This window comes from Mesorhizobium cantuariense, assembly GCF_042647205.1.
GTDB classification, from domain to species: domain Bacteria; phylum Pseudomonadota; class Alphaproteobacteria; order Rhizobiales; family Rhizobiaceae; genus Mesorhizobium; species Mesorhizobium cantuariense.
Genome location: NZ_JBHRVD010000001.1, coordinates 3,120,382 through 3,176,998, shown reverse-complemented (window position 1 = coordinate 3,176,998; position 56,617 = coordinate 3,120,382). Strand labels below are relative to the sequence as shown.

Sequence of the window (56,617 nt, the reverse complement as noted above, 5' to 3'; positions counted from 1 at the left end):
GCCGTCATCATTGTCGGTTCGCGAAACGACATCGCCATTGCGGTAAAGCCAGTCGACAAGGCCGAACTGCGCCGGCTCGATCGTCACGGTGAGGTCTTCGAGTTCGCCGGCCATCCGCGTTTCGATGATCGCCTTCAGCGCATCGATGCCCTCGCCGGTCACGGCCGACACAGCAATCGGCGGCGCCTTGCTGGCGTCGGCGCCATCGGCAAGCAGCCGGCTACGGTTGCCCTCGTCCAGCCGGTCGATCTTGTTCCACACTTCAATGACCCGCTTGGCGTCGCCGGCGTCGACACCGAGATCGGCGAGGATGCGCTCGACATCCTCGGCCTGAGCGGCCGTATCGGGATCGGAAATGTCGCGCAGGTGAAGGACGAGGTCGGCCTCGACCACCTCTTCCAGCGTCGCGCGAAAAGCCGCGATCAGATGCGTTGGCAGGTCCGAGATGAAGCCGACCGTGTCCGAAAGGATGATCGGCGTGCCATGCGGCAGGTGCACGCGACGAAGCGTCGGATCAAGCGTGGCGAACAGCATGTCCTGCGCCAGCACATCTGCTCCGGTCAGCCTGTTGAACAGCGTCGACTTGCCGGCGTTGGTGTAGCCGACGATCGCCACCACCGGGAACGGCACCTTCCTGCGCTTGGCGCGGTGCAGGTCGCGGGTGCGGCGCACGGTTTCCAGCTCGTGCTTCAGCTTGATGATCTTTTCCTGCAGCTGCCGCCGGTCGGATTCGATCTGCGTTTCACCGGGGCCGCCGAGGAAGCCGGCGCCGCCCCGCTGGCGCTCAAGGTGTGTCCAGCTACGTACGAGACGGCCCTTCTGGTAGTTGAGATGGGCGAGTTCGACCTGCAGCGTGCCTTCCTTGGTGCGCGCGCGCTCGCCAAAAATCTCGAGGATCAGCCCGGTGCGGTCCAGCACCTTGGCGTTCAGCTCTTTCTCGAGATTGCGCTGCTGCACCGGGGTCAGCGGATGGTCGACGACGACCACTTCCGCGTGTCCCTCTTTGACGATTTCGGCGAACTCGGCGACCTTGCCGCTGCCGAGTAGCGTCGCCGGGCGCGGATCGTTGACGGTCACCACCGCTGTGTGGATCAGATCAAGGTTGATGGCGCGGGCGAGGCCGACGGCCTCGTCGTGGCGAGCGTCAGCCGAACGCATCAGCCGCGGGCGGTTGGTCTCGTCGTCGTTGCGCTGGTGGCGGGTAAGGACGGGCACAATGACAACGGCCCGGGTCGGGCCGTTGGCTTCCGTCCCGGGATGATGCGCTGGTTTTCCGCGAACGGTGGCGTCCGCGTCTTTCTCACGTGCCAATCAGGCGCCCTGGCTTTCCTCGCCATCGAACATCTGAACCGGCTGGCTCGGCATGATCGTGGAAATGGCGTGCTTGTAGACGAGCTGGGAGTGACCGTCACGGCGCAGCAGCACACAGAAATTGTCGAACGAAGTGACCACGCCGGTCAGCTTGACGCCGTTGATGAGGAAGATGGTGAGTGGGTTCTTGCTCTTGCGAACTGAATTCAGGAACAGGTCCTGAAGGTTTTGCGATCGTTCCGCCATTGTTCTTGTCTTTCGCCGATCCCCTTCGGTTTGCAAGCCAATGCGCCAAATTAACGGGCGCATGTCAAGCTCGCAAACACCGTCTTGTCGTCAGTAACGACAAGCAGAACGAGATATATTGATGTTCATTCCACCTGTGCGGTTATCAGGCTGGACTTTTTTCCGCAATGTCAAAAAAGGCTTGCCGCAAGGAAAGTGTTATTGAGCCGGGGTGCCCGTTGGCGACGGTATCGCCGTCGATGGCCACCACCGGCATGGCAATTGTCGTTGCGGAACTGATGAACGCCTCGCGTGCCGCCTTGGCCTCGGCGACGGAAAAGCCGCGCTCCTCGATCTTCAGGCCGAGCTTGGCCGCCACTTCAAACATGGTCGTGCGGGTGATGCCGCGCAGGATGCCATACTCGGCCGGCCTGGTGACCAGGACGCCGTCCCTGGTGACGATCCAGGCGTTGGACGACCCGCCTTCCTTGACGTTACCGTCGGTGTCGACGAACCAGGCTTCCTGCGCACCGGCCTCCTTGGCCTTCTGCTTGGCCAAGACATTGGGCAGCAACCCGACGCTCTTGATGTCGACGCGGTCCCAGCGGTTCTCCGGCACGGTGATGACCGCGATGCCGGTCTCGGCTCGCTTTGCACCAGCGGCGGGATCGGCCTTCCTGGCGGTCACCACCAGGGCCGGCTTGGTGTTGGCGGAAGGGAAGACAAAGTCGCGGCTGGCGACGCCACGCGTCACCTGGACATAGACCAGGCCGTTGGCGACATGATTGCGGTTGACCACCTCGCGCAGGATGAGCGGCAGCACGTGAGAGGTGACTGGCCAGGCGATCGACAATTCGGTCAGCGAGCGGTTCAGCCGGGCCAGATGGCGCGGCATGTCGACGATGAAGCCACGCGCCACCTCGCAGACCTCATAAACGCCGTCGGCGAACTGATAGCCGCGATCCTCGATATGCACGGCAGCGTCGGCGTGCGTGACGTAGCGCCCGTTGACATAGGCAATGCGCGGCATGGGCAACCCCTAGGAAATTCTCGGGCTTTCATATGCGATTCCGCGGCCGCCGTAACCGGCAAATGCTTGGTACAGGCGCGGCTGGCTGGGCGCTGCGCGTCAGACGCCCAGCGACTTCAGCTTGCGGTGCAAAGCGGAACGCTCCATGCCGATGAACTCGGCGGTTTTCGAGATGTTGCCGCCAAAGCGATTGATCTGGGCGATCAGATAGTCCTTCTCGAATTGTTCGCGCGCCTCGCGCAGCGGCAGCGCCATGATGTGCTGGTCGGATTGATTGGGCGTTCGCGGCATGACATCGCCGATCTCGGCCGGCAACAGGTCGGCGGTGATCGGCGCATCGACGTCGTCGCCGCGCGCCAGGATCATCAGGCGCTCGACATTGTTGCGCAGTTGGCGGACGTTGCCCGGCCAATTGTGCGCCTGCAGCACGGCCAGCGCGTCGTCGCCAATGCGGCGCGGCTTGATGCCGGCCTGGCGGGCGATCTGCTTCATGAAATTGTCGACGAGATAGGGAATGTCCTCGCGCCGCTCGGCCAGTCCCGGCACCATGACCGGAACCACCGCCAGGCGATGGTAAAGATCCTCGCGGAAACGGCCGTCGGCAATCATCGCTTCGAGGTTCTGCGAGGTCGAGGAAATGATACGGACATCGACCTTGACCCGCTTGGTCCCCCCTACCCGCTCGAACTGCTGCTCGACCAGCACGCGCAGGATCTTGTTTTGCGTCTCGCGCGGCATGTCGGCCACTTCGTCGATGTAGAGGATGCCGCGATGGGCCTCCTCCAGCGCCCCGACCTTGCGTTCGACGCCGTTCGATTCGGTGCCGAACAGCTCGATCTCCATGCGCTCGGGCGTGATGTTGGCGGCGCTCAGCGTCACGAAAGGTGCGGTCTTGCGCGCCGACAGCGTGTGGATGGCACGCGCGGCCAGTTCCTTGCCCGAGCCTGACGGGCCGATGATCATCACCCGGCTGTTGGTCGGGGCAACGCGTTCGATGGTCTGGCGCAACTGGCTCATCGCCGACGACATGCCGATCAGATCGAAGGTTTCGCCACTGCGCAGCTTGAGGTCGGAAACCTCGCGCCGCAATTTCGAGGTCTCGAGCGCACGCTCGGCAATAAGGATCAGCCTGTCGGCCTTGAACGGTTTTTCGATGAAATCATAGGCGCCGCGACGGATGGCGGAGACCGCCGTTTCGATGTTGCCGTGGCCGGAGATCATCACCACCGGCAAGGTCGGGTGCATCGTCTTGATCTCGTCGAGCAGCGCCAGCCCGTCCAGGCGCGAGCCCTGCAGCCAGATGTCGAGGAAAATCAGCCGCGGCGCCCGGTCGGCGATCGCCGCCAGAGCGCTGTCGGCATCGAATGCCGTACGCGTTTCGTGACCTTCGTCACTCAGGATGCCCGCGACGAGTTCACGGATGTCTTCCTCGTCATCGACGATGAGAATATCAGACGCCATTACCGACCTTTTCAGTTTCTCTTTCGTTTTCCGTCCTGCTTTCGCCGCGTGGAGCCGCGACCGCCGCAGGCGGCAGGATGATGCTGATCATCGCGCCGCGCCCATCGTGGAAGTCCGCGGGGGCATCATGAAGTTCCAGCCTGCCACCATGGTCCTCCACGATCTTCTTGACGATAGCGAGACCGAGCCCGGTGCCCTTCTCGCGCGTGGTCATATAGGGCTCGAGCAGCCGTTGGCGATTCTCGCGCGGCAGGCCTTTGCCATTGTCGATGACGTCGATGCGAATCGCACCATTCTGGCGCCCGGCTTGAATCCGTATTATGCCGTGCGAACCGTCCTTCTGTTCCAACCCGTCGATCGCTTCGGCGGCGTTCTTGATCACATTGCCGAAAGCCTGCGCCATCAGCCGGCTGTCGAACGTGCCTTTGAGCGGCTCGTTGCCGAACACGCGCTCGAAAGCAATGTCGGCGCGGCTGACTTCGACCAGGAATGAAGCCTCGCGCAACGATTCGCGCAGGTCGATGGCTTTCATCTCGGGCTTAGGCATGCGCGCGAACGCCGAGAATTCGTCGACCATGCGGCCGATGTCCTCGACCTGCCGGATGATGGTGTCGGTGCATTGATCGAAAATCTCGCGGTCCTCGGTGATGACCTTGCCGAATCGCCGTTTGATGCGCTCGGCGGACAGCTGGATCGGCGTCAGCGGGTTCTTGATCTCGTGGGCGATGCGCCGCGCGACGTCGGCCCAGGCGGAGGAACGCTGGGCCTGAACCAGATCGGTGATGTCGTCGACCGTCACGACATAGGATTTTTCCTCCGAGCCGTCGTCGCCGGCCTCAATGGTGATCTGCACATTGAAGGTCCGCTCAGCGCCGGCGCGGTAGAAGGTCACCTGCTCGCGGTAGACAGGCTTGCCGGACTTGCGGCCGATCTCGAAGACGCGGCCGACATGCGGCAGCACGGCGGAGAGGTTCTGCCCAAGGGCAGCGTTGGCTGAAATGGCCAGCATCGCCTCGGCCGAGCGGTTGACGATGGTGACGATGCCGTAGGGATCGACGCCGATGACGCCGGCGGTGACGCCGGCAAGCACGGCTTCCGAGAAGCGGCGCCTTTCGTCGATCAGGTCCTTGGCCGACAGGATCTCGTTGCGCTGTGATTTCAGCTCCAGAAGCATCTTGTTGAACGTGTCGCCCAGCGAAGCGACATCGCCGTCGGATGGCCGGACGGGAACCGCAACGTCGAGATTGCCGGTCGCCACCTCGTCGGCGGCACCGATAAGCTGGCGAATGGGCCGCACCAGACGGTCGGCAACCGCAATGCCGGTCCAGATCGCGGACAGGATGATGATCAGCGTCAGCGACAGATAGGGCAGCGCGAAGGCCACCTGCGAGGTGCGCCTGTTATCTTCCAGGCCGCGATATTCGTCGGTGTTGGACCTGACGATCTGCCGCGCCTTGATCACTTCGGGATCGACGAGGCGAATGGTGTAGAGATAGAGCCCTTCGATCTCGCGCAGCTTGACGATGGCGCCCATGATGTTGCGCGTTTTCGGCTCGATCAGCACCGGCTTGCCGTCGGCAGCGCTGGCCACGGCGCCTTCCGGCGGCTCGGGCATGGCGAAATCCGTGTCGGTCTTGGCGCTCATGACGAAAGAGCCATCCGGCTTGATCAGCGCCGCATGGGCCAGCGACCGGCCCACGGCTTCCTTGTTCATCAGGTCGAGAAAGCCAGTGCGATCAAGGCCATAGAGTGTGCGCGACGCATCGAGGTCATAGGCCATCGACAGCGTCGTGCCCTGGAGGTTGCGAGCGTTTTCCTGGACATAGGCGTCGGCGATCGACAGCGACGAATTGACGATCGTCTTGGTGCGGATCTCGAACCAGCGGTCGAGGCCGATGTCGAGCGTGATCGAGGCGATGATGGCCACCATGATCGCTGGAATGGCGGCAACCAGGGCGAACATGGCGACAATGCGCACATGCAGCCGCGAAGCGGCCTTGCCGTGCCGGCGCGCCATCAGGATGCGGTGCACTTCACGTCCGACCAGCGCGATGAGGAACAGGACGAAAGCCGCGTTAAGGGCGATCAGCGCCAGCGTCGTCGATTCGTTCGGCGTGATCGGCGTGGCGCCGACAAGGATGGTGAACGAGATCGCCGCCGTCACCAGCGCACCCGCCACCGCGACCACGCCTGGCAGCGCAAGCAGCCGGCGCCCGTCACGCGTGCCGGGTTCGCTGAAAAGCGGTTGGTTTGTTGTCGGTGCCTGCGGAGCCATGTCGCCGTCTAGAGCCATGATTGCGTCGGATGTATGCAACGCATTGTGGCGATTATGCAACAAGTGTGACCGAGACGGAAATCTTTCGCGAGCCGTCCCCTGAAAACAGCCCGAGGTTCAGAACAGGCTCAGCCCTGCCGCGATGATTTGTAGACGTTGACGCCGAGTTCGCGAATCTTCTTGCGCAGCGTGTTGCGGTTCAAGCCCAGCAATTCCGCGGCCTTGATCTGGTTGCCGCGGGTTGCCGTCATCGAGGCCAGGACGAGCGGAAACTCGACCTCGGACAGGATGCGCTGATAAAGCCCGGCGGGTGGCAAATCGCCGGCAAACGAGGCGAAATAGCGCTGCAGGAAGTGCTCGACCGCCTGGCCAATCGACAGATCGTCGGGAATGAGATTGCCACCACCCGGCACCACCGGGCGTTCGCCGGTCTTGAGTTCCGCCTCGATGATCTCGGCCGAAATCTCATCCTGCGAATAGAGCGCGGCGAGCCTGCGAACGAGGTTTTCCAGTTCGCGTACATTGCCCGGCCACGGATAGCGCTTCATCAGTTCGATGCCGCCGGACGAGATACGCTTGGTCTGCAGGCCTTCCATCTCGCCGAGCTTGAAGAAGTGGCGGACGAGATCCGGCACATCCTCGGAGCGCTCGCGCAGCGCCGGCAGCCTGAGCGGCACGACGTTGAGGCGATAGAACAGATCCTCGCGGAAGAGCCCCTGGTTGATCAGCGTGCGCAGATCCTTGTTGGTGGCGGCGACGATGCGCACGTCGGTCTTGATCGGCGTGCGTCCGCCAACCGTGGTGTACTCGCCCTGCTGCAGCACGCGCAGCAGGCGCGTCTGCGCCTCCATCGGCATGTCGCCGATTTCGTCGAGGAACAATGTCCCGCCTTCGGCCTGCTCGAAGCGGCCGGTCGAGCGGTTCTGCGCGCCGGTGAAGGCGCCCTTCTCGTGGCCGAACAGTTCCGATTCGATCAGATCGCGCGGGATCGCCGCCATGTTGATGGCAACGAACGGCCCGCCGCGGCGGCGGCCATATTCATGCAGCGCGCGCGCCACCAGTTCCTTGCCGGTGCCGGATTCGCCCGAAATCATCACTGTCAGGTCGGTCTGCATCATGCGCGCAAGCATGCGGTAAATGTCCTGCATGGCTGCCGAGCGGCCGACCAACGGCATCGCGTCGGGCTGTTCTTCCGGCCGCGGATCGATCTTCGGCCGCCGCGGCTCGGAAAGCGCGCGGTTGACGATGTTGAGCAGCTCGGTCAGGTCGAACGGCTTCGGCAGATATTCATAGGCGCCGGTTTCGGACGCGCGGATGGCCGTCATGAAGGTGTTCTGGGCGCTCATGACGATGACCGGCAGTTCCGGCCGCGCCTTCTTGATGCGCGGCAGCATGTCGAAGGCGTTCTCGTCCGGCATGACCACATCGGTGATGACCAGATCGCCCTCGCCCGCCGCCACCCAGCGCCAAAGCGTCGAAGCGTTGGATGTGACGCGCACCTCATGACCGGCGCGCGAAAGCGCCTGGTTAAGGACGGTGCGGATCGCCGCATCGTCGTCGGCGACGAGAATATTGCCGCGAACGGTCATTTGCGGTCTCCTTCACCGTCATCATCGGCGCCGTTTGGCGCTTCTTTCCAGGCCGGCATCAGGATGCGGAATGTGGTGCCGCGCGGCGTCAATTCGCATTCGATGATGCCGCCATGCTCGCCGACGATCTTGGCGACCAGCGCAAGACCCAACCCGGAGCCGTTCGGCTTGGTGGTGATGAACGGGTCGAACAGGATCGGCAAAATATCTTCCGAAACGCCGGAGCCATTGTCGCGCACGCAGAACTCCAGCGGCAGCGATACGCGATCCTGCGTACCCGGAACGGAAACGCGGATGCCCGGCCGGAAGGCGGTCGACAGCACGATCTCGCCCTGTGGGTCGCTGCCGATCGCCTCGGCGGCATTCTTGACCAGGTTGAGGAAAACCTGGATGAGCTGGTCGCGGTTGGCAAACACCGGAGGCAATGAAGGATCATAATCCTCCATTATCTTGATTCTCTTGGCAAAACCGTTCTTGGCAATCGCCTTCACATGGTCGAGCACGACATGGATGTTGACGGGATAGCGATCGATCGGCCGCTCGTCGGAAAACACCTCCATGCGGTCGACCAGCGATACGATGCGGTCCGTCTCGTCGGTGATCAGCCGCGTCAGCGCGCGATCCTCGTCGGAAGCCGACAATTCGAGCAACTGGGCAGCACCACGGATGCCGGAGAGCGGGTTCTTGATCTCATGGGCAAGCATTGCCGCCAGACCGGTCACCGAACGCGCGGCACCCCGGTGCGTCATCTGCCGGTCGATCTTGTCGGCCATCGACCGTTCCTGGAACATCACCACGACGGAGCCCGGATATTCCGGCACCGGCGCGACGTAGAGATCGACGACCTTCTCGATGCCGAGACGCGGCGACGACACGTCGACCCGGTACTCGTTGACCGGAGCCCGACGCTCGCGCACCTGATCGACCAGCGTCAGCAGCGGGCTGCCGAAGGGAATGAGTTTTGACAGCGTGTTGCGCGCGAGCATGTTTGCGCTCGAGCGAAAGAAGTCTTCCGCGTCGGCGTTGGCGTAGGTGATGAAACCTTCCTCGCTGATCATGATCACCGGACGACGGATGGTGTTGAGCACGATCTGGGCGGCATCCGCCATTTCAGCACCTTGGTCAGCGGCGGCGTTCATGCGGCGCTCCGCAGGTTCAAGGGTTTCGGATCGCGCGAAAACACATCGCGCAGCAAGGCAATGGCGCGCGCGGGCTCGAATGCGGTCAGTATGGCCTTTCGGCTGTCGTCAGCGGCACCGCCGGCATGGCGGTCGAGATACCAGCCAAGGTGTTTGCGCGCCTGGCGCAGGCCACTCTCGACGCCGTAGAGCGCCAGCATGTCCTCATAGTGGGCCACGATGTAGTCGGCCAGCGCCGTCGAGCCCTGTGGGAGGTTTGGCGTCGTCTCGCCTGTCGCTGCCGCTGCGATGCCGCCTGCGATCCAAGGCGCGCCATAGTGGGCACGGCCGATCATCACAGCGTCTGCACCCGATTGATCGAGGATAGCAGCCGCTTCCTCTGGCGAAGAAACATCGCCATTGGCGACGACCGGGATGGACACGGCTTCCTTGACGCGGGCGATGGCGCGCCAGTCGGCCTTGCCCTGATAGAACTGGCAGCGCGTGCGGCCGTGCACGGTCACCATCCTGACGCCGGCCTGTTCGGCGCGGCGCGCCAGCATCGGCGCGTTGAGCGCGCCTTCGTCCCAGCCGAGCCGCATCTTGACCGTCACCGGCACCTCGACCGCGCCGACAACGGCGTCGATCAGCGACAGTGCGTGGTCGAGATCCAGCATCAATGCCGAGCCGGCATAGCCGCCGGTGACCTTCTTGGCCGGGCAGCCCATGTTGATGTCGATGATGTCGGCGCCCTCGCCGGCGGCGATTCGCGCGCCTTCCGCCATGTGCGCCGCCTCGCGGCCGGCAAGCTGGACCATATGGACCGGCAGGCCGGAGTGGCGTATGCGCAGGTTGAAACCGGCCCTGCCCTTGGCAAGCTCGCCGCTGGCCACCATTTCGGACACGACCAGGCCCGCGCCATGCGCGTGGGCGCGCTGCCGGAACGGTTCGTCTGATATCCCCGACATCGGTGCGAGGAACACGCGATTGCGGATTCTCACACCACCGACATCGAGCGGCGCGGCCAATTTGGTCAAGTTAACCATGCACAAAAACCAAGCATGTTCATTCGCTGCACATTCTCTAGCCAGAACCGCCGCAATGTGCAACGCGGAATGACGCCACATTAAGGCGCAATTGGGAAAATGCTGGCCTTCGGGATTGGCCACGACCAAAGCGCCGCGCGTCCCTCGGGACGCGTAAAGGACGCTTTGGAACTTCACATTTGGCGCACGATCTTTTCCGAAAACCGATTACACTTTTCGGGATCGTGCGCTAGGACCAATCTGCAATGACTGACGCAAGTGAAAACTCGAGTGCGGATGGCAAGGTCGCGGTGGTGATCGTTGCGGCCGGCCGTGGCGCGCGCGCCGGACAGACCAATGGGCCGAAGCAATATCAACACATTGGCGGCTATGCCGTCATCGCGCATACGCTGGAGATTTTTCTGGCCCACCCGCGCACCAGCGAGATCGTTGTCGCCATCCATGCCGACGACCACGACCTGTTCCGGCAGGCAGCGGGCGCCAACGCCGAACGGGTCACTGCCGTCATTGGTGGGGCAACCAGGCAGGAATCCGTCCGGCTCGGATTGCTTGCGCTGAGAGGCCATGCGCCGGGGCAGGTTCTGATCCATGACGCCGTGCGTCCGTTCGTCGATGCGGAGTTGATTGACCGCACCATCGCCGCCATCGGCGAGCGCGAGGGCGCCTTGCCCGCTTTGCCCGTCGCCGACACGCTGAAGCGCGAGTCGGCCGCCGGCGTGGTTGAGGAAACGGTTTCGCGCAGTGGGCTTCACGCGGCGCAAACGCCACAGGGCTTTCCGTTCTGGCCCATCCTTGCCGCGCATGAGAAAGCCCATCATTTGGGGAAAATGGATTTTACCGACGACGCCGCGATCGCCGAGTGGGCGCATATTCCGGTCAAGATCGTTCCGGGCTCGCCGGACAATGTCAAACTCACCTGGGCACGGGATATTGCAATGGCGGACCAGCGGCTTTCCGGCGAACGCGTGCGCTTTCCCGACATCAGAACCGGCAATGGCTACGACGTCCACGCCTTCGAGCCCGGCGACCATGTCACCCTGTGTGGCGTTGCCATTGCGCATGACAAGAAACTGTCCGGCCATTCCGACGCCGATGTCGGCCTGCACGCCTTGACCGATGCGCTGCTGGCGACTTGCGGCGCCGGTGACATCGGCACGCATTTCCCGCCGTCCGACCCGCAGTGGAAAGGCGCTGCATCCCGCATATTCGTCGAGCATGCGGCAAGGCTGGTGCGCGAGCGCGGCGGACGCATCGCCAATGCCGATATTACGCTGATCTGCGAGGCGCCCCGCGTTGGCCCGCATCGCGAGGCGATGACCGCAGCCCTTTCGCAGATGCTGGCAATCTCACCGGATCGTATCTCGATCAAGGCGACAACCAACGAGAAGCTCGGCTTTGTCGGGCGCGAGGAGGGCATAGCGGCGATTGCCACCGCCAGCGTGGTGTTTCCCGGCGAGGTGCCGGAATGAGCAACAACGAGCTGGCAAATGCGCTGCTGCAAGCCTGCCAGAAGCGCGGCATCATGCTAGCAACGGCGGAAAGCTGCACCGGCGGCATGATCATCGCCGCGCTCACCGACATCGCCGGTTCCTCGGCCGTGGTCGATCGCGGCTTCATCACCTATTCCAACGAAGCCAAGATGGACATGCTCGGTGTTTGTGCCGCCACACTTGAGGCGCACGGCGCGGTTTCGCGTGAGACGGCGATCGAGATGGCAACAGGCGCGCTGGCCCGTTCGCGCGCCGGGCTGACCCTGGCGGTCACCGGCATTGCCGGGCCTGGCGGCGGTTCCACGGAAAAACCGGTCGGCCTAATCTGGTTCGGCGTCGGCCTGGACGGCCAGACGGTGGCCGCCGAACACAGGCTGTTTGCCGACAAGGGTCGCGACTTCATCCGCCAGGAAACGGTACGGCACGCACTTGAGCTGGGTTTGCGCGCGCTTGGTCAGCGTCAGGCCGACGGTGCTGCGCCGTAGATGACGTCGGCGCGCTTCTCGAAAGCCTCGGCGAACATGCGAAAGGCGCGGTCGAACATGGTTCCCATCACCGCGCCCAGAATACGGCTCTTGAACTCGTAGTCGATGAAGAAGCGGACGGCGCAGCCGGCGCCGTCTGGCTCGAAACGCCAGACATTGCTCAGATATTTGAACGGACCGTCGATGTACTTCACGTCGATCGTGTTCTCGTCGGGCCTCAGCAAAACCTGCGTCGTGAAGGTTTCGCGGATCGCCTTGTAGCCGATGCTCATGTCGGCGAGGAGAACGGTGCGTCCGTCACGCTCCTTGCGCGAGCGAATCGTCAGCGCTTCGCAAAGCGGCAGGAATTGCGGATAGGCCTCTATGTCGGCAACCAGTGCAAACATCTGCTGCGGCGTGTGGGATACGCGGCGGGTGGCTTCGAATTTCGGCATGGAAGAGTGTTACGGATGATGTGAGATTTGCTGAAGCAGTGCATTCAACTCGATTCGCGATCTCAATTCGAACACCCGTGCGCTCTGAGCGTATCTCATCAATTTTTCCTTGATCTCAGGTGTCTGAACACGTTCGAAGTTCCAAATATATCGAAGGAATTCAATATCCAGTCTTTCCGGGCATCCGTCGGCCATGTCTGGGCGCGACTGCCTCCAATAATGCACCCATCGCCGCAGAACTCCGACAAAGCAAGTCATGCGTGGCATCCGAAGCCACAAGACGACGTCAGTGCGTGGCAGACGCAAATCGAATGTATTCAGGCCAGTACCATCCATGATCCAGCGTTCCGCCTCGACTGCCTCGGCGACCATCAGCCGGATCGTCGATTGCTCGCGTAAAATCCAACCCGGAAGCCAGAAGAACGATCGATCCATGGAAATGTACGGCAAGTCCAACTTAGTCGAAAGAGCTCGAGCCAGCGTCGACTTGCCGCTACCCGAACAGCCAATAACAAGTACACGTTCGGCCCGGCTCAGATGCTCGGCGCAAATTGCAAACTCGTCTACGCGATCAGTGAAAGCTTCTTCTCCCGTGCCGCGCGCAGCCGGGCGAAATCGTCGCCGGCATGATGCGACGAGCGCGTCAACGGGCTCGATGCCACCAGCAGGAAACCCTTGGTCCGGCCGATCGTCTCGAAGGATTTGAATTCCTCCGGCGTGACGAAGCGGATCACCGGATGGTGCTTCTTCGACGGCTGCAGATACTGGCCGATGGTCATGAAGTCGACATTGGCCGAACGCAGATCGTCCATCAGCTGCAGGATTTCGTTCCGCTCCTCGCCCAGACCCACCATGATGCCGGACTTGGTGAAGATCGACGGGTCGAGCTCCTTGACCCGCTGCAACAGCCGGATCGAGTGGAAATAGCGCGCGCCCGGACGAACCGTCAGATAGTTCGACGGCACGGTTTCCAGATTGTGGTTGAAGACGTCGGGCTTGGCCGCCACGACGATCTCCAGCGCGCCTTCCTTGCGCAGGAAGTCGGGCGTCAGGATTTCGATCGTCGTCAACGGTGTCGCCGCCCGGATGGCGCGGATGACCTCGGCGAAATGCTGCGCACCGCCATCGGCGAGATCGTCGCGGTCGACCGAGGTGATGACGACATGCGTCAGGCCCATCTGCTTGACGGCGTGCGCGACGCGGGCCGGCTCATCGGCATCAAGTGCTGTCGGAATGCCGGTGGCGACGTTGCAGAAGGCGCAGGCGCGCGTGCAGATCTCGCCCATGATCATGAAAGTGGCGTGTTTCTTTTCCCAGCACTCGCCGATATTGGGGCAGCCAGCCTCTTCGCAGACCGTCACCAGCTTATGCGATTTGACGATCTCGCGCGTTTCGGCATAGCCCTTCGACATCGGCGCCTTGACGCGGATCCAGTCAGGCTTGCGCAGCACGTCCTGATCAGGCTTGTGCGCCTTTTCCGGATGCCGCAAGCGCGGTGCGTTGGCGATCGTATCGAGGACAGTGACCATCGGGAAACCTGGTTCGTTCGCGACCGCCAGTCAGGCGTTCGCCGTCATAACGTCATCTAAGGCTTTTCGGCGCAAAGAAAAAGGCCGCGACGGCGCATGCCGCAACAGCCTTTTTCGCATAGCAGCTCTTCAGTGATGTTAACGCCGCACCAGACGCCCTGCCCAGATCAGCAGGCAGGCGCCGATAAAGCCGGTGATCAGATAGGCAATCCAGCCGACGCCGAACGGGCCAAAATTGAGAGCCTGCAGAATGGCGTTCAGCACGACCGCGCCAACGATGCCCATAACAATGTTCATGAAGATGCCGGTGTTGCTCTTCATGAACATTTCGGCGAACCAGCCTGCCAGACCGCCGATGATGATGGCTGCTATCCAGCCGACGCCATTCAAGTGCATATGCCTTCTCCTTGTGTGATGGGTGAAAATGCATCCGCAAACGAAGTACCTTGCCGCCGGGTTCCATCTGTACCAGCGCTTTCAATTTATCACGCGTTGAGCGCGCGGCCATAGGCGTCGAGCACGCTTTCCTTCATCATCTCCGACAGCGTCGGATGCGGGAAGATGGTGTGCATGAGCTCTTCCTCGGTCGTCTCCAGGTTCATCGCCACGACAAAACCCTGGATCAGTTCGGTCACCTCGGCGCCGACCATGTGGGCGCCGAGCAGCTGACCGGTCTTGTTGTCGAAAATGGTCTTGATGAAGCCCTGGTCCTCGCCAAGCGCGATGGCCTTGCCATTGGCAGCGAACTGGAAGCGCCCGACCCTGATGTCCTTACCGTCAGCCTTGGCTTTGGCTTCCGTCAGGCCAACGGAGGCGACCTGCGGATTGCAGTAGGTGCAGCCGGGGATCTTGAGCTTGTCGGTGGCATGCACGCCGGGGAAATTGGCGATCTTCTCGACGCACACCACGCCCTCATGCTCGGCCTTGTGGGCGAGCATTGGCGGTCCCGCGACATCGCCGATGGCGTAGATGCCCGGCACATTGGTCTTGCCGTAGCCGTCAACGACGACGCAGCCGCGTTCGGTCTTCACGCCAAGCGCCTCAAGCCCAAGATTCTCGATATTGCCCTGCACGCCGACGGCCGAGATCATCCGGTCGGCGGTGATCTTCTCGACTTTGCCATCCTTCATCTCGACATGCGCGGTGACCGAGTTCGCACCCTTCTCGACCTTGGTCACCTTGGCTTCGAGGATGATCTTCATGCCTTGCTTCTCGAACTGCTTTTGGGCGAATTTCGAGACTTCGGCGTCCTCGACCGGCATCACCGCAGGCAGCAGCTCGACCACCGTCACTTCGGCGCCCATGGTGCGGTAGAAGGAGGCGAATTCGATACCGATGGCGCCTGATCCCATGACCAGCAGCGACTTCGGCATCTCCTTCGGCACCATGGCTTCAAAATAGGTCCAGATCAGCTTGCCGTCGGGTTCGATGCCGGGCAGCGCGCGGGGCCGGGCGCCGGTCGCCAGGATGATGTGCTTGGCGCTATAGGTGCCCTCGCCCTTGCCGCCTTTCGGCACTGGCGGCTGCGGCTCCATCGGCTTCTTGGCCGTCTTCGACACGACGATCTCGCCAGGCTTCGACAGCTTGGCTTCGCCCCAGATGACGTCGACCTTGTTCTTCTTCATCAGGAAGGCAACGCCGCCATTGAGCCGCAGCGAGACCTTTCGCGAGCGGTCGACCACGGCCGCGGTGTCGGCGCTGACCTTGCCGTCAAGTTTCAGGCCATAGTCCTTCAGGTGATCCGAATAGTGCATGATCTCGGCCGAGCGCAGCAGCGCCTTGGTCGGAATGCAACCCCAGTTGAGGCAGATGCCGCCGAGATGCTCGCGCTCGACGATCGCCGTCTTGAAGCCAAGCTGCGCGGAACGCACCGCCGTGACATAGCCGCCAGGGCCGGAGCCGATGATGATGACGTCGTAGTTCTCAGCCACGGTCTTTCTCCTTATTCACAATTCCAGCATGACGCGCACGAGCGGCGTCAGCGCCTTGCCGATGTTTCGCGTGTTTTCGGCGTCGAGGTGGACGCCGTCGAGCGGTGTGGTTTGCGCCACGCTGCCGGCATCGAAAAAGCCACAGCCGGCCTCGTCGGCGAGCGCGGCATATTGCGGTGCCAAAAACTTCGAGGCGTCATCGCCACCGGCGAACATTTCCTTGAAGTCGGCATTTTCGGTGCGGCTGACGACAGGCGGCGCAACGATCAGGATCTTCGGCGCCGGCCAGTCGAACGGATAGTCGTGACCGCGTACGATGTCGATCAGCCGCTGGATGCCTTGCTTGGCCGCGACCGGATTGCCGTGGATCCAAGGCTTCATGTCGTTGGCGCCGAGCATGAAGACAATCAGGTCGATCGGCGCATGGGTCGTCAGCACCGTCGGCAGCAGTTTTGCACCGTTGCGGTCCGCACCGGCCAGATGATCGTCGAAGGCCGTGGTGCGGCCGTTGAGGCCATCGGCAATCACTTGCACGCCGGCGCCTAACGCTGCCTGCAGCACGCTCGGCCAGCGGTCTTCCAGTGCATGGCGGCCACCTTCGGCATTGTAGCCCCAGGTCAGCGAGTCGCCGTAGCAAAGAACCGTCTTCATGCGCCCACCTGTGCCTTGACCAAACCGCGTCTCAACCGCCAGCGCACGAACAGCCAGTGAACCAGCACGGTGGCCAGGCTGGGCAAAACCAGGCCGGCGATGATTGGCAAGTCACCTCCCCACTGGCGCTTGCCGATCGGCTGCGAGAACGTCCAGCCGATCAGGCCGAACCCGATCAGCACGAACAGGACAATTGCGCAAAGGGCCACCCAGTTGATGATCGTCGGTGCGTTCGAAAAAAGCTGCGCGATGAAAAACACGATCGTCGCGACAATGGTGACAAGCACCGACGTCATGAACACGAGAATGTATTCTTCCTGCGCATGGGTTGCGACCGCCAGCTGTTGAGCAACCAGGCCGCCTGCCAAGCCTGACAGGAAAAACGCCATAAGGGAGGTGAAGAAGATCCGCACCGCCCTCTCCCGTCCTAGACCAGCATGCCCATCGGGTTCTCGATCAGCCGCTTGAAGGCGACGAGCAGTTCGGCACCCAGCGCACCGTCGACGGCACGATGATCGGTCGACAGCGTCACCGACATCACTGTGGCTATTCTGATCTCGCCGTTCTTGACCACCGCCCGCTCCTCGCCGGCGCCGACCGCCAGGATGGTCGCATGTGGCGGGTTGATTACGGCGGCAAAATCCTTGATGCCGAACATGCCGAGATTGGACACCGCCGTGGTGCCGCCCTGATACTCTTCCGGCTTCAGCTTGCGGTTGCGCGCACGGCTGGCCAGATCCTTCATCTCGTTGGAGATGGTGGACAGCGTCTTTTCGTCCGCCTTGCGGATGATCGGCGTGATCAGGCCACCCGGGATCGAGACCGCAACGCCGACATCGGCATGCTTGTGCTTGACCATGGCGCTTTCGGTCCATGAGGCATTGGCATCCGGAACCGCCTTCAGCGCCATCGCCATCGCCTTGATGACCATGTCGTTGACCGACAGCTTGTAGGCAGGTGCCTCACCCTTATCGGTCTTCTTCACCGGGGCTGCGGCATTGATCTGCGTGCGCAGCGCCAGCAGCGCATCGAGCTCACAGTCGAGCGTCAGGTAGAAATGCGGGATTGTGGTCTTGGCCTCGACCAGCCGGCGCGCGATGGTCTTGCGCATGTTGTCATGCGGGACGAGGTCGTAGGAGCCGGCCTCGAACAGCTTCAGCACCTGATCGTCGGACATCGCCTTCACAGCAGGAGCAGTTGCCGGAGCGCCAGCGGGCGCGGCCTTGGCGGCAGGCTTGGCGCCGCCACCGGCAATCGCCGCGTCGACATCGGCCTTCACCACCCGGCCATATGGGCCGGTGCCGGTCACAGCTGAGACATCGACGCCGGCTTCCCTGGCGATGCGGCGTGCGAGCGGCGAGGCGAAGGTGCGCTCGCCAGCCGCATGGCCGTTGGCTACCGGAGCCGCCTCTGCTTTGGGTGCGGTCGCGACCGGTTCGGCCTTTGGTGTCTCAGCCTTTGGTGTTTCCGCTTTCGGAGCATCCGCTTTCGGCGTCTCGGCTTTGGCTGGTGCGGCAGCGCCACCGCTTTTCGCGGCAGCGCCCGCATCCTCGCCTTCGGCGGCGAGCACGGCGATCAGCGCGTTGACCTTGACGCCTTCAGTGCCGGCGGGAACGACGAGCTTGGCTACCGTGCCCTCATCGACTGCTTCGACTTCCATGGTCGCCTTGTCGGTCTCGATCTCGGCGATGACATCGCCCGGCGAGACCTTGTCGCCTTCCTTGACAAGCCACTTGGACAGATTGCCCTCTTCCATCGTGGGCGACAGGGCCGGCATGGTGATGTTGATTGGCATTTTGTCCTCCCGCCCGATTCAGCGATACGTGACGGCTTTGACCGCCTCGATGACTTCGCCGACGTTCGGCAAAGCCAGCTTTTCGAGGTTGGCCGCATAAGGCATCGGCACGTCCTTGCCGGCAATGGTGATGACCGGCGCGTCGAGGAAATCGAAGGCGCGCTGCGACACCTGGTTGGCGATATGGTCGCCGACCGAACTCTGCGGATATCCCTCTTCCACAACGATCAGCCGGTTGGTCTTCTTGACCGAGGCGATGATGGTGTCGAGGTCGAGCGGGCGGATGGTCCTGAGATCGATGATCTCGACGTCGATGCCCATACCACGCAGCTCGGCTTCCGCCTTCACCGCATAGGTCATGCCGATGCCGAAGGAGACGATGGTGACGTCCTTGCCGGTCTTGTGGATGCGCGCCTTGCCGATCGGCAGCACGAAATCGTCAAGCTTCGGCACGTCGAAGGACTGGCCGTAGAGGATTTCGTTCTCGAGGAAGATGATCGGATTGGGATCGCGGATCGCTGCCTTGAGCAAGCCTTTGGCGTCGGCGGCCGTGTAAGGCATCACCACTTTCAGGCCCGGAATGTGGCTGTACCAGGCGGCATAGCACTGCGAGTGCTGGGCAGCGACCCGGGCGGCGGCGCCATTCGGTCCACGGAACACGATCGGCGCGCCCATCTGGCCGCCGGACATATAGAGCGTCTTGGCCGCCGAGTTGATGATCTGGTCGATCGCCTGCATGGCGAAGTTGAAGGTCATGAACTCGACGATCGGCTTCAGGCCGGCCATCGCAGCACCAACGCCGACGCCGGCAAAGCCATGCTCGGTGATCGGCGTGTCGACGACGCGCCGCGGCCCGAATTCTTGCAGCAGGCCTTGCGTGATCTTGTAGGCGCCCTGGTATTCGGCAACTTCCTCACCCATGACGAAGACGTCGCCGTCGCGGCGCATTTCCTCGGCCATCGCATCGCGCAGCGCTTCGCGCACCGTGGTCGAGACCATCTCGGTGCCGGCCGGAATGTCCGGATCAGCGGCGATTTCCGTCTTTGGGGCAGCAGCCACAGGTGCGGCGGCCGGCTTTGTGGCCTCCGCCTTGTCCTCGGCCGGAGCCTCTGCCTTTGCGGGCGCTTCCGCCTTGGCGGGCGCCGCGGCCTTGCCGATATCTCCGGCACTTTCGCCGTCCAGCAGCAAAACGGCGATGGGTGTGTTGACCTTGACGCCTTCCGTGCCCGCGGCGATCAGGATCTTGCCCAGCGTGCCTTCGTCGACGGCTTCGACTTCCATCGTCGCCTTGTCGGTTTCGATCTCGGCGATGACGTCGCCGGCGACGACCTTGTCGCCCTCATTCTTCAACCACTTGGAAAGATTGCCCTCTTCCATGGTCGGCGAGAGAGCGGGCATGAGAATTTCGATCGGCATGTCCTTGCCCTCCCGTTACAATACGATATCGGTCCAGAGCTCGGACGGATCCGGCTCCGCGTCGTTCTGGGCAAATTCGGCGGCGTCCGCGACGATATCGCGGACCTCCTTGTCGATGGTCTTCAATTCGTCTTCGGTCGCCCACTTCTTCTCGGTCAACCGCGCCTTGACCTGCTCGATCGGGTCATGGTCCGAGCGCATCTTCTGCACTTCTTCCTTGGAGCGGTATTTTGCCGGATCGGACATCGAGTGACCGCGATAGCGGTAGGTCTGCATTTCGAGAATGATCGGTCCGTTGCCGGCGCGGCACCATTCTGTCGCCTGGTCGCCGGCCGCCTTGACGGCGCGCACATCCATGCCGTCGACCTGGATGCCGGGAATCTTGAACGAAGCGCCACGGTGCGAAAAGTTGGTTTCCGCCGAGGAGCGCGACACCGAGGTGCCCATGGCGTAGCGGTTGTTCTCGATGATGTAGATTACCGGCAGCTTCCACAGCGAGGCCATGTTGAAGCTTTCATAGACCTGGCCCTGGTTGGCCGCACCGTCGCCGAAATAAGTCAGCGAGACATTGTTGTTGTCGCGGTAGCGGTTGGCGAAGGCCAAGCCCGTGCCGAGCGACACCTGCGCGCCAACGATGCCGTGGCCGCCGTAAAAGTGCTTTTCCTTGGAGAACATGTGCATGGAGCCGCCCTTGCCCCGTGACAGGCCGCCACGGCGCCCGGTCAACTCGGCCATGACGCCGCGCGGCGACAGCTCCATCGCCAGCATGTGACCGTGGTCGCGATAGGCGGTGATCATCTGATCGCCGTCGATCAGCGCCATCTTCATGCCGGTAACGACCGCTTCCTGGCCGATATAGAGATGGCAGAAGCCGCCGATGAAACCCATGCCGTAAAGCTGGCCGGCCTTTTCCTCGAAACGGCGGATGAGCAGCATGTGCCGGTAAGCGGCAAGCTCTTCGTCCTTGGTGAAGTCGGCGGGCTTGGGAGCCGAAAGCCCCGATTTGCCGTCGGATTTCGATTTGGCAGGCGCTTTTCTGGCGGCGGTGGCCATGCATCACTCCCTGTTGGCGTCTCTTTGTGGACATTAGAGCAGGATGAAATCTGCTCTGGGGAGATCAGCTCCTCCCCACCGATTTTAGGGAGGCTAACACGCGTCAAAGCGTTGCGCCATGCCGAATTTGCATAGCTGGCATGCGCCTAAGCGATTAAAATCATTGAAAATATTGGTGATTAACTGAATCTCGGTTATTTCGCCGAGGTCGGCAACATAATGGTGATTTCGTCAGCCTGGGACAGATTGAGCGCCTTGCGCGCCTGCTCGTCGAGCATATCCTTCTCAAGCGTGCCTTCGTGCATGAGCCGAACGCGGCGTTCGAGTTCCATCCGTCGTGCCTTGATCGAATCGAGCTGGCCTTGCAGCGCAACCGTCTGGGCTTCCAGCTGATATTTCGAATAGATGCCGAATTCACCATGATAGGCATGAAAGCCGAAATAGGCCAGGAATGCCACGCAGAGCGAGGGAATGATCAGCCGGCCGGTGTTTCTCTGCTTGTGCTGACGCGTCCACATCGCCCGATTCCTCTTGGCCGCGAACTCAGGCGGCTCACGATCTTTTTCGCCCGATTGTGCTTAACGGACGGTTACGGGTGACCCGTTTAGCAACGGCGAAATGAAAAAGGGCGGGAATGCTCCCGCCCTCTCATCCGGTATCCGAATGTTTCCGGATCAGCCCTTGACCACCGACTTGCCGGCATAGCGCGCCTGCTTGCCGAGTTCTTCCTCGATGCGGATCAGCTGGTTGTACTTGGCCATGCGGTCCGAGCGCGACAGCGAGCCGGTCTTGATCTGTCCGCAATTGGTGGCGACGGCGAGATCGGCGATGGTCGAATCCTCGGTTTCGCCCGAACGGTGCGACATGACGGCGGTGTAGCCAGCCTTGTGCGCGGTCTCGACGGCGTCGAGCGTTTCCGTCAGCGATCCGATCTGGTTGACCTTGACCAGGATCGAATTGGCAACGCCCATGCGGATACCGTCGCGCAGCCGTGCGGTGTTGGTGACGAACAGATCGTCGCCGACCAGCTGGGTCTTCTTGCCGATCAGGTCGGTCAGATACTTCCAGCCTTCCCAGTCGTCTTCGGCGAGGCCGTCCTCGATCGAGATGATCGGATAGTCGGCGGCAAGCTTGGCCAGGTATTTGGCCTGAGCCTTGGGGTCACGCGTCTTCTTCTCGCCCTCATAGACGTAGTTGCCGTCCTTGAAGAACTCCGTCGCGGCGCAATCGAGGCCAAGCGCAATCTCATCGCCCGGCTTGAAGCCGGCCTGCTCGATCGATTCCATGATGAAATCGAGCGCCACCGGCGCGCTTTTCAAATTCGGGGCAAAGCCGCCCTCGTCGCCGACATTGGTGTTGTGGCCGGCGTCCTTCAGTTTCTTGCGCAGCGTGTGGAAGATTTCCGAACCCCAGCGAACACCTTCACGCAACGTCGGCGCGCCGATCGGCAGGATCATGAATTCCTGGAAGTCGATCGGGTTGTCGGCATGCGCGCCGCCATTGATGATGTTCATCATCGGCACCGGCAGGAGGTGCGCCTTGGTGCCGCCGACATAACGGTAGAGCGGCAGGCCGGCGGCTTCGGCAGCTGCCTTGGCCACCGCCAGCGATATACCGAGAATGGCGTTGGCGCCGAGCCGGCTCTTGTTGGGTGTGCCGTCAAGCTCGATCATGGTCTGGTCGATATGGATCTGGTTTTCGGCTTCCATGCCGCCGATCGCCTCGAACAGCTCACCGTTCACCGCTTCGACGGCTTTAAGCACGCCCTTGCCGAGATAGCGGGCACCGCCATCGCGCAGTTCGACGGCCTCGTGCGCACCGGTCGAGGCGCCCGACGGCACCGCCGCGCGGCCCATCGAGCCGTCTTCGAGAATGACATCGACCTCGACGGTCGGATTTCCACGGCTGTCCAGGATTTCACGCCCGACAATGTCGATGATGGCGGTCATTGCGATGTCCTCGATTGATCTAAAGAAGCGTCGCGCACGTCTTAGCCAAAGTGCCGTAAAAGGCAATCGGCCGGCTCGCAATTATTGCCGTGGCGTCAGCCCGGAACGATTCACGAAGCGCAAATCGCTGTCATCATAAGTCATGTGCGGCAAGCTGGCTTCCGGCTATGGTGCGGGTGCGCGGGGCGAAACAGGAGGAGTTTCGCCATGTCCCAGTTGAGTGGTATCGTGAGTCTGTTCCTGATCGCTGCGGCCTTTCTGACGTCGTGCGACAATCAGCAGTCGCCGCCCAAGGCTACGGCACCTTTGCATATCAGCGAATAGCTGCTGCATCACAACAAAACGGCCCCGTCGAGACGGGGCCGTTTTGTTTTTGGGCCGTCAGTGCCAGTAAGGCGCGACCTTGTAGTAGTCGTAAGATGCGTCGCGTGCCATCTCGCCATCCGCGCCGGTCAGTTCGTTGATCGAATAGGCAGGCGCCGCCTTCAACTGCTCCTTGGAGAACGGCACGACGTAGCCGCCCATGTCCTCGTCATAGTCGAGGCTTGCCCACGGAATGGCGTGATATTTTTCGCTAATGCCGAGGAAGCCGCCGAAACCGATCACCGCAAACATGATGCCGTTCGACGTCTTGTCGAGCATGACGTCCTCAATGCTGCCGATGCTCTTGCCTTCGGTGTTGTAGACCGAAGTGCCGATGACTCGCGAAGCGGCGATGGCTTGGGTGTGGCCTGTCTGGGTTGTCATGACCTTGCTCCTCATTGTCGTTGAACCATACTTTGACAATGAGGGTCGCGGGCGAAAGTTCCCGACTTTTTCGACGGCAGCCGGTCATTCCGCGAGGATGAAGGTGACCTTCATGTTGACGCGATAAGCAGCAATCTTGCCATTCTCGACGACGATCTTCTGGTCCTGGATCCAGGCGCCTTCGACGTTCTTCAGGGTTTTCGATGCGCGCGCAATTCCCATTTCGATAGCGTCCTGAAAACTCTTCTTCGACGACGAGGTGATTTCGGTGACGCGGGCGACGGACATGGCTTCCTCCTGCCAAAACGCTCATTTGCCTGGCAAGCGTACAGCCGGCTTATGCCTTCCACAAGCGCCGGCAGTCGGCAGATGCGTCTGGCCTAGAGGCCCTTGGCGATGCGATCGAATGCCATCAGCCGCTCGAGCAGGGCCGGCATGTCCTTCAACGGCAGCATGTTCGGGCCGTCGGACGAAGTGGAGTTATCAGGATCCTGATGGGTCTCGATAAACACGCCGGCAACGCCGACGGCGACAGCCGCACGGGCCAGCGTCTCGACGAAGCGACGTTCACCACCCGAGGACCCGCCCTGCCCGCCCGGCTGCTGCACCGAATGCGTGGCGTCGAAGATCACCGGCGCACCGATCTCGGCCATGACAGGCAGTGCGCGCATGTCGGACACCAGCGTGTTGTAACCAAAGGACGCGCCGCGCTCGGTGGTCAGCACATTGGCGTTGCCGGAACCGGTGATCTTGGCGACGACGTTCTTCATGTCCCAGGGGGCGAGGAACTGTCCCTTCTTCACGTTGATCACCTTGCCGGTTTTGGCGGCGGCGACCAGCATGTCGGTCTGGCGCGACAGGAAAGCCGGAATCTGCAGGACATCGACATGCGGCGCGACGATGGCGCACTGCTCCTCGGTGTGGACATCGGTCAGCACCGGCAGTGAAAATTCCTTGCGCAGCTCGTCGAAGACGGGAAGTGCCGCGTCCATGCCGGCGCCGCGCGTCGCCGACAGCGAGGTGCGGTTGGCCTTGTCGTAGCTGGTCTTGTAGACGAGGCCTATGCCGAGCTTGCCGGTCAGTTCCTTCAGCGCGCCGGCCATGTCGAAGGCGTGCTGGCGCGATTCAAACTGGCACGGGCCGGCGATCAGCGACAGCGCCGCATTGTTGTCGAAGACGACATTGCCGATGGTTACCGACGAATTGGGCGCCAGGGGCTTGTTCATTGGATCTCCCGGAAGATGAAGGCCGCGCCCTGTCCGGGTGCAGGCTGCACGACAATATCATTGCCCGCTATATCGTGTTGGATGGAATTGGCTGCAAGCAGCCTCGATGCGACATCGGCTCGCCGGACCGAAAAGACCACTGCAGCGAAGCGAAGGTCTGTCGGCGCACCGGCTGGCAGGCCAAAGCGTGCGGTGAAAGATGCGGGGTCAATCACGCTCAAATTTGCATTCGGCAAGTGAAACATGCCGCCCCGCCCATCGGCGGTCGGATCGTCCACCGCTACTGAAATCAGCCCATGCTGTTTCCCAGGCGCATCGCTGACCGCAACGATCTCGACAATTCCGGTGGCGCCGTTGGCGTGGGCCTGCAAAGCCGTGCGGTCCACATCAGGCGCGTTGACCCGCTCGCAGGCAAACAGGAAGGCGTCCGTGGCCTCGGCTCCGGCCGCAAAGGCGAGCTTGAACGATGCGATGTCGCTTTTGCCCGCCATGTCCGCGAAGGCGCGCGAGAAGCTCAGCATGTCTCCCGCCGAGATGCCGGCCTTGAGGTAGCGCGCATGATTGGCATCCGCATTGCTGGTAGAGAAAACCACCGCAGAAAATCCCTCATCGCCGTGGCTCTCGCGATAGGCTCGGTCGCGCGCGACGAAGACATTGCCATCGGCAATGGCCTTCATTGCTGCCTGTTCGTCACCGATAGCGAGCGGTTCGAGATAGGTGCCGTCGGCGAGGAACACACAACAGTTTTCGGTCCCGAAGGGATGGATCCCGGTTGGGGCAACGACAAAGCCAAGCGAGGTGAGCTGGGCTCGCGCCACATCGAGGCTGTGCGTCGGCAGCACCAGATGATCGAGCGGATGAGTGCCAGTGGTTCGGGTCATGCAGGCGCGATGTGCATCATTCCGCAAACCGGTTCAAGACTTGATCGCAATCCCGGCCGGTTCGCCGCCAGTTCATCGAGCGTCGAGATAGACACTTATTGGAGCAAGCCTCGATCAGCCTCCTGCGACGACATCGGCCGAATAACGCAGCTCGCGCATCGGTTTGACCTTGCTGGTGGTCTGTGCGTAGAGCGGGTGCGCCTTGTAGGCGGCCAGCGCGGCGTCATCGGTGAACTCCGCATAGACGACCACGTCGACCTCATCGGACAGCGGATCGACCTTGGTGTTCAAGGTGACCTCGAAAAGGCTGGAATGGGGGATGTTGCCGAGCGCCAGCAGACCGGTGCGCACAGCCTCGACATCCTCTTTACGCCGCGCGCTGAAGAAAACGATATGCCGGATCAACCCCGCCTCCTCGATCAAAATGCTGGGGTCTTTTGTGACGGCAGGACGGTGGCGTCAATCGACAAGGATGTCGCGGCTGCCAGTCGTTCGGATGGGCGCTAGATCTTGCCGGTGACGGATCGCACGACGTGCGAGACACCTCTCACGGTGGAGTCGAGATACCGGCCCTGATTGTACATGCCGTCCCAGATCAGGAAAAACGCGATGGCGGCAATGACGACTACATAACGCATGGCTAAATCTACCGCACAAGCAATGCCGCAGCCATAGGCGTTTTTGGCGCGTTCGGCCTTTGCTGTGCAAAAGCAGATCCACGCCGGTGAGAGCAACCCGCTTGGCACAGCCCCGCTTGCAGCCTGCCTCTTGAAGTCCCCCCTCATGACGTGGAACATTGTCGCAGGGATTCACTGGGAAGCGCTGAAGCTCTGGCCAAGGGGGGCGCGCTTTCGTTCGAGCCCGCCCATCGCCAAACCGGTCATCACCCGGAATCAGGCAACGGCGTTCGAACCCGGCGAATGAACCGCGAGAACCGGGGCTCGGCAAATTGCGCCGAAACCGCGGAAGTCCAGGGGCGTGAGATGGCACACCAGGAACATCACGGCATAGCGTTGAGCGACGCGGTCAGGCTCGACGAATTCAATTTCGCCGAGATCGTCAAGGGTCTGCCGGCGAAGGCGCGCATGGTGCTGTCGGCGGCGATGAACCTGCCGCGCGGTACGCTCAAGGTCAGGATGCCGGACGGGCGCGCCGTCCTCGTCGGCGGCAAGGGACCCGGCCCAGACGCCGAACTGGTGCTCAAGAACTGGCGCTTGCCGGGCCGCGCCTTTACCGGCGGCACGATCGGCGTTGCCGAATCCTACATGGACGGCGATTGGGAAAGCCCTGACGTGACAAGTTTCCTGGAGCTGTTCGTCATCAATTCGGCCATCGGCGAGCGTATCGCGGGCGGCACCAACTGGCTCATCAACACCGTCCAGCGCATTCGCCACTGGTTCAACCAGAACACGCGCACCGGCTCGAAGCGCAATATCTCGGCGCATTACGACCTCGGCAACGCCTTCTACAAGCAATGGCTCGATCCGAGCATGACCTACTCCTCGGCGCTCTACACGACCGGCGCCAACGACCTGGAAAGCGCCCAGGCCGCCAAATATCGCGCGCTGGCGAAGGACACAGGGATCGGCCCGAAGGACCATGTGCTGGAAATCGGCTGCGGCTGGGGCGGCTTCGCCGAATTCGCAGCGCGCGAGATCGGCTGCCGGGTGACCGGTCTGACGATCAGCCGAGAGCAGCACGATTTTGCCACGGCGCGCATCGCAAAGGCCGGGCTTGCCGACAAGGTCGACATCAAGCTGCAGGATTATCGCGACGAAACCGGCACCTATGACCGCATCGCCTCGATCGAGATGTTCGAGGCGGTCGGCGAGAAATACTGGCCTGTGTTTTTCGGCAAGATGAAGGCCTGCCTGAGGCCCGGCGGCACCGCGGGCCTGCAGATCATCACCATCAACGAAGCCGCCTACGACACGTATCGCGCCAGGCCGGATTTCATCCAGCGCTACGTCTTCCCGGGCGGCATGCTGCCGACGCCGTCGATCCTGAAAGCACTCGGCAAGGATCATGGCCTCGCCCATCTGCGCGAACGCGTGTTTCCGGACGACTACGCGCGTACGCTCGCCGAATGGCGCCACCGGTTCTGGGCGTCATGGGAGAAGATCGTCCCGCTCGGCTTCGACGACCGCTTCAAGAAGCTCTGGGAGTTCTACCTGCACTATTGCGAGGCCGGATTCCGCGCCAGCTACATCGACGTGCGCCAGGTGGTCTACAAGGCGTAAGTCGAGACGGTCTTCGATTTCATTACCAGTGACCGGCGATGTCGAGCATGATCTCGACATCGCCGCGCCGTCGCCGTCAAAAAGTCCGATCGCGAAGCAGGATGCCGCGCAGGACGGACGAATCGGAAATCACCTGATGCGCAAACGGACGATCTTGTTCGGTGTCATTGTTGTCGCTGCGGCGGGCATCTGGCTCAACAACACCTCCTGGTTGTCAAGCCGCCCCGCCGGCAGCCCAGAGATTCTTGCCCATCGCGGCCTTGCCCAGGACTATTTGCGCGCAGGCATGACAGGAGAGACTTGTACCGCCAGTCGGATGTTGCCGCCGCGCCATGGCTACCTCGAAAACACAATTCCCTCGATGGAGGCCGCCTTCGCGCTGGGCGCGGACGCGCTCGAACTGGATGTTCACCCGACGACGGACGGCAAGTTCGCCGTCTTCCATGACTGGACGCTGGATTGCCGCACGGAAGGCAAGGGAGAAACGCGCAGCCATTCCATGGCCGAATTGAAGACACTCGATGTCGGCTATGGCTATACTGGGGATGGCGGCAAGAGTTTTCCTTTTCGCGGCAAGGGTATCGGCATGATGCCATCCCTGGATGAGGTTCTGGCGCACTTCCCGGCCCGCCGCTTCAACATCAACGTCAAGAGCAACGATCCGGGCGAAGGCGAAAAGCTGGCCGCATGGCTTGCCACGCTGGCACCAGCCGAGCGCGGTTATCTCTCGGTCTATGGTGGCGACAAGCCGATCGCCGCCCTCAAGGCCGCGCTGCCGGACATGCATACTTTGAGCCGCGCATCACTGACGCAATGCATCCTGCGCTATGCCGCGATTGGCTGGAGTGGCTACGTTCCAGATGCCTGCCGAAAAGGTACCTTGCTCATCCCCGTCAACATCGTGAAATGGATGTGGGGTTGGCCGAACCGGTTTCTCGATCGCATGCAAGGGGTCGATACAAGAGTCTACCTGCTCGGCCCTTATTCCGGCGGCGACTTTTCGCAAGGGCTCGACGATCCCGAGCTGATCGAGCAGCTACCGGACGGCTATTCCGGCGGCATTTCCACCGATGCGTTGGATCTCGTCATGCCAGTGATCAAGGAACGTTTCGCATCGCCGGCTCAATCCACGCCATAGAGGCTTGGATCGAGCCGACCCACAAACCACCCTTCAAAGAAGGATGCGATACTTCGCGAATCCTGCCTCGCCCTCGCCCGCCGGTTCGATCTTCAGCGATTTCACCTGCGCAATGAAATCCTTGGCCTTGGCCCCGGTTTCGAACACGGCGCTGGTTCCAGGCAGCGGCGCGAACGACCAGTTGTCGTCCGCGGACGGGTTGATCGTACCCTCGCTCACGATATAGCGAACGATGACGTCGCGATTGGTGTCCGGCGCTTCGTAAATGATCTTCGAGGCATTGATGTCAGGGAAATTGCCGCCACCACCGGCCCGGTAGTTGTTGGTCGCGACGACGAATTTCAGTTTGAGATCAATTGGTTTTCCGTCGAACATCAGGTCGATGATGCGATTGGCGCCGGCATTCGCCAGCCCGCCCTTTGCATCGTATTTCGGCGGCTGCGACAGGTCTATTTTATAGGTGACGCCGTCGATGACGTCGAAATTGTAGGATGGGAAGTCGGTGTTGATCAGGGCTTGGTCGGCCTTCCCTGGCTCGATCCGGTTGAAGATGCCGGCCGACATTTCCAGCCATTCCTTGACCTGCGCACCGGTGATTTCGACCGGACGCACGGTGTTGGGATAGAGGTAAAGATCGGCAACGTTCTTGATGGCGATGTCGCCGGCTGGCACGTCGGTATAGTAGTCGGCGCCGTTGCGGCCGCCGGCCTTGAACGGAGCGGCCGCCGACAGCAGCGGTACATCCTTCCATTGCGTGTTCTTGAGAATATCCCTGAGGTACCAGGTCTGCGCCTGGCTGACGACCTGCACCGATGGATCGTCGGCGACCAGCGCGAAATAGGAATAGAGCGGCGCGGAGGTCCTGCCGACGGGACGTAGGCCAATGTCGCCTGGTGGTCCTGTTCGAGGGCCGCGATGATGCGCTTGTCGTCCGGGACGGTCGGCTTGTTCTTGTTGTCGACGCGTTCGAAGATCGGCCGCGCCTCGGAAGTGGCTGAAACGACCTTCCATTTCGACCCGTCACGCTCCAGCATCAGGTCGATCAGCCCCATATGCGAGCCCCAGAAGCCGCCCATGACGGCGGGTTTGCCCTGCAGCGTACCTTTTTGTGTGTCGACACCTTCGAGCGACTGGAAATCCTTCTCGCCGGGGAACACCAGATGCTGGTGACCGGTGAACACCGCATCGATGCCGTCGACACCGGCGACGAAGAACGAGGCGTTTTCCATCATGTCGCCCTGCTTCACGTCGATGCCGGAATGCGACAGCGCAATGACGATGTCGGCGCCCTCCTCCTTCATCTGCGGCACCCAGGCCTTGGCCGCCTCGACGATGTCGCGCGTCCTGACGTTGCCCTCCAGGTTCTTGAGATCCCAGACCATGATCTGCGGCGGCACGAAGCCGATGATGCCGATCCTGATCGGCTGCTCGGCGCCCGAGCCATCCTTGACCTTCTTGTCGAGGATGACATAGGGCTTGAGGTAGAGCTTGTCGTCGCGCGGGTTCGCGGCAAGCTCGGTGCCTCGGATCAGATTGGCGCAGACGAAGGGAAAATTGGCACCGGCCAACACCTTGTCCAGGAACGACAGGCCGTAGTTGAATTCGTGGTTGCCCAGCGTCGAGCACTCGTAGCCGAGCAGGTTCATGCTTTTCATGATCGGATGCAGGTCGCCGTCCTTCAGCCCCTTCTCATAGGCGATGTAGTCGCCCATCGGATTGCCCTGCAGCAGGTCGCCATTGTCGATCAGCATCGAATTGCTGGCTTCCTTGCGCACTGCGTCAATCAGGGAAGCCGTGCGCGACAGGCCCATCGTGTCGTTCGCTTTGTCGGCGTAGTAGTCGTAAGGCAGCACGTTCACATGGATGTCGGTGGTCTCCATGATCCGGAGATGCGCCTGGTTAGCCTGCGCACGGGCGGAGAACGGATGCAGCATGATCAGCGCTCCCGCGGCGGCGGCGGCCGCAAGGAGATCGCGGCGGGATACGGGATGGAGCAGTTGCGACATGTTTTCTCCTCGACGACGTGACAAGCCCTCGACCCCGAAGCGAACTTCGCTCTGAAACTCATCCGAGTCCATTCAAGAAGTCGCGCGCATCGAACATCGGTCGATGAGCAACAGATGACGCGCGGATGAACATACGCAGCCGGAAAAGATCAGCCCTTGTCGTCGTCGCCCTGGGTGATCAGTCGCGCGCTGCGCTGGCCCGTCGCGTAGATCCATAGCCAGCTCAACGAAACCGCAAGCCGGTTGCGAAAGCCGATCAGGAAATAGATGTGGGCTACTCCCCACAGCCACCAGGCCGCCCAGCCGGTCAGCTTGAGCCAGCCGAAATCGATCACGGCGGCGCGCTTGCCGATCGTGGCGAGATCGCCGTCATGCCGGTAGTGGAACGGCCGCGGGCTGCTGTCGCCTGCAAGCCGCGCCTTCAGCGTGGCGGCAACATGCCGGCCCTGCTGCTTGGCGGCTGGCGCCACGCCGGGAACGGGCCGCCCGTCCGGCCGCAGCACATGGGCGGCATCGCCGATGACGAAAATCTCCGGGCTGCCAGGCACGCTCAGATCGGGCTCGACCAGCACCCTGCCCGCTCGGTCCGCGGGCGCGCCGAGCCACTCGGCTGCCGGCGAAGCGGCAACACCTGCCGCCCACAGTATTGTCTTCGCCGCCAGATGCTTGTCACCGAAAACGACGCCCTCGGCGTCACAACGCGTCACGGCCCGGCCAAGCTCGACCGTCACGCCGAGCCGCTCGAGTGCCTTGCTGGCATAGTCGGAAAGTTTCGGTGCGAAATTGGCCAGGATGCGGTCGCCGGCCTCGATCAACACCACGCGCGCCTCCCGTGTGTCGATGTTGCGGAACTCGCCATGCAGCGTGTCATGCGCCAGCTCGACGATGGTGCCGGCAAGCTCGACCCCGGTTGGCCCGCCACCGACGATCGCAATGGTCAGCAACGCCTGGCGTTTGGCGGGATCCGTCTCCCGTTCGGCCTGCTCGAAGGCCAGAAGAATGCGCCGCCGAACCGTGGTTGCGTCCTCCAGTGTTTTCAGGCCGGGCGCAAAAGGCTCCCATTCGTCATGGCCGAAATAGGCGTGGCGGGCACCGGTGGCGAGCAGCAGCGTGTTGTAGGCGACAGCGCTGCCGTCATCGAGCAGGACATTTTTGCCGGCGCGATCGATGCCGACGACATTGGCCAGCAACGTCGTCACATCCTTACGCTTACGCAGGAGATGGCGGACCGGCCAGGCGATCTCGGACGTCGCCAGCGCCGTGGTCGCCACCTGGTAGAGCAGTGGCTGGAAGAGGTGATGGTTGCGCTTGTCGATCATGGTGACGCGCACAGGTGCGCCGCCAAGCGCGCGCGTGAATTCGAGACCGCCGAAACCCGCGCCGACAACGACGACATGATGGCTGGCCTGGTTCATCTTAATTCACCCCAAATGCATCTGACCAGATGTAGGTATTTTTGTGCACCGCAACAACGCTCTCTCTTTTGATTCCCTGGCCTTTGATGATTGCCCGGGAGTCGCCTTCGAATGTCGTGAATGCACATGTCGGGACACCGTGGCCGGGTATAGCGTTCTCGAAACGGCACGACGAGGTGACGCATGGCCGACGATCATGACGACGACGCTCCGGCGCAGTATTCTTCGCCGCCCTGTTTCATGCATGAACTCGATACGGAGTTTCGCGCGCCACTGAGCGACTGGACCGATGTGCGACGCTGGCGCAAGGCCGAGCGCGAACGCCTGATCGCCGCGCGTCTTGATGTTTCGGCCGAAGCGCGAACCGTGATGTCGCAGCGCATCGCCGAAGGCCTTGATGCGATCATCGGCGAGATCGCCGGCCGCATGGTCAGTCTCTACTGGCCGTTTCGCGGCGAGCCGGATTTGCGGCCATGGATGGCATCCATCAATGAACGCGGCGGCCGCACCGCGCTGCCCATCGTTGTCGAGAAAGGGCAGCCGCTGATCTTTCGCGCCTACGCGCCGGGCGACCGGCTGGAAAAAGGCGTCTGGAACATCCCGATACCGGCCGAGGGCGATCCGGTGCTGCCGGACATCGTCATCTCGCCGATCGTCGGCATCGATCCCGGGAACTACCGCCTGGGCTATGGCGGCGGCTTCTTCGACCGCACGCTGGCGGCGATGCCGTTCAAGCCGCTGGTCATCGGCGTCGGCTACGAGCTGCAGCGCATCGCCACCATCTACCCACAGCCGCACGATATCCCGATGGATCGGGTGGTAACGGCGGTCTAAGCCATCTCCGGCTTCATGCCCATCGCGGTCCGGTCGACGATTTCGCGCAGCGCAAAGGACGAATTGATCTTGGTCACGTGCGGCATCGCCGACAGCCACTCCTTGTGGATGCGCTCATAATCGACCAGATCCTTTGCCGCGATGCGCAGGATATAGTCGTACTCGCCCGACATCAGATGGCAGGACAGCACGTTGGGGCAACGCTTGATCGCCGCCTCGAAATCCGACAGCGTCTTCTCGAACTGCCCCGACAGCGATATGTGCACGATCGCCGTCATCTGGTGGCCAAGTGCCGCATTGGAAAGCCGGGCGTGGTAGCCGCGGATGGTTCCGGATTTCTCCAGATTGTCGAGCCGGCGCGAACAGGCTGACTGCGACAGGCCAACCTTCTCGGCCAGTGCCGCATTGGGTATCCTGCCATCCTTCTGCAAAGCCTCGAGAATGGCGATATCAATCCTGTCGAGCCGCATTTTTCGTGAATCCTGCGAATATCAAGCTGTTTCGCGCAACGATTATCGAAACCTGCCTGTCAGCGCAAGCGCATTCGCAAACACCTGCGCACCGATTCGTGGTTCACTCCACCAATACAGGGAACGAGCCCAAAAGGGCCGGATCAGGAGAAGAAAATGCGCGTCGGCTGCCCCAAGGAAATCAAGAACCACGAATATCGCGTCGGCCTCACGCCCGGCTCGGTCCGCGAATATGTCGCCCATGGCCACGAAGTGCTGGTCGAGACCGGCGCCGGGGCCGGCATCGGCGCCGATGACAACGCCTACCGCGCCGCCGGCGCCATCATCGCCAGGACGGCCGCCGACGTGTTTGCCAAGTCGGACATGATCGTCAAGGTCAAGGAGCCGCAGCCCAGCGAATGGGCGCAGCTGCGCGAAGGCCAGATCCTGTACACCTATCTTCATCTTGCCCCGGATCCGGAGCAGACCAAGGGCCTGCTCGCTTCAGGCGTAACCGCAATCGCCTACGAGACCGTGACCGACGATCGTGGCGGCCTGCCGCTCTTGGCGCCGATGTCGGAGGTCGCCGGACGCCTGTCGATCCAGGCCGGCGCCACGGCACTGCAGAAGGCCAATGGCGGCCGCGGCGTGCTGCTCGGCGGCGTGCCAGGCGTGCTGCCCGGTAAGGTCACAGTGCTCGGCGGCGGCGTTGTCGGCCTGCACGCGGCCAGGATGGCAGCGGGCCTTGGCGCCGACGTCACCATCATCGACCGTTCGATCCCACGCCTGCGCCAGTTGGATGATCTCTTCGCCGGCCGCGTCCACACCCGTTACTCGACTGTCGAAGCGCTGGAAGAAGAGTGCTTTTCGGCCGACATCGTCGTCGGTGCGGTGCTGATCCCGGGTGCCGCGGCGCCAAAACTGGTTTCGCGCGAAATGCTCTCGGGCATGAAGAAGGGCTCGGTGCTCGTTGACGTCGCCATCGATCAGGGCGGCTGCTTCGAGACTTCGCATGCCACCACCCATGCCGAGCCGACTTACGAGGTCGATGGCGTGATCCACTACTGCGTCGCCAACATGCCGGGCGCCGTGCCGGTCACGTCCGCCCATGCGCTCAACAATGCGACCCTTCACTACGGGCTGCAGCTCGCCGACAAGGGCCTGAAGGCGCTGGTCGACGATCATCATTTGCGCAACGGCCTCAATGTCCACAAGGGCAAGATCACCAACCGGGCGGTCGCCGAAGCGCTCGGTTATGAACTGGTCGAGCCGAAAGCCGTTCTCGCGGCCTGAATCTCACCTAGGAAAATTTTCTCCCGTCAGCCCGCCGGTTCACGCCGGCGGGTTTTTCTTTGAGAAATCAAGGGTATCGGCGCCTGTTTTCCAGGCAATTCGGGACCAAATACATGTGCCGTAACGGCACTTTGCCTATCATTGTGGCATTTTTGTCATACCTAAATTAGCCGACTCCCTGCTAGGAGCATCTCGGGCTTATTGATTAGGGGTATGAGGCAATGTTCATTCGCGTTTCTGCGAAATCTTTTCTTCTTGGTGCTGTTTCGGCTGTGGCTTTGATGTCCGCGGCCCATGCTGCTGACGTCGTGCAACCGGTCGAGGCATCCGGCTTCAACTGGAGCGGCCTTTATGTTGGCTTTGGCGTCGGCGCCGGCGCAAATGTACACAAGCTCAGCAGCGATTTTATTCCAATCTCGCTGAACGGCATTGGTGGCGAAGGCGTCTATGGCGAAGCAACGGTAGGCTACGATTATATGGTCTCGCCCCGGTTCCTCATCGGCGGTCTGCTTGACGCTCACGTCGGCAATATCGGCACCACGCTGGACATCACTGGGTTCGACGCTTCGATCAAGGAAACCTATGGTTTCGACGCCGGCCTGCGTCTAGGCTACCTTTTGACCCCGAATACTCTGGGCTACGTGCTGGGTGGTTATTCCTGGCAGAAGTACAAGCTCGATACGAACGCTGGCTTCGACTTCGATTGGGACCAGAGCGGATATTTCGTGGGAGGTGGCATTGAAACGGCCATCAACAGCAATTGGACGATCAAGACCGAATATCGCTATACGCGTTTCGGCACCAAGGGGGATCTTCTTTCCGAAGCTGGCATTGTCGGCGTTCCGGACGGCCTCCTCAATCTTGATACGTCGCGGCATACTTTCCAGATTGCAGCCAATTACCGTTTCGGTGCCCAAAACGGCGGCGGTGCTGCCTTCGAGACGCCTGCCTACAACTGGACCGGATTCTACATCGGCGGGGCTGGCGGCGCGGGTGCGTCCGTGCATCAAATCAACGTTCCGCCTTTCGGCGACCTGGAATTCAACGGTCTCGGTGGCGAAGGTGCCTTCGGTGAACTGAACGTCGGCTACGATCATGACTTCGGCAGCTGGGTCGCAGGCGTCATGGTCGATGCCCGCTACTCCGGCATGACCTCCAAGCTGGATCTCGGCGGCGGTTCGATCAATGTCGACACCGACTATGGTTTCGATGTACTGGGCCGCGTCGGTATGAAGATGAACGAATCGACCCTTGCCTATGCGCTTGCCGGCTACAGCTGGCAGCATTTCGATCTGAACGCTTCCGACCCGATCGGCGATATCCTCGACTGGGGTTCCAGCGGTTTCTCGGTTGGTGGCGGTCTGGAAACAGCAGTGTCCAGCAACGTGACTGTCGGTCTCGAATATCGCTATTCGCAATTTGCCGAGAAGGACTTCTCGTCGGATCTGGGGTTGCCTGACGACTCCATCACCTCCAAGTCTTCCTTCCATACGGTGCGCCTCGGCGCGAAGTACAAGTTCAACTAAAAGCCCCTCCAGGCAAACAGTTGCAGCCCGTCGGCCATGCCGGCGGGCTTTTTGTTGCGCGGAAGGCTCCTTGCGCCAAACGCAGGCAACAAAAAAGCGGAGCCAAAGCCCCGCTTCCTCGATGTCGAGATTTGCCGCCGGTTCATCCGCGGTCGGCAAATCGATCGACAATCGCTTTCTAGCGCGATTATGCGACGGGAGTGCGACAGTGGCTCCAGCTGTCAGTCTCAACGCCTCATCCGCGCTCTATGCGGCACTGGTAGCAATTGTTGCGCGCCGAGCGGACATGGACGTAGGCGATATCGTCGCGCTCCAACAAGGCCTCGGCCCGCGCGGTGATATCTCCAGTCGGGATGACACCGCCACTGCCATAGACGATCCGATCATCCCTGCCATAGCCGCGAACGATGTAGTCGGAGCTTTCGAGAATCTCGGGGAGCGCCTCGCTCCCGGCGGCACGTTCGCATTCCTCGGCATGCAGGAAGATCGGCCCGGTTTCGGCATAGGGCTGAAGTTCCGGGAACGGCCGGTAGGCCAGAATGAGGTAAGCGTCACCTGCGGCAATGTTCTTCAGGCAGTGCCGGCAAGGCATGCCGTCACCGTCGGAGATTTTTCGCTCGGGCGTTTGGCCGTAGGCATCGGGGCCGCCGCGCTGCAGGGCCCTGACGTGTTCAGTGGGCAAGGCGTTGAATTGGATGGTCATGTGAAATCTCCGGTGCGTTGACCGGAAATTATATGCCCACACCACCGCTTCCCACCCGATTCCTGCCAAGGTCAAGGGACCGACCACCGGCGGTCCCTCAACGGTTCTTGTGCAAGCCGGCTAATACGGAACCTAGGTGTTCGCGAATTAACGGATAAAATCGTCGAAGCGGCGCAACGTCACCCGGCGATTCTGCCAGTTTTCGTTCTGCGTGCGCACCAGCAAAAACTCCTCACCGTAACCAACGGTTTCCAAGGCATAGCCCGGCACTCTGAATTCACGCACCAGCGTGCGCTTGAGCGATGCGGCGCGCTGTTCGGAGAGGGCCTGGTTCGACTGGAAGGAGCCGACTGCATCGGTATGGCCCTCGATCAGCACGCGGGCGCCGGGATCGCGGCGCAGGATGCGCCGCAGCGCATCGGCGATGTTTTCGATCTTGTCGTATTGCGAGTTGGAAATGGCTGCCGAGCCGAAAGCGAAGTTGATCGACTGGATATCGATCGAGCGGGCCATGCGGCGCAAATCCGGCCGCCGTTTGAATTCGCGGATGGTGACGCGCTCGTTCGGCCGCAGCTTCACGCGCGGTGCCGCCTCAAGCTTCCGCTCGATCGTCGCGGCCGAAGGCGTGGTCGCCTGGGCGGCGGCGAGGCTCGGCATGGCAATGGCCGCGATCAGCGCGGCGGCAAGTGTACGGCGGGTCAGCATGTCTTAGTCTCCTTCGGCCTTGGCCGCATTGATGGTGCGGGCAACATGCCAAAGACAGCCTGAAGCGCCGATGAACGGCGAGTTCAGATTCCGGCTGGTGTCAAATTCCGACTGGCCTCAGGGCCGCATGACGCTGGCCGAGCGCTCGTCGAAGGGCAGCGGATGCACGGTTTCCTTCTTCTGCGCCACCGGCGCGAAACCGAGCTTCTGGTAGAGCGGCAGAGCCGCGGGATGATCGAGCGTGCAGGTCTGCACCGTCACCCGCTTCGGACCGTACGACCATGCGGCGGCGATGGCAGAGCCCAGGAACCAGCGGCCGATGCCTTGCCCGGTGGCATGTTCCATCATGCCGAAATAGGCGAGTTCGACTTCTTCCGGCAGATGCGGCTTGAGATCGAAGAAGCCAGCCGGTGCGCCGTCGAGGTAGAGCACCCTGATGTCACGGTCCTCGCGGTGGATGCCTGCGGAAAGCTCGTCGTCATCCAGCCTCAGCACATTGACCCAGTGCCATTTGCGCCCCACCCGGTCCATCAGATAGCGATAGAAATGCAGCGGAATGTCCTTGGTCTTCAGCAGCGCGACCTGACGGTTGTAGGGCACAGGCGGCGAATAGGCCGGCGGTACATGCATCTCGAGGAACGTCACCGTGACTTCGATGTCTTCCAGCACGCCGTTTTCCATCGTCTTCATTCCTTGCCGGTCACGACAGGCGTGTCGGAAAGCCCACCCCACTCCGTCCATGAGCCGTCGTAAAGCCTGTTGTCGGTATGGCCAAGCGTTTCCAGCGCCAGCGTCACCACCGCGGCTGTAATGCCGGAACCACATGAGGTGACGACGGGTTTCGACAGATCGATGCCGGCCCCCTCGATCACCTTGCGCAGGCGGTCCTTCGACAACAGCTCGCCATTTTCCGACAGCGCCGAATAGGGCAGATTGCGCGCGCCAGGCATATGGCCGGAGCGGATACCCGCGCGCGGTTCAGGCTCGGTGCCGGTGAAGCGGCCCGGCCCACGGGCGTCGGCGATCTGGCTCGCCCTGGTGTCGACGATCCGGCGCATATCAGCGAGGCTGGCAACGCGACCGGCGTCGAAATCGGCATGGAACACGCTTGGCGCGATCTTCGTCGGTTCGGCAGTAACCGGCCTGCCGGCGGCTTTCCAACCATCGAAGCCGCCGTCCAGAATGTAGGTCTGGAAGACGCCCATCACCCGGAACATCCACCATGCCCGAGGTGCGGAGAAGAAACCCGGACCGTCATAGACGACGATGGTATCGTCGGCCGAAACGCCCATCGAACCGACATACTGGGCAAAATGCTGCGGCGAGGGTAGCGTATGCGGCAGTGGCGAATCCGGATCCGAAACCGCATCCTGATCCAGAAATCGTGCGCCCGGTATGTGGGCGGCATCGTACTCGCCGCGCGCATCACGCTTTTGCGCAGGCAGATACCAGGATGCGTCGATGATCGTCAGGCCCGGCTCGCCGAGGCGCTTTTGCAGCCAGTCAGCGTCGACGGTGAAAGGGCTGTCTTCGGCCATTTTGTTCTCCTGCTCGCCTTTTGGCGATCATTGTCTGTTCAGCTCGCCGGCATCGGACCGAAGCGGATGCGGAAGCGCCGGTTCTCGCGGCCCTTCTTCTCGATCTTGCCGATGTGGATTTCGCCGACTTCGCCGCTGCTTTTGACATGGGTGCCGCCGCAGGGCTGGCTGTCGACGGAGGCGTTGTCGCCGATACAGACCAGGCGGATCTTGCCGGTGCCGACCGGCGGCCGGACGTTCTTGGATTTCACCAGGCCGGGATTGGCGGCTAGTTCCTCGTCGCTGATCAGCCTGGTGAAGATCGGGTGATCGGCCCGCACCAGGTCCATCAGGCTCGCCGTCACCTCTTCCCTGGAGAAGCTGGCATCCGGAATGTCGAAATCGACACGGCTGTCATCCTCGGAAACCGCCGCACCCGTGATCGGAAACGGACAGACAACGGTGAGCAGATGGCAGGCTGCGTGCATGCGCATCAAGAGATGCCGGCGCTCCCAGTCAATGGCGAGTTTCACCCGTTCGCCAACCGCCAGAGCCGCCTGCTCCAGCGCCGGCACATGGATGATCTCGTCCTTGGTCTCACCGGTAATGGTGGCGGCAATGGCGATGCGGCTGCCGTCGCCGCGCGCCAAGGCGCCCGTATCGCCCGGCTGACCGCCTGAGGTGGCGTAGAAGATCGTCCGGTCGAGAATGATGCCGCCGCGATCGTTGATGGCGACGATCGTTGCCTCAGCCGTGCGCAGATAGGCGTCGTCACGAAACAGGGCATCCGTCCTGTACGCCATCACGCGACTTTCTCGAACGGCACCGAAATCTTGCTTTTCAGCTCCATCCAGCCCGGTACCGGCAGCTGCTTCTCGCGCAGGAATTCCGGGTTGAACAGTTTTGATTGATAGCGCGTGCCGTAATCACAAAGAATGGTCACGATGGTGTGGCCGGGGCCCAATTCCCTGGCCAGGCGGATCGCGCCGGCAATGTTGATGCCGGTCGAGCCGCCGACGCAAAGGCCTTCTTCCTGGATCAGGTCGAAGACGATCGGCAGCGCATCCTCGTCCGGGATCTGGAATGAAAAATCCGGCGTGAATCCTTCGAGATTGGCGGTGATGCGCCCCTGCCCGATGCCTTCGGTGATCGAGCTGCCTTCGGACTTCAGCTCGCCGCTGGTGTAGAAGGAGTAGAGCGCGGCTCCCAGCGGATCGGCGAGTGCGATCTTCACATTCTTGCTTTTCGCCTTCAGCCCGAAGGCGACACCGGCCAGCGTGCCGCCGGAACCGACCGCCGAGACAAAGCCATCGACCTTGCCGCCGGTCTGGTTCCAGATTTCCTCCGCCGTGGTGCGAATATGGCCGTCACGGTTGGCGACATTGTCGAACTGATTGGCCCAGATGGCGCCGTTCGGCTCGGTCCTTGCCAGTTGCTCGGCCAGCCGCCCCGACAGTTTCACGTAATTGTTGGGGTTCTTGTACGGCACGGCGGGCACCTCGATCAGCTCGGCGCCGAGCAGTTTGATCGTGTCTTTCTTTTCCTGGCTCTGCGTGTCGGGAATGACGATGACGGTGCGGTAGCCGAGCGCCTTGGCGACCAGCGTCAGCCCGATGCCGGTGTTGCCGGCCGTTCCCTCGACGATGACGCCGCCCGGCTTCAGCAGCCCGCGCTGCTCGGCGTCGCGGATGATGAACAGGCCGGCGCGATCCTTGACCGACTGGCCCGGATTCATGAATTCGGCCTTGCCCAGGATCTCGCAGCCGGTTTGTTCGGAAGCTTTGTTGAGGCGGATCAGAGGCGTGTTGCCGATCGCGTCGATCACAGAACGGGGCATTCAGGATTCCTTGTGTGCGTGCGCCGAAACCCTAGGAACCCGACGCTTCGGTTTCAAGGCAAGAATTTGTCTGGTCCAGTCGCATTTGCGGTACTGTAGTTGCGTCAACGCTTCCCGAGACCGACCTCTTGCGCCACTGTTCATTTCCGGCTGACGTTGAAAAGCAGCTTTTCATTCGATTTCTTCACCGCTAGAGCAAATCACCAACAAGTCGACAGGGCGCAGCATGACACTCTATCGGGCCAACCCGAAGCACGGCGTCGCCTGGATCACGGGCGGAAGCAGCGGTATCGGCCGAGCGCTGGCCAGGGATCTTGCGTCCCAGGGCTATGCCGTGGCGGTGACCGCGCTCGACGACGATCCGATCGACACGCTAGTCGTCGAGACCGCGCAGATGCCGGGCAGCGTCACGGCCTTTCCCTGCGACGTCACCGACGAGCCGCGCATGGCAAGAACCGTCGCCGCGATCGAGAAGGAGCTCGGTCCCATCGTGCTCGCCATTTTCAATGCCGGAAACTACATTTCGACGCCGGGTGAAAATCTTGTCGTCAACGACTTTCGCCGCTCCTTCGAGGTCAACTATTTCGGCATCATCAACGGCCTTGTGCCCGTCGTTGAGCGCATGCGTGTACGGGCGCGCGGCCATGTCGTGCTGGTGGGCTCCGTCACGTCCTATTTCGGCTGGCCGACAACGGCCGCCTATGGCGGCACCAAGGCGGCAATCAATATCCTGGCCGAGTCGCTGAAGTATGATTTCGACAAGATGAATGTGCGCATCCAGGTGTTCAATCCCGGCTTCATCGATACCCCGCTGACCGAGAAGAACATGCTGCCGATGCCGGGGCTGATGCCGGTCAGCCGCGCGTCGCGCCGCATGGCGCGGGGCATCAAATCCGGCGGCTTCGAAGTCACCTTCCCGCGCCGGACAAGCTGGCCCCTGAAACTGCTCAGCCTGCTGCCGAGGCCGCTTTGCAGAGGGTTCATCAGCCTGATGACCAGCTGGAAGGCGCGGCCGCTGCACTACGACCGCAAGCCGCCAATCGAATAGATCCGTTGACGAAGTTGGCAGGCGCGCCCCGCTTCGGGCCGCCGTTGCCTGTAGGCGCTCGCCGCCATAGGTTGAGACGTGTTGCGTGGAGTCTGCGATGGGGCGACGGATCGTGCTTGCTGTGCTGGGCCTTGTCGCCATCCTCGCACTGGCCTTCGTGCTCGGCCCACGCGTTCCCGTCGACACCACGATCCGTTTCGATCCCTCGGCCATTGGCGACGATCCGCAGGCCTATGTGGCAAAGGTGGAAGCCGCCATACCCGGAATCCGTGACGGGCTGGAGAAAGAGATCGTCTGGGCCAATCCGATGGTGCATGCCAGGACGCCGCTGTCGATCGTCTATATCCACGGCTTTTCCGCATCGAAGGGCGAGGTCCGCCCGCTGCCCGACGATGTGGCAGACCAGCTCGACGCCAATCTCTTCTACACACGCCTTACCGGTCATGCGCAGGATGGTGCGGCGATGACGCAAGGCAACATCAATGCCTGGATAAACGACTATGAGGAAGCGCTCGCCATCGGCCGGGCGATCGGCGACAAGGTGATCGTTATCTGTACCTCGACCGGCGGCTCGCTGGCGGTATGGGCGGCAACGCCGCCGGGCGCATCGGACGGGGTGGCAGCGATTGCGTTCATTTCGCCGAATTTCGGCGTGAAGGCTTCGGGCGCGGAGATCCTGACCATGCCATGGGGCAAACAGATCGCCAGGCTGGTCGCCGGCAAGGAACACAGCTTCGTGCCGCGCAACGCGCTGCATGAAAAATTCTGGACCACCCGCTACCCGATCGAGGCGACCTTGCCGATGCAGGCGCTGACCGAGCTTGCCTATGGCGCACCGGTTGAGAAGGTGACCATCCCTGCTTTGTTCATCTTTTCGGATTCGGACAAAGTGGTGCGGCCCGACCGCACCCGCGAGATAGCCGGGCGCTGGGGCGCGCCGCATGAACTGGTTCCGGTCGACGACACGGGCGACCCGGACAACCACGTCATTGCCGGCGACGCGCTGTCGCCATCGACCACGGCCTTTCTGGCGCAGAGAATCGCCGTCTGGATCGAAGCGGTGGTGAAGTAAGCAGACGAAAAAAGGGCGACCGAAGCATCGCTTCAGCCGCCCTTTCCTTGTCGGTCTCGGCAATCAGCCAGGCTAAGCCTGACTGATTACAACACGGTCTGGCTTACGCAGCCCGCGCAGCCGGACGCTTGCCGCCGAAGCGGCGCTTGTTGTTGCCTTTGAAGGCCGGCTTGGCGCCTTCCGGCTTGCGCTCGCCAGCAAAGGCCGGCTTGTCGCCGAAGCGCTTCTTGGCAAAGCCGTTGCCTTTGTTCTCGCCGCCCGGCCGCCTGCCGTCGCGACGGCCATTGCGGTCGTTGCGATCATTGGCCGGCTCGAAGCGCTCGTTCTTTTCAGCCGGATTGCGCTGCGGATCGGGGCTGCCGAGATGGTCGGCAACGATCGGCAGCTTGGTGCGGATGATACGCTCGACCTGGCGCAGCTTGCTGTTTTCGGAAGGATCGCAAAGCGTGATCGCGATGCCGTCCATGCCGTTACGGCCGGTGCGGCCGATGCGGTGGACATAGCTTTCCGCTTCGTCCGGCAGGTCGAAATTCACGACATGGCTGATGCCGGGCACGTCGATGCCGCGCGCCGCAATGTCGGTCGCCACCAAAATGCGCACCGAACCCTCGCGGAAATCGTTGAGCGCCTTCTGACGGGCATTCTGCGACTTGTTGCCGTGGATGACGGCGGCCTTGAAGCCGTCGCGCTCGAGGTCCTTGGTCACCCGGTCGGCACCATGCTTGGTGCGCGAAAAGATGATGACGGACTTCATCGCTTCATCGGCGAGCATGGTCGACAGCACCTGGCGCTTCTGCTTGGTGCGGGCGAAGACGACGCCTTGCACGATCTCGGCCGCTGCCGTGCTTTGCGGCGCGACTTCGACGCGGATCGGGTTCTTCAACAGGCCCTTGGCCAGTTCGGCGATTTCATTGGGCATGGTCGCCGAGAACAGCACCGTCTGACGGTCGGGCGCGGTCGCCTTGGCGATGCGCTTGACGTCGTTGATGAAGCCCATGTCGAGCATGCGGTCGCCCTCGTCGAGCACCAGCCATTTGGTGTCGGCAAGCATGAGGTCGCCTTCACGCACCAGATCGGTCAACCGGCCGGGCGTTGCGATCAGGATGTCGACGCCGGGAGCAACCTTCTTCACCTGGCTGAATCGGGAGACGCCGCCGAGCACGAGCGCGGTCGAAACATGCGCGCCCTTGGCGAGGATCTTGATGGTGTCTTCGATCTGCACGGCGAGTTCGCGCGTCGGCGCCAGGATCAGCGCACGCGCCGTCTTCGGCCGGCGCTTGGTGCCGAGGGCGATGATCTTCGACAGGATCGGCAGCGCGAAGGCCGCGGTCTTGCCGGAGCCGGTCTGGGCAATGCCGAAAATGTCACGGCCTTCCATCTGCGGCGGGATCGCCTGCGCCTGGATCGGCTTCGGCTCGGTGAAGCCGGCGGTATGGGTGGCCTTGAGCAGCGCGCCCGTAATACCCAGTGCCGCGAAACCGGTAAGTTCCGCAGTGTTGCTACCGGGCAAAGTGTTTTCGTTGGTCAAAATAATCTTCTTTCACGCGGCTTCTGGCCGCAAACATCGATGGCGGCAGGGCGCAACCTACCGTCGAACAAATTTTCATGGAACGACAAGGCGGCGGACGTTTCCGTCCGCGCGGCTGCGCTGTCGTGCCCGCAGGCATCATGCCACGGGGCTTTTTCGCCGCTTTGTGATGTACCGGAAAGAGGGGCCGATATACCGGAAAGAGGGAAAACAGACGCAACCAGTCTCATTCGTCGAGAAGGCCGGAGTATCCCGGCCCAAGCGCCTATGTCGCCGCATATGGCCCAGTTCGCCGCCAAATGCAAGGGGCGTCATGCTGCAGTGCAACAAAATCCGACTAGGGAGCGGCCGTGAATGTCCGCTCAAACTTCATCCGGCCATTTCCTTGCGCCGTGTTGGACGAACAGAATTTCTATTTGAGTGTCCTTCACTCGATATGCGACGATGTAGGGCGTGCCAGGAATCACCAGCTCCCGAGTGCCTTTGATCTCACCTATACGTCCGATAAACGGGTTGGCGGACAACAGCCGAGCGGTCTTGGAATGAATGTCATTGACGACTCGGGCAGCCGCCCGCGGATTATGTTGGCCGATGTAGTCGCCGATTGATGCAAGCTCGATCAGATAGCGGCGGGTCCAGACAATTCGCACAGAGCGCTATGCCTGACTGTATTTATTGAGAACGGCCGCGATCTCTTCCTCGTTCGCGAAGTCGCCATGATCGGCGGCCTCGATTCCCGCCTGAACGCCGGCAATCCACTTTTCCTGCCAAGCCAGAGAACGGCCATGGGACAGCGCATCCTCGATGATCTGATCGCGAGTGAGCGTCGAGCGCGAGGTCAACATTTCGATCCGGCGGTTCAAATCCTCGGATATTTCTATGTTGTTCTTCATGAGGTTAGTCTGCCATATCAGGCGAATGCCTGCCAAGAAGTTTCGCGCGTCGCGGGGGATCAGCCATGAAAGACGTTCTCAAGGAACTCGAGCGCCGCCGCGAGATCGCCCGCATGGGCGGCGGCCAGGCTCGCATCGATGCCCAGCACAAGAAGGGTAAGCTCACCGCGCGCGAACGCATCGAGGTGTTTCTCGACGAGGGCTCGTTCGAGGAATTCGATATGTATGTCGAGCACCGCTCGACCGATTTCGGCATGGAGAAGACGAAGATCGCCGGCGACGGCGTCGTCACCGGCTGGGGCACGGTCAACGGCCGCCCGGTCTATCTGTTCGCCAAGGACTTCACTGTGTTTGGCGGCTCGCTGTCGGAAGCGCATGCCGAGAAGGTCATCAAGGTGCAGGAGATGGCGCTGCGCAACCGGGCGCCGATCATCGGCCTTTATGATGCCGGTGGCGCGCGCATCCAGGAAGGCGTCGCCGCACTCGGCGGCTATGCCGAGATCTTTCAGCGCAACGTGTTGGCGTCCGGTGTCATTCCGCAGATTTCCGTCATCATGGGGCCTTGCGCCGGCGGCGACGTCTATTCGCCTGCGATGACCGACTTCATCTTCATGGTGCGCGACACCTCCTACATGTTCGTCACCGGGCCGGATGTGGTGAAGACCGTCACCAACGAGACGGTGACGGCCGAGAGCCTCGGCGGTGCTTCCGTCCACACGACCAAATCCTCGATTGCCGACGGGGCCTATGACAATGACGTCGAGGCGCTGCTGCAGATGCGCCGGCTGGTCGATCTGCTGCCGGCCTCCAACACATCGGAGCTTCCCGAGATCGAATGCTACCAGTCGGTCACCGACCATGACCTATCGCTCGACCGGCTGATTCCCTACAACGCCAACAAGCCCTACGACATCAAGGAACTGATCCTGAAGGTCGCCGATGAAGGCGATTTCTTCGAGATCCAGCAGAATTTCGCCAAGAACATCGTCACCGGCTTCGGACGCGTCGAGGGCCGCACGGTCGGCTTCGTCGCCAACCAGCCAATGGTGCTGGCCGGCGTGCTCGATTCAGACGCCAGCCGCAAGGCAGCGCGCTTCGTGCGCTTCTGCGACTGTTTTTCGATCCCGATCGTCACCTTCGTCGATGTCCCCGGCTTCCTGCCCGGCACCGCGCAGGAATATGGCGGGCTCATCAAGCACGGCGCGAAACTGTTGTTCGCCTATGCCGAGGCTACCGTGCCGAAGATCACCGTCATCACCCGCAAAGCCTATGGCGGCGCCTATGACGTGATGGCCTCAAAACATCTGCGCGGCGACATGAACTACGCCTGGCCGACGGCGCAGATCGCGGTGATGGGTGCCAGGGGGGCGGTCGAGATCATCTATCGCAAGGACATTGGCGACGCCGAAAAGATCGCAGCCCATACAAAGGCTTACGAGGATCGCTTCCTGTCGCCTTTCGTCGCCGCCGAACGCGGCTATGTCGACGAGGTGATCATGCCGCACTCGACCCGCCGCCGCATCGCGCGGGCGCTACGCATGCTGCGCAACAAGGATATGCAGAACCCCTGGAAAAAGCACGACAACATCCCGCTGTGAGGCGTGGCATGGGCATCTCTCCGAGGTAACCGTCAGGCAGCTCACTCCTCTTCCGCCGCACCAAACCCCGCTCCCATCGTGGCGCGGACAGGGCTGCCCCATGGCGTTGCGTGGTTGTCGATGCGCATCTGGAAGATGAAGTAGGTCGGCGAGCAGAAGCCGATGCCCTTCACTTTTGAAATGCCCGGCGTATCGGACGGCAGCGACTGGCACATATAGTCCTCGCGGCAGAAATGATCGGCCGAACAGGCCGGCCGGTTGCCGCGATTGACGGCGCCGCCGAGACATTGGTCGAAATTGTTGGTGGCCACGCAGATGTCGAATTTCTTGCCGCCGACCAGCCCGCAGATCTCGTTCGGCATCGGCTTGCCGGCTTTGAAGGCCGTGAAGGCACGGTCCTTGTCGTCGCAGCCGCGATAGGCGATCCCGGCGGGCACGCCGATCTTCGGCGGCCGGCAGGTGTAGGCGGTGCGCGAGACATCCGGCGCGAAGGCCGCGAACTGGCCTGATATGCTGTAGCGGTCGTTGAAAGGCTGCTCCGCGTTGCTGGCGATCGAGCCGGCCAGGCAGGGATGGCCTGAAAACATTTTTTCGCTGTCCTTGGGCAGCAGGCATTGCGCCAGTTTCGTGTGCACGCCCGAAGCGGTGGCCAGCGGCGTGCAGACGGTGCCGCCGCCGCATTGCCAGGTCGCGCCGAAGCGGGTCGCATCTTCCGGCATCAGGCACGGCATTGCCATCTCGGCCGGCGCGTAGTCGACCGCACCGGCGTCCGTCCAGGCCGCAGGCGGCGCAAAGGAGAGCGGACGGAAGCGGGTCGGCTGCTTGCCTTCGGCCGTGGCGGCGAGCCACGCCTGGCGGCGCGGGATCTCGGCATGAAGATGCGGCGAAATGCCGACCTCGATGCGGTTCAACGGCGATGTCGTCTTGTCGTCGAGGCCGATGAAATGGAAACCGGCGGTTGAACCGGCCTGATGGCACCCCTGGCAGGCGCTATTGTCCAGCCGCTCGACCAGCGCTTCCGGCGTACGCACCAGTTTCAGGGTGGAATAATCGAGCGATGCGAATTCTTTGGGTTGGAATAATTGCGTATACGGATGATTGGCCTGCCGCGCACTGCCGAAGGTCGACCACGAGATGATCTTCCTGGCCAGGAACTCGTCGGGGATTTCATAGACACCTTCATCAACCGCCGGCAAATTGGCGCCGACATAGGCGGCGAGCCGTGCTTTCAGCGCCGTGTCCTGCGAGAGCCGTGCGGTGTCGGGCGTGTTCTCCAGCGGCTTCTCGCTGATAGCAGCGCCATCGATGCCGAATACCCGCATGAGATAGGCCGCCTGCCCGCCGAACTCGGTTTCCTGACCGGACGGGAAGCGCACCACCTGCGCGTTGAGCTCCAGCTGCTTGAAGGTCAGCCCGGCCTTCTCCAGCGGCCCGCCGGTCAGCCAGCCGGCATCGACGGCCTCGTCAAGCTGTGGCGTCCAGCGCCCGGCAGTGCCGACGCAGCCGCCATCGGCATCGGGTGCGGCGCTGTAGACGGCATTGAAATTGAACGGCAGGCGCGATGCCAGCGGCTTGCCGTTCTTGCGAAAACTGTAGGCCAGGCGGTAGATGAAGCGCACCTCGCCGCAGCTCCTGTCGCCCTGCAGCGCGGCGAAGTCGCGACGGTCGAGCCGGTTGACGACGCCGACCAGCCGGAAGCGCGCGGCGTCGGTCTTCAGCCAGCGCATGTCCATGATGCGGCCGACATTGCCGTCGGTGACCTCGTAGAGCGGCCGCCAGCCGGCCTTCATGGCGGCACGCAGCGCCGCAACATCGGAGGCAACGATGTCGACGATGGCGTGATAGGCCGGCGCCTCGTCGTAGAGCGTCTTCAGACCGTCCTCGCCGTCGACCCCCAAAACATCGGCGAAACCGAAACCCTTGGCATCGAGTACGGCGAGCACCGCCGGGTCCTCCACGATCGTCACCGGACCTTCGGCGCGCGCCGTCGACGCCACGAAGGCGCCAAAGAGCGTGGCGACCAACAGAGTCAGAGCGGGGCTCATGGAGCAGCCGTGCGCGCGTCGAAGAGTTCGCGCAACACCGGCACCAGCGCCAGCGGCAGATCCTCGGCGATCAGACCGGGTCCGAACCGGCTGCCGGCTTCGGCGTGCAGCCACACCGCCGCACAGGTGCCCTCGAAGGGCGGCATGCCTTGCGCCAGCAGACCGGCTATGGTGCCCGACAGCACATCGCCTGACCCTGCTGTGGCCAGCCACGGCGCGCCGTTGGAATTGATCGCCGCTTTGCCATCGGGAGCAGCGATCACCGTGTCGGCGCCCTTGTAGACGATGACGGCATTGGCCCGCGCGGCGGCCGCTCGCGCCTTGGCCAGTTTCGACAGGGCCTTGTCGCCGGCGATATCGGGGAACAGTCGGCCGAATTCGCCGTCATGCGGCGTGATCACCAACGCTGGAGCGTTCGGCTGACGGGCGGCTTCGAACAGCGCCGAGGGCTGATGGGCCAGAGAGGTGATGGCGTCCGCGTCCAGCACGATCGCAGCGTGGCTTGGGGCTGCCTCGTTGCGTGCACCATCCGCAAAAACCTTGATCAGTTGCAGGGCGAAATCGCCCACCTTGGGCTTTGGCCCGAGCCCCGGTCCGAACACCAGCACTTCGGGATGCCGCGCCGTCAAAAATTCCTGCACCTCCTCGAGCGAGCCCGCTTCTCGCAGCATGATCGAGGTCAGATGTGTCGCGTTCACCTGCATGGCATTGGCTGGCGACAGCACGGTGACCGCCCCCGCCCCGCTTCTCGCCGCGGCCATCGCCGAGAGCCGCGCCGCGCCGGTCGCGCTGGGACCGCCGGAAAAGACGCCGACATGGCCACGCTTGTATTTGTGCGCGTCCACCGCCGGCAGGGGAAATTCCTGCAACCACAGGTCCGGCACATTCTCGAAGGTCGAAACGGCGAGCTGGGCGATGGTGCCGTCGCCGATGCCGATATCGGCGAGCACGATTTCACCGCAGTGCTCGCGTCCCGGCAGCAGCAGGTGGCCAGGCTTTCTCCGTGCGAAGGTGACGGTGACCTCGGCGCGAAACGCCCTGCCCAATATTTCGCCGCTGGTTCCCGAGACGCCCGACGGCAAGTCGACCGCGACAACCGGCAGTTTCAGACTGGCAGCAAGATCGACCGCCCTGGCGGCATCGCCGGACAGCGGCTTCGACAGCCCTGCCCCATAGAGCGCGTCGACCACGATCGAGCCGGCCTCGGCTTTGAATCCAGACAGCGGCAGGGGCTTGATCGGGCATTCCGCGGCGGCGAGCGCCGCATCGCTTTCCGGCCTAGGCGCTCCGGATGCCCAGATCGTGGTGCCGACGCCGCTATCGGCCAGGATGCGGGCGACGACATAGCCATCCCCGCCATTGTTGCCGGGCCCGCACAGCACATGGACATGCGTCGCTGCGGGATAACGTGCCAGAACCTCAGCCGCGACCGCTTCACCCGCGCGCCGCATCAGGCCGATACCGTCGGCTGGACCGGCGGCAATCGTCAGCCGATCCGCCTCGCTCATTTCGGCGGGAAAAAGAAGTTCGTTGCTCATGGATTGCCGATCCGCATTCGATCAAGCATTGTCCAATTTTCGATCCGAAGCAAACAAGGGGGAGTTGCCGAGATCTGCAGCCATATCGTTGGCATGAGGGCATCGCAGGCACAAGATTGCCTGAGGGATAGGCGATATGCCTAATTTTTGTGCGGACGAAGGTGCCGACGCTGTGTAGGCTCCAGCAGCCCATGCCGCTTCCGGTGCAGCGAATGACGTGAATTTGCATCCCGGCGCGGTACGGCTTTGAAATCGAATGAGACCGCTTCGAATCCGTCCAATTGGCACAGTTCGTGCTTGATGGAGGCGCAAGCGGGGGGTCACAACCCGTTTTTTTGGCAGTGGAGGCCACTTTTTACATGAAAAAGATCGAAGCGATCATCAAGCCATTCAAGCTGGACGAAGTGAAGGAAGCGCTTCAGGAGGCCGGACTGCAAGGCATCACCGTCACCGAAGCAAAAGGCTTCGGTCGTCAGAAGGGCCATACCGAACTCTACCGCGGCGCTGAATATGTCGTCGATTTCCTGCCCAAGGTGAAGATCGAGGTCGTGCTCGGCGACGATGCGGTCGAAGGTGCTATCGAGGCGATCCGCAAGGCGGCCCAGACCGGCCGTATTGGCGACGGAAAGATCTTCGTCTCCAACATCGAGGAAGTCGTGCGGATTCGCACCGGCGAAACGGGCATGGACGCGGTCTGACCTGACCCGGCCATCCTCCCGAAAACGTCATCATCAAAAAAAGTCATCACACAGGGATACATGACATGACGACAGCCAAAGACATCATGAAGCAGATCAAGGACAACGACGTGAAATTCGTCGACCTGCGCTTCACAGACCCGAAGGGCAAGCTGCAGCACGTGACGATGGATGTCATCGAGGTCGAGGAAGACATGTTCGCCGATGGCGTGATGTTCGACGGCTCTTCGATTGCCGGCTGGAAGGCCATCAACGAGTCCGACATGGTGCTGATGCCCGATCCGGACACCGTCCACATGGACCCGTTCTTCGCCCAGTCGACCATGGTCATTCTGTGCGACATCCTCGATCCGGTTTCGGGCGAATCCTACAACCGCGATCCGCGCGGTACGGCCAAGAAGGCCGAGGCGTATATGAAGGCCGAAGGCATCGGCGACACCATCTTTGTTGGCCCGGAAGCCGAGTTCTTCGTCTTCGACGACGTGAAGTACAAGGCCGATCCCTACAACACCGGCTTCAAGCTCGACTCGACCGAACTGCCTTCGAACGACGACACCGATTATGAGACCGGCAATCTCGGCCACCGTCCGCGCGTCAAGGGCGGCTATTTCCCGGTACCGCCGATCGACAGCGCACAGGACATGCGCTCGGAAATGCTGACCGTGCTCGCCGAAATGGGCGTGCGCGTCGAAAAGCACCATCACGAGGTGGCGGCGGCCCAGCACGAACTTGGTATCAAGTTCGACGCGCTGGTGCGCAACGCCGACAAGATGCTGATCTACAAATACGTCGTGCACCAGGTCGCCAATGCCTACGGCAAGACGGCGACCTTCATGCCAAAGCCGATCTTCGGCGACAATGGCTCGGGCATGCACGTCCACATGTCGATCTGGAAGAACGGCAAGCCGACCTTCGCCGGCAATGAATATGCCGGCCTGTCGGAAAGCTGCCTGTTCTACATCGGCGGCATCATCAAGCACGCCAAGGCGATCAACGCTTTCACCAATCCGCTGACCAACTCCTACAAGCGTCTCGTGCCGGGTTACGAAGCGCCGGTGCTGCTCGCCTATTCGGCGCGCAACCGCTCGGCCTCCTGCCGCATCCCGTTCGGCTCGTCACCGAAGGCCAAGCGCGTCGAAATCCGCTTCCCCGATCCGGGCGCGAACCCCTATCTCGGCTTCGCGGCGCTGCTGATGGCTGGTCTCGACGGCATCAAGAACAAGATCCATCCCGGCCAGCCGATGGACAAGGATCTCTACGACCTGCCGCCGAAGGAGCTGAAGAAGATCCCGACCGTCTGCGGCTCGCTGCGTGAAGCGCTGCAAAGCCTCGACAAGGACCGCGGCTTCCTGAAAGCCGGCGGCGTCTTCGACGACGACCAGATCGACAGCTACATCGAGCTGAAGATGGCGGAAGTGATGCGCTTCGAAATGACCCCGCATCCGGTCGAATACGACATGTACTACTCCGTCTGAGATTCAATCTCAGACTAAGATTCGGTATAATATTCAAGCCCTTGAAAGATTTCCCTCTTTTAAGGGCTTTTTGCTGCGCTCCGAGAGGCCGCACCTGCTGATCGACCCCCGCGCGCGCGCCGGCTGGACATGAATCTGCGGTGAGTTTTCGATGATCGCGCTTATGCCTGGCTTCATGAGCGTGCGGTCCATGGCACGCACGTGACGTCAATCCGGTGACTCAGTCCCGGGCTCAGCAACGTCCGATGGATGGAAAGCCGATCACTGTTCGATCGCGAACATGAAGCCTGGAGCGAGCGGCGCACTGTCTCAGGCTACAGTGACCGCTCGTCCGGCGCCCCCGCCAATGCCGCCGTTCAAGAAAACCCCGCCCGTCCGAACAGCATTGCGTGACGTAACCCCAAGGCCTGCGAATACGCATGCTGCACGGCGACCTGTCAACGCCGCCAATCGGGCTGTGGATAGCCGATTTCGCTGCATGAACAGATGCTTATGGACGGGACGCGGCCACAAATAAGGGCTGGAAAACGCGGTTTTTCGGGCTTTTCTGACAAGCGATCGCGGGAAACGCACACGGCCACGGCCGGGAATCCAGTGGGATTCCGACCGCCTGAATTGCCTGACTTTTTCTGGGTATGTTTTGCCCGGGAGGCGATCTGCCGGGTAAGGGCAAAAAAGAACCCCGGCATAGGCCGGGGTTCCTGCAAGAGCAGACCGTCGGAGGGACGTGGTTCTACCCTGCAAGCTCGTCGGGACCGTGCAGGTTCCAGTCCGTTCGCCTGGCCAGGACCAGCACGTAGTAGACCGCCGCCACGACCATGATCAGGCCCGTCGCGATCAGGCTCGGACGGCCGAAGGCGACGTCCAGGTAGTTCTGGTAAGCGACGTAGATCAGCGCCACGAAAGCGAGGATGGCCGGCACCGGGAAGAGCGGCATGCGATAGTGCCCGCCATCGGTGGTGCCGCTGCGGCGACCGACAAACGCTGCCACGCACAGCAAGGCATAGATGACCACCAGCGAGGTGCCGCTGACGACCAGCAGCAGGTTGATGTCGATGAAGCAGGCGACGGCCGCCAGCACCGCCACGACGATGGTGGCGATCCATGGTGAGGCATAGCTGCCATGCACCGAGGCCACCGCGGCGTTGATCGGGCCGAACCAGGTCTTGTCGCGGCCGGAGCTGAACAGCAGCCGGGCCGCCTGCAGGATGATGGCGATGACCGCGTTGAAGATGGCAACGGCGATGGCGAGGCTGATCAGCACCGTCAACGCATGGCCGCCGCGCGCCTCGAGGAAATACTCGATCTTCTGCGGCGCGGCGAGCAAGGCAACCAGATCCGGCGCGCCGAGCAGCACCGCTGTCAGCGGGATCAGTTCGGCCGCGACGGTGATGACCAGCGCCCAGACCACGACCTTGCCGATATTGCGTTTGGCGTCATGCGTCTCCTCGCCGAAATAGGCGGCGGCGCCGTAGCCATTGTAGGCAAACAGCGCGACCGCGGTTGCCGCCAGCACGATACCGGCCGACGCCGGTACCAGCGTGTTGGTGGTGGCATCGAGCAGCTGCGGTGCGGTGAACAGACTGGAGAGCGGCCGTTCGACATGAGCGAAGCCGAGGCCGGTCAGGATCAGCAGCGCCAGCATTTCGATGCCGAGGAAGATGCCGGTGACGAAGGCGTTGAGCTTGATGCGCATTGCCGCAACCATGCCGGCCAGCGCGATCGTCACGACGCCCACCCATTGCGGACTGAGGTTGGGAATGAGGACACCGAGATAGGTGCCGACGCCGAGCGCGATGACGGCGACGATCAGCACGATCGAGACGAACACCAGCACCAGGGTGACGAAGCCCCAGAAGCGGCCGAGCGTGCGGCCGATCATGGTGTATTCGCCGCCGGCCATCGGATAGGCCGACGACAGTTCGGCATAGACGAACGCCATGAACAGCCCGATGACGGCGGCAATGACGAAACTGAGAAATGAGCCGGTGCCGGCCAGCGCGATGACGCCCGGCACGATGATGAACACCGATGATGCCGGCGTCACCGCCGACAGCACGATCATGAGCGTGCCCAGCGCGTTGAGCGCCCTGTCCAGCCCTTTGGCGGCCGGCGCGGCCTTGGCCGCTACTCCCGTAGTTGCTTCGTTTGTAGACATTGTCCTCCCATTTTTTTAATCAGATAAAAATTATCCTCAGCAGCGGAACCTATCGACACGATCGGAAATCGTCAACGAATATGGTGTATGCGTGCTTGCAAACTTTCACACACCGGTTTTAAACTGAATTGAATTCAGGAAACAAAAATGGGTAGACCAAAAACGCAGACCGACCGCCGCCTGAAATTGGTCGCGGCAGCGGAATCGATGATCGCCAAGCGCGGGCTGGCCGGCGTCACGCTGCGAGACGTCGCCAACGAGGCAGGGATGAGCTCGAGCGCCCTGCTCTATTACTATCCCGGATTGAAGGACCTGCTGGACGATGTGCAGTGCAAGGCGGTCGAGCGATTCTGCACGCTGCGCGCCGCATCGGTCGCCGCGATCGCCGATCCGCGCGCGCGGCTGAAGGCGATGATCGAGAGCGGGCTGCCGGTCGACAAGGATGACCAGCTCTGCCGGCTGCTGCTCGAACTCGGCGCCTATTCGCGGTCGGACGCAAGTTATGCCGCCCGCCACATAACGCTGTTCGAGCGACAGGTGGCAATCTATGTCGGCATCCTCGAAGCCGGCGCCGCGACTGGTATCTTCAAGCTGCAAAGCGGCAGCGACACCATCGCGCGCAGCCTGGTGGTGCTTGAGGACGGGCTGGGTCTCCACCTCACCAATATCGTGCCGGCGGTCGATCATCAGGCGGCCCTGACAATCCTCACCCACTATGCCGAGCTTGCGACGGGCTGCCACCTCGGTTGAACCCGGCACCACCACAGGGATGCATCACCACAATGAACCAACGAGCCGTTCTCAACATGACGCCCGCCGGCAAGCAGCGTGCTCGGGCGCTTGGCATTCCCCTGCAAGGCAAACCCGGACACGCCAACGCCATCACCGATGTCGATGGCGTCCTCGTCGGCTATTCGACTGTTATCAAGGGCGAAGGCAAGCTCAACCTCGGCTACGGACCGGTGCGCACCGGCGTGACGGCGATCCTGCCGTTCGGCCACGACGGCGTCGGTCTGGCCTGCGCCGCCGGCTACCATTCCTTCAACGGCAATGGCGAGATGACCGGCGCATCCTGGATCGAGGAGGCTGGCAGCCTGAGCCTGCCGATCCTGATCACCAACACCCATGCCGTCGGCACCTGCCATCGCGGTGTCATCGACTGGGTCGCGCGCAACAAGCCTGCCTTGGCGAACCAATGGCTGCTGCCGGTGGTGGCGGAGACCTGGGACGGCTACCTCAACGACATCAACGGCTCGCAT

General features: G+C 62.1%; 55 protein-coding genes and 1 pseudogene (2 of these 56 running past the window's edge). 15 read left to right on the top strand and 41 right to left on the bottom strand.

All coding sequences use genetic code 11. The annotated features are described in order from the left end of the window. The 8 genes from hflX to dusB form a co-directional block, all read right to left on the bottom strand. Positions 1-1,311 carry the 5' portion of a GTPase HflX gene (gene hflX / locus ACFOJ9_RS15215; RefSeq protein WP_378979571.1) on the bottom strand. Its footprint begins 81 nt before the window's first position, so only the first 1,311 of its 1,392 coding nucleotides appear in the window; its start codon is at positions 1,309-1,311; its stop codon lies beyond the left edge, outside the window. Further along, positions 1,312-1,557 carry an RNA chaperone Hfq gene (hfq, locus tag ACFOJ9_RS15210; protein WP_006202172.1) on the bottom strand — a complete coding sequence of 82 codons (246 nt, stop codon included), beginning with the start codon at positions 1,555-1,557 and terminating at the stop codon, positions 1,312-1,314. 145 nt (positions 1,558-1,702) lie between these two features. After that, positions 1,703-2,566, bottom strand: a complete 864-nt coding sequence (locus tag ACFOJ9_RS15205) for a D-amino-acid transaminase (RefSeq protein ID WP_378979570.1) — start codon at positions 2,564-2,566, stop codon at positions 1,703-1,705. A 99-nt stretch (positions 2,567-2,665) separates the two neighbouring features. Then, entirely contained in the window at positions 2,666-4,027 is a 1,362-nt protein-coding gene (ntrX, locus tag ACFOJ9_RS15200; RefSeq protein ID WP_056588733.1) for a nitrogen assimilation response regulator NtrX, read from the bottom strand. Continuing rightward, positions 4,017-6,302, bottom strand: coding sequence for a sensor histidine kinase NtrY-like (locus tag ACFOJ9_RS15195; RefSeq protein WP_378979569.1), 2,286 nt, complete (start codon positions 6,300-6,302; stop codon positions 4,017-4,019). The genes ntrX and ACFOJ9_RS15195 overlap by 11 nt, the downstream gene beginning before the upstream one ends. 128 nt (positions 6,303-6,430) lie before the next feature. Beyond that, the gene (ntrC, locus tag ACFOJ9_RS15190) at positions 6,431-7,891 is read right to left on the bottom strand and encodes a nitrogen regulation protein NR(I) (protein WP_128304454.1); all 1,461 of its coding nucleotides are present in this window, start codon (positions 7,889-7,891) and stop codon (positions 6,431-6,433) included. Next, positions 7,888-9,030, bottom strand: a complete 1,143-nt coding sequence (locus ACFOJ9_RS15185) for a two-component system sensor histidine kinase NtrB (protein WP_378979568.1) — start codon at positions 9,028-9,030, stop codon at positions 7,888-7,890. Before ACFOJ9_RS15185 ends, ntrC begins: the two co-directional genes overlap by 4 nt. Further along, on the bottom strand, positions 9,027-10,055 hold the full coding sequence (gene dusB, locus ACFOJ9_RS15180; RefSeq protein ID WP_378979567.1) for a tRNA dihydrouridine synthase DusB: 1,029 nt from the start codon (positions 10,053-10,055) through the stop codon (positions 9,027-9,029). Before dusB ends, ACFOJ9_RS15185 begins: the two co-directional genes overlap by 4 nt. 245 nt (positions 10,056-10,300) lie before the next feature. Between dusB and ACFOJ9_RS15175 the strand changes: the two genes are divergently transcribed. Beyond that, positions 10,301-11,524, top strand: a complete 1,224-nt coding sequence (locus ACFOJ9_RS15175) for a bifunctional 2-C-methyl-D-erythritol 4-phosphate cytidylyltransferase/2-C-methyl-D-erythritol 2,4-cyclodiphosphate synthase (protein WP_378979566.1) — start codon at positions 10,301-10,303, stop codon at positions 11,522-11,524. Then, complete coding sequence (locus ACFOJ9_RS15170; protein WP_378979565.1) at positions 11,521-12,030, top strand: CinA family protein; 510 nt, start codon at positions 11,521-11,523, stop codon at positions 12,028-12,030. Before ACFOJ9_RS15175 ends, ACFOJ9_RS15170 begins: the two co-directional genes overlap by 4 nt. On the opposite strand, the gene ACFOJ9_RS15165 is transcribed toward ACFOJ9_RS15170, so the two are convergent. From ACFOJ9_RS15165 to ACFOJ9_RS15080, 18 genes are all read right to left on the bottom strand, one after another. Then, positions 12,006-12,464 (bottom strand): type II toxin-antitoxin system RatA family toxin, encoded by a 459-nt coding sequence (locus tag ACFOJ9_RS15165; RefSeq protein WP_378979564.1) that lies wholly within the window; start codon positions 12,462-12,464, stop codon positions 12,006-12,008. The two genes, ACFOJ9_RS15170 and ACFOJ9_RS15165, sit on opposite strands and share 25 nt — an antisense overlap. A 9-nt stretch (positions 12,465-12,473) precedes the next feature. Then, on the bottom strand, positions 12,474-12,974 hold the full coding sequence (locus ACFOJ9_RS15160) for a hypothetical protein (protein WP_378987790.1): 501 nt from the start codon (positions 12,972-12,974) through the stop codon (positions 12,474-12,476). Positions 12,975-13,027: 53 nt separating this feature from the next. After that, positions 13,028-13,993: a lipoyl synthase gene (gene lipA / locus ACFOJ9_RS15155; RefSeq protein ID WP_378979563.1), complete on the bottom strand. Its 966-nt coding sequence runs from the start codon at positions 13,991-13,993 to the stop codon at positions 13,028-13,030. Between the two features lie 138 nt (positions 13,994-14,131). Beyond that, complete coding sequence (locus tag ACFOJ9_RS15150) at positions 14,132-14,389, bottom strand: GlsB/YeaQ/YmgE family stress response membrane protein (protein WP_023812036.1); 258 nt, start codon at positions 14,387-14,389, stop codon at positions 14,132-14,134. Between the two features lie 89 nt (positions 14,390-14,478). Next, entirely contained in the window at positions 14,479-15,924 is a 1,446-nt protein-coding gene (lpdA, locus tag ACFOJ9_RS15145) for a dihydrolipoyl dehydrogenase (RefSeq protein ID WP_378979562.1), read from the bottom strand. 15 nt (positions 15,925-15,939) lie between these two features. Further along, positions 15,940-16,575, bottom strand: a complete 636-nt coding sequence (locus tag ACFOJ9_RS15140; RefSeq protein ID WP_378979561.1) for an SGNH/GDSL hydrolase family protein — start codon at positions 16,573-16,575, stop codon at positions 15,940-15,942. Continuing rightward, positions 16,572-16,988, bottom strand: coding sequence for a hypothetical protein (locus ACFOJ9_RS15135; RefSeq protein WP_378979560.1), 417 nt, complete (start codon positions 16,986-16,988; stop codon positions 16,572-16,574). Before ACFOJ9_RS15135 ends, ACFOJ9_RS15140 begins: the two co-directional genes overlap by 4 nt. 14 nt (positions 16,989-17,002) lie before the next feature. Continuing rightward, positions 17,003-18,370 (bottom strand): pyruvate dehydrogenase complex dihydrolipoamide acetyltransferase, encoded by a 1,368-nt coding sequence (locus ACFOJ9_RS15130; RefSeq protein WP_378979559.1) that lies wholly within the window; start codon positions 18,368-18,370, stop codon positions 17,003-17,005. 18 nt (positions 18,371-18,388) lie between these two features. After that, positions 18,389-19,786 carry a pyruvate dehydrogenase complex E1 component subunit beta gene (locus ACFOJ9_RS15125; RefSeq protein ID WP_378979558.1) on the bottom strand — a complete coding sequence of 466 codons (1,398 nt, stop codon included), beginning with the start codon at positions 19,784-19,786 and terminating at the stop codon, positions 18,389-18,391. A 15-nt stretch (positions 19,787-19,801) separates the two neighbouring features. Continuing rightward, on the bottom strand, positions 19,802-20,839 hold the full coding sequence (gene pdhA, locus ACFOJ9_RS15120) for a pyruvate dehydrogenase (acetyl-transferring) E1 component subunit alpha (protein WP_378979557.1): 1,038 nt from the start codon (positions 20,837-20,839) through the stop codon (positions 19,802-19,804). 194 nt (positions 20,840-21,033) lie between these two features. Beyond that, on the bottom strand, positions 21,034-21,357 hold the full coding sequence (locus tag ACFOJ9_RS15115) for an FtsB family cell division protein (RefSeq protein WP_378979556.1): 324 nt from the start codon (positions 21,355-21,357) through the stop codon (positions 21,034-21,036). 156 nt (positions 21,358-21,513) lie between these two features. Beyond that, positions 21,514-22,788, bottom strand: a complete 1,275-nt coding sequence (eno, locus tag ACFOJ9_RS15110) for a phosphopyruvate hydratase (RefSeq protein WP_378979555.1) — start codon at positions 22,786-22,788, stop codon at positions 21,514-21,516. Positions 22,789-23,169: 381 nt separating this feature from the next. Further along, entirely contained in the window at positions 23,170-23,535 is a 366-nt protein-coding gene (locus tag ACFOJ9_RS15105; RefSeq protein WP_378979554.1) for a PRC-barrel domain-containing protein, read from the bottom strand. An 84-nt stretch (positions 23,536-23,619) separates the two neighbouring features. Then, complete coding sequence (locus ACFOJ9_RS15100; RefSeq protein ID WP_378979553.1) at positions 23,620-23,823, bottom strand: dodecin family protein; 204 nt, start codon at positions 23,821-23,823, stop codon at positions 23,620-23,622. Positions 23,824-23,915: 92 nt separating this feature from the next. Next, positions 23,916-24,761, bottom strand: a complete 846-nt coding sequence (gene kdsA / locus ACFOJ9_RS15095) for a 3-deoxy-8-phosphooctulonate synthase (RefSeq protein WP_378979552.1) — start codon at positions 24,759-24,761, stop codon at positions 23,916-23,918. Further along, positions 24,758-25,642 carry a VOC family protein gene (locus ACFOJ9_RS15090; RefSeq protein ID WP_378979551.1) on the bottom strand — a complete coding sequence of 295 codons (885 nt, stop codon included), beginning with the start codon at positions 25,640-25,642 and terminating at the stop codon, positions 24,758-24,760. Before ACFOJ9_RS15090 ends, kdsA begins: the two co-directional genes overlap by 4 nt. A gap of 114 nt (positions 25,643-25,756) precedes the next feature. Beyond that, positions 25,757-26,047, bottom strand: a complete 291-nt coding sequence (locus ACFOJ9_RS15085) for a Dabb family protein (RefSeq protein ID WP_378979550.1) — start codon at positions 26,045-26,047, stop codon at positions 25,757-25,759. 98 nt (positions 26,048-26,145) lie between these two features. Further along, positions 26,146-26,280: a hypothetical protein gene (locus tag ACFOJ9_RS15080; RefSeq protein ID WP_378979549.1), complete on the bottom strand. Its 135-nt coding sequence runs from the start codon at positions 26,278-26,280 to the stop codon at positions 26,146-26,148. Between the two features lie 64 nt (positions 26,281-26,344). Here ACFOJ9_RS15080 and ACFOJ9_RS15075 point away from each other — a divergent pair, with 64 nt between their 5' ends. The 3 genes from ACFOJ9_RS15075 to ACFOJ9_RS15065 all read left to right on the top strand — a co-directional run bounded on the left by ACFOJ9_RS15075 (position 26,345) and on the right by ACFOJ9_RS15065 (position 29,020). After that, positions 26,345-26,566, top strand: a complete 222-nt coding sequence (locus ACFOJ9_RS15075) for a DUF1365 family protein (protein WP_378987787.1) — start codon at positions 26,345-26,347, stop codon at positions 26,564-26,566. Positions 26,567-26,625: 59 nt separating this feature from the next. Further along, entirely contained in the window at positions 26,626-27,882 is a 1,257-nt protein-coding gene (locus ACFOJ9_RS15070; protein ID WP_378979548.1) for a class I SAM-dependent methyltransferase, read from the top strand. Between the two features lie 133 nt (positions 27,883-28,015). Then, positions 28,016-29,020, top strand: a complete 1,005-nt coding sequence (locus tag ACFOJ9_RS15065) for a glycerophosphodiester phosphodiesterase family protein (protein WP_378987784.1) — start codon at positions 28,016-28,018, stop codon at positions 29,018-29,020. 33 nt (positions 29,021-29,053) lie between these two features. Here the strand turns inward: ACFOJ9_RS15065 and ACFOJ9_RS15060 are convergent. Continuing rightward, positions 29,054-31,026 (bottom strand): annotated as a pseudogene (locus tag ACFOJ9_RS15060) (bifunctional 2',3'-cyclic-nucleotide 2'-phosphodiesterase/3'-nucleotidase). 149 nt (positions 31,027-31,175) lie between these two features. Further along, entirely contained in the window at positions 31,176-32,441 is a 1,266-nt protein-coding gene (locus tag ACFOJ9_RS15055) for an NAD(P)/FAD-dependent oxidoreductase (RefSeq protein ID WP_378979547.1), read from the bottom strand. Positions 32,442-32,624: 183 nt separating this feature from the next. Here ACFOJ9_RS15055 and ACFOJ9_RS15050 point away from each other — a divergent pair, with 183 nt between their 5' ends. Continuing rightward, on the top strand, positions 32,625-33,275 hold the full coding sequence (locus ACFOJ9_RS15050) for a 5-formyltetrahydrofolate cyclo-ligase (RefSeq protein WP_378979546.1): 651 nt from the start codon (positions 32,625-32,627) through the stop codon (positions 33,273-33,275). Here ACFOJ9_RS15050 and ACFOJ9_RS15045 read toward each other — a convergent pair. Then, a complete protein-coding gene (locus tag ACFOJ9_RS15045; protein WP_127269076.1) occupies positions 33,272-33,745 on the bottom strand; it encodes an Lrp/AsnC family transcriptional regulator in 474 nt (157 codons plus the stop codon). The genes ACFOJ9_RS15050 and ACFOJ9_RS15045 overlap by 4 nt on opposite strands. A 156-nt stretch (positions 33,746-33,901) precedes the next feature. Here ACFOJ9_RS15045 and ald point away from each other — a divergent pair, with 156 nt between their 5' ends. Beyond that, a complete protein-coding gene (gene ald, locus ACFOJ9_RS15040) occupies positions 33,902-35,017 on the top strand; it encodes an alanine dehydrogenase (protein ID WP_378979545.1) in 1,116 nt (371 codons plus the stop codon). Positions 35,018-35,238: 221 nt separating this feature from the next. Continuing rightward, on the top strand, positions 35,239-36,543 hold the full coding sequence (locus ACFOJ9_RS15035) for an outer membrane protein (protein ID WP_378979544.1): 1,305 nt from the start codon (positions 35,239-35,241) through the stop codon (positions 36,541-36,543). 235 nt (positions 36,544-36,778) lie between these two features. Here ACFOJ9_RS15035 and ACFOJ9_RS15030 read toward each other — a convergent pair whose 3' ends face one another. From ACFOJ9_RS15030 to ACFOJ9_RS15005, 6 genes are all read right to left on the bottom strand, one after another. Next, positions 36,779-37,246, bottom strand: a complete 468-nt coding sequence (locus tag ACFOJ9_RS15030; protein ID WP_378979543.1) for a DUF1203 domain-containing protein — start codon at positions 37,244-37,246, stop codon at positions 36,779-36,781. A 147-nt stretch (positions 37,247-37,393) separates the two neighbouring features. Continuing rightward, positions 37,394-37,951, bottom strand: coding sequence for an OmpA family protein (locus ACFOJ9_RS15025; RefSeq protein WP_378979542.1), 558 nt, complete (start codon positions 37,949-37,951; stop codon positions 37,394-37,396). A gap of 117 nt (positions 37,952-38,068) precedes the next feature. Beyond that, positions 38,069-38,632: a GNAT family N-acetyltransferase gene (locus ACFOJ9_RS15020; RefSeq protein WP_378979541.1), complete on the bottom strand. Its 564-nt coding sequence runs from the start codon at positions 38,630-38,632 to the stop codon at positions 38,069-38,071. A gap of 5 nt (positions 38,633-38,637) precedes the next feature. Continuing rightward, complete coding sequence (gene sseA, locus ACFOJ9_RS15015; protein ID WP_378979540.1) at positions 38,638-39,489, bottom strand: 3-mercaptopyruvate sulfurtransferase; 852 nt, start codon at positions 39,487-39,489, stop codon at positions 38,638-38,640. 38 nt (positions 39,490-39,527) lie between these two features. Beyond that, a complete protein-coding gene (locus ACFOJ9_RS15010; protein ID WP_378979539.1) occupies positions 39,528-40,271 on the bottom strand; it encodes an alanyl-tRNA editing protein in 744 nt (247 codons plus the stop codon). Next, positions 40,271-41,305, bottom strand: a complete 1,035-nt coding sequence (locus ACFOJ9_RS15005) for a cysteine synthase A (RefSeq protein WP_378979538.1) — start codon at positions 41,303-41,305, stop codon at positions 40,271-40,273. Before ACFOJ9_RS15005 ends, ACFOJ9_RS15010 begins: the two co-directional genes overlap by 1 nt. 226 nt (positions 41,306-41,531) lie before the next feature. On the opposite strand from ACFOJ9_RS15005, the gene ACFOJ9_RS15000 reads away from it, so the two are divergent. Next, entirely contained in the window at positions 41,532-42,353 is an 822-nt protein-coding gene (locus ACFOJ9_RS15000) for an SDR family oxidoreductase (RefSeq protein WP_378979537.1), read from the top strand. Between the two features lie 97 nt (positions 42,354-42,450). Further along, positions 42,451-43,425, top strand: a complete 975-nt coding sequence (locus tag ACFOJ9_RS14995; protein WP_378979536.1) for an alpha/beta hydrolase — start codon at positions 42,451-42,453, stop codon at positions 43,423-43,425. 103 nt (positions 43,426-43,528) lie between these two features. Here ACFOJ9_RS14995 and ACFOJ9_RS14990 read toward each other — a convergent pair whose 3' ends face one another. The 3 genes from ACFOJ9_RS14990 to ACFOJ9_RS14980 all read right to left on the bottom strand — a co-directional run bounded on the left by ACFOJ9_RS14990 (position 43,529) and on the right by ACFOJ9_RS14980 (position 45,846). Beyond that, positions 43,529-44,953, bottom strand: a complete 1,425-nt coding sequence (locus ACFOJ9_RS14990) for a DEAD/DEAH box helicase (RefSeq protein ID WP_378979535.1) — start codon at positions 44,951-44,953, stop codon at positions 43,529-43,531. A gap of 362 nt (positions 44,954-45,315) precedes the next feature. Further along, positions 45,316-45,603, bottom strand: a complete 288-nt coding sequence (locus ACFOJ9_RS14985; protein WP_378979534.1) for a type II toxin-antitoxin system RelE/ParE family toxin — start codon at positions 45,601-45,603, stop codon at positions 45,316-45,318. 6 nt (positions 45,604-45,609) lie between these two features. After that, positions 45,610-45,846 (bottom strand): transcriptional regulator, encoded by a 237-nt coding sequence (locus tag ACFOJ9_RS14980; protein WP_378979533.1) that lies wholly within the window; start codon positions 45,844-45,846, stop codon positions 45,610-45,612. A gap of 65 nt (positions 45,847-45,911) precedes the next feature. On the opposite strand from ACFOJ9_RS14980, the gene ACFOJ9_RS14975 reads away from it, so the two are divergent. Continuing rightward, complete coding sequence (locus ACFOJ9_RS14975; protein WP_378979532.1) at positions 45,912-47,444, top strand: acyl-CoA carboxylase subunit beta; 1,533 nt, start codon at positions 45,912-45,914, stop codon at positions 47,442-47,444. A gap of 41 nt (positions 47,445-47,485) precedes the next feature. On the opposite strand, the gene ACFOJ9_RS14970 is transcribed toward ACFOJ9_RS14975, so the two are convergent. Together ACFOJ9_RS14970 and ACFOJ9_RS14965 are read right to left on the bottom strand one after the other, a co-directional pair. Beyond that, positions 47,486-49,489 (bottom strand): hypothetical protein, encoded by a 2,004-nt coding sequence (locus ACFOJ9_RS14970; protein WP_378979531.1) that lies wholly within the window; start codon positions 49,487-49,489, stop codon positions 47,486-47,488. Beyond that, positions 49,486-51,027, bottom strand: coding sequence for an NAD(P)H-hydrate dehydratase (locus tag ACFOJ9_RS14965; RefSeq protein WP_378979530.1), 1,542 nt, complete (start codon positions 51,025-51,027; stop codon positions 49,486-49,488). Before ACFOJ9_RS14965 ends, ACFOJ9_RS14970 begins: the two co-directional genes overlap by 4 nt. Before the next feature lie 359 nt (positions 51,028-51,386). Between ACFOJ9_RS14965 and ACFOJ9_RS14960 the strand changes: the two genes are divergently transcribed. Both ACFOJ9_RS14960 and glnA read left to right on the top strand, forming a co-directional pair. After that, a complete protein-coding gene (locus ACFOJ9_RS14960) occupies positions 51,387-51,725 on the top strand; it encodes a P-II family nitrogen regulator (protein WP_006205430.1) in 339 nt (112 codons plus the stop codon). A gap of 65 nt (positions 51,726-51,790) precedes the next feature. After that, entirely contained in the window at positions 51,791-53,200 is a 1,410-nt protein-coding gene (gene glnA, locus ACFOJ9_RS14955; RefSeq protein ID WP_378979529.1) for a type I glutamate--ammonia ligase, read from the top strand. Positions 53,201-53,933: 733 nt separating this feature from the next. On the opposite strand, the gene ACFOJ9_RS14950 is transcribed toward glnA, so the two are convergent. Further along, positions 53,934-55,358, bottom strand: coding sequence for an APC family permease (locus ACFOJ9_RS14950; RefSeq protein ID WP_378979528.1), 1,425 nt, complete (start codon positions 55,356-55,358; stop codon positions 53,934-53,936). Positions 55,359-55,505: 147 nt separating this feature from the next. Here ACFOJ9_RS14950 and ACFOJ9_RS14945 point away from each other — a divergent pair, with 147 nt between their 5' ends. Then, positions 55,506-56,108: a TetR/AcrR family transcriptional regulator gene (locus ACFOJ9_RS14945; RefSeq protein ID WP_378979527.1), complete on the top strand. Its 603-nt coding sequence runs from the start codon at positions 55,506-55,508 to the stop codon at positions 56,106-56,108. A gap of 32 nt (positions 56,109-56,140) precedes the next feature. Then, positions 56,141-56,617, top strand: the start of a protein-coding gene (locus ACFOJ9_RS14940) for a DmpA family aminopeptidase (RefSeq protein ID WP_378979526.1). Its footprint extends 690 nt past the window's final position; the window shows 477 of its 1,167 coding nt (coding positions 1-477); its start codon is at positions 56,141-56,143; the stop codon falls past the right edge of the window.

Bases quoted from the DNA above. Each gene is read 5' to 3' on its own strand.
- hfq (WP_006202172.1), bottom strand. From the start codon at position 1,557: ATGGCGGAACGATCGCAAAACCTTCAGGACCTGTTCCTGAATTCAGTT.
- ACFOJ9_RS15205 (WP_378979570.1), bottom strand. From the start codon at position 2,566: ATGCCGCGCATTGCCTATGTCAACGGGCGCTACGTCACGCACGCCGAC.
- ntrX (WP_056588733.1), bottom strand. From the start codon at position 4,027: ATGGCGTCTGATATTCTCATCGTCGATGACGAGGAAGACATCCGTGAA.
- ACFOJ9_RS15195 (WP_378979569.1), bottom strand. From the start codon at position 6,302: ATGGCTCCGCAGGCACCGACAACAAACCAACCGCTTTTCAGCGAACCC.
- ntrC (WP_128304454.1), bottom strand. From the start codon at position 7,891: ATGACCGTTCGCGGCAATATTCTCGTCGCCGACGACGATGCGGCGATC.
- ACFOJ9_RS15185 (WP_378979568.1), bottom strand. From the start codon at position 9,030: ATGAACGCCGCCGCTGACCAAGGTGCTGAAATGGCGGATGCCGCCCAG.
- dusB (WP_378979567.1), bottom strand. From the start codon at position 10,055: ATGGTTAACTTGACCAAATTGGCCGCGCCGCTCGATGTCGGTGGTGTG.
- ACFOJ9_RS15175 (WP_378979566.1), top strand. From the start codon at position 10,301: ATGACTGACGCAAGTGAAAACTCGAGTGCGGATGGCAAGGTCGCGGTG.
- ACFOJ9_RS15170 (WP_378979565.1), top strand. From the start codon at position 11,521: ATGAGCAACAACGAGCTGGCAAATGCGCTGCTGCAAGCCTGCCAGAAG.
- ACFOJ9_RS15165 (WP_378979564.1), bottom strand. From the start codon at position 12,464: ATGCCGAAATTCGAAGCCACCCGCCGCGTATCCCACACGCCGCAGCAG.
- lipA (WP_378979563.1), bottom strand. From the start codon at position 13,993: ATGGTCACTGTCCTCGATACGATCGCCAACGCACCGCGCTTGCGGCAT.
- ACFOJ9_RS15150 (WP_023812036.1), bottom strand. From the start codon at position 14,389: ATGCACTTGAATGGCGTCGGCTGGATAGCAGCCATCATCATCGGCGGT.
- ACFOJ9_RS15140 (WP_378979561.1), bottom strand. From the start codon at position 16,575: ATGAAGACGGTTCTTTGCTACGGCGACTCGCTGACCTGGGGCTACAAT.
- ACFOJ9_RS15130 (WP_378979559.1), bottom strand. From the start codon at position 18,370: ATGCCAATCAACATCACCATGCCGGCCCTGTCGCCCACGATGGAAGAG.
- ACFOJ9_RS15125 (WP_378979558.1), bottom strand. From the start codon at position 19,786: ATGCCGATCGAAATTCTCATGCCCGCTCTCTCGCCGACCATGGAAGAG.
- pdhA (WP_378979557.1), bottom strand. From the start codon at position 20,839: ATGGCCACCGCCGCCAGAAAAGCGCCTGCCAAATCGAAATCCGACGGC.
- ACFOJ9_RS15115 (WP_378979556.1), bottom strand. From the start codon at position 21,357: ATGTGGACGCGTCAGCACAAGCAGAGAAACACCGGCCGGCTGATCATT.
- eno (WP_378979555.1), bottom strand. From the start codon at position 22,788: ATGACCGCCATCATCGACATTGTCGGGCGTGAAATCCTGGACAGCCGT.
- ACFOJ9_RS15105 (WP_378979554.1), bottom strand. From the start codon at position 23,535: ATGACAACCCAGACAGGCCACACCCAAGCCATCGCCGCTTCGCGAGTC.
- ACFOJ9_RS15100 (WP_378979553.1), bottom strand. From the start codon at position 23,823: ATGTCCGTCGCCCGCGTCACCGAAATCACCTCGTCGTCGAAGAAGAGT.
- kdsA (WP_378979552.1), bottom strand. From the start codon at position 24,761: ATGAACAAGCCCCTGGCGCCCAATTCGTCGGTAACCATCGGCAATGTC.
- ACFOJ9_RS15090 (WP_378979551.1), bottom strand. From the start codon at position 25,642: ATGACCCGAACCACTGGCACTCATCCGCTCGATCATCTGGTGCTGCCG.
- ACFOJ9_RS15080 (WP_378979549.1), bottom strand. From the start codon at position 26,280: ATGCGTTATGTAGTCGTCATTGCCGCCATCGCGTTTTTCCTGATCTGG.
- ACFOJ9_RS15070 (WP_378979548.1), top strand. From the start codon at position 26,626: ATGGCACACCAGGAACATCACGGCATAGCGTTGAGCGACGCGGTCAGG.
- ACFOJ9_RS15055 (WP_378979547.1), bottom strand. From the start codon at position 32,441: ATGAACCAGGCCAGCCATCATGTCGTCGTTGTCGGCGCGGGTTTCGGC.
- ACFOJ9_RS15050 (WP_378979546.1), top strand. From the start codon at position 32,625: ATGGCCGACGATCATGACGACGACGCTCCGGCGCAGTATTCTTCGCCG.
- ACFOJ9_RS15045 (WP_127269076.1), bottom strand. From the start codon at position 33,745: ATGCGGCTCGACAGGATTGATATCGCCATTCTCGAGGCTTTGCAGAAG.
- ald (WP_378979545.1), top strand. From the start codon at position 33,902: ATGCGCGTCGGCTGCCCCAAGGAAATCAAGAACCACGAATATCGCGTC.
- ACFOJ9_RS15035 (WP_378979544.1), top strand. From the start codon at position 35,239: ATGTTCATTCGCGTTTCTGCGAAATCTTTTCTTCTTGGTGCTGTTTCG.
- ACFOJ9_RS15030 (WP_378979543.1), bottom strand. From the start codon at position 37,246: ATGACCATCCAATTCAACGCCTTGCCCACTGAACACGTCAGGGCCCTG.
- ACFOJ9_RS15025 (WP_378979542.1), bottom strand. From the start codon at position 37,951: ATGCTGACCCGCCGTACACTTGCCGCCGCGCTGATCGCGGCCATTGCC.
- ACFOJ9_RS15020 (WP_378979541.1), bottom strand. From the start codon at position 38,632: ATGGAAAACGGCGTGCTGGAAGACATCGAAGTCACGGTGACGTTCCTC.
- sseA (WP_378979540.1), bottom strand. From the start codon at position 39,489: ATGGCCGAAGACAGCCCTTTCACCGTCGACGCTGACTGGCTGCAAAAG.
- ACFOJ9_RS15010 (WP_378979539.1), bottom strand. From the start codon at position 40,271: ATGGCGTACAGGACGGATGCCCTGTTTCGTGACGACGCCTATCTGCGC.
- ACFOJ9_RS15005 (WP_378979538.1), bottom strand. From the start codon at position 41,305: ATGCCCCGTTCTGTGATCGACGCGATCGGCAACACGCCTCTGATCCGC.
- ACFOJ9_RS15000 (WP_378979537.1), top strand. From the start codon at position 41,532: ATGACACTCTATCGGGCCAACCCGAAGCACGGCGTCGCCTGGATCACG.
- ACFOJ9_RS14995 (WP_378979536.1), top strand. From the start codon at position 42,451: ATGGGGCGACGGATCGTGCTTGCTGTGCTGGGCCTTGTCGCCATCCTC.
- ACFOJ9_RS14980 (WP_378979533.1), bottom strand. From the start codon at position 45,846: ATGAAGAACAACATAGAAATATCCGAGGATTTGAACCGCCGGATCGAA.
- ACFOJ9_RS14975 (WP_378979532.1), top strand. From the start codon at position 45,912: ATGAAAGACGTTCTCAAGGAACTCGAGCGCCGCCGCGAGATCGCCCGC.
- ACFOJ9_RS14970 (WP_378979531.1), bottom strand. From the start codon at position 49,489: ATGAGCCCCGCTCTGACTCTGTTGGTCGCCACGCTCTTTGGCGCCTTC.
- ACFOJ9_RS14965 (WP_378979530.1), bottom strand. From the start codon at position 51,027: ATGAGCAACGAACTTCTTTTTCCCGCCGAAATGAGCGAGGCGGATCGG.
- ACFOJ9_RS14960 (WP_006205430.1), top strand. From the start codon at position 51,387: ATGAAAAAGATCGAAGCGATCATCAAGCCATTCAAGCTGGACGAAGTG.
- glnA (WP_378979529.1), top strand. From the start codon at position 51,791: ATGACGACAGCCAAAGACATCATGAAGCAGATCAAGGACAACGACGTG.
- ACFOJ9_RS14950 (WP_378979528.1), bottom strand. From the start codon at position 55,358: ATGTCTACAAACGAAGCAACTACGGGAGTAGCGGCCAAGGCCGCGCCG.
- ACFOJ9_RS14945 (WP_378979527.1), top strand. From the start codon at position 55,506: ATGGGTAGACCAAAAACGCAGACCGACCGCCGCCTGAAATTGGTCGCG.